49 protein-coding genes and 2 pseudogenes (1 of these 51 only partly in view) are annotated in these 57,482 nt (G+C 64.1%); 30 read left to right on the top strand and 21 right to left on the bottom strand.

Translation table 11 applies throughout. The features are described 5' to 3' along the window. Positions 1 to 695 carry the 3' portion of a flavin-dependent oxidoreductase gene (locus tag XI09_RS32015; RefSeq protein ID WP_271570415.1) on the top strand. It extends 556 nt beyond the left edge of the window, so the window shows 695 of its 1,251 coding nt (coding positions 557-1,251); the start codon falls outside the window, past its left edge; its stop codon occupies positions 693 to 695. Positions 696 to 791: 96 nt separating this feature from the next. Here XI09_RS32015 and XI09_RS32010 read toward each other — a convergent pair whose 3' ends face one another. Both XI09_RS32010 and XI09_RS32005 read right to left on the bottom strand, forming a co-directional pair. Beyond that, entirely contained in the window at positions 792 to 1,247 is a 456-nt protein-coding gene (locus XI09_RS32010) for a cupin domain-containing protein (RefSeq protein WP_271570414.1), read from the bottom strand. 27 nt (positions 1,248 to 1,274) lie between these two features. Further along, positions 1,275 to 2,450, bottom strand: coding sequence for an ABC transporter substrate-binding protein (locus tag XI09_RS32005; protein WP_271570413.1), 1,176 nt, complete (start codon positions 2,448 to 2,450; stop codon positions 1,275 to 1,277). A gap of 278 nt (positions 2,451 to 2,728) precedes the next feature. On the opposite strand from XI09_RS32005, the gene XI09_RS32000 reads away from it, so the two are divergent. The 3 genes from XI09_RS32000 (at position 2,729) to XI09_RS31990 (ending at position 5,542) form a co-directional block, all read left to right on the top strand. Further along, the gene (locus tag XI09_RS32000) at positions 2,729 to 3,220 is read left to right on the top strand and encodes a MarR family winged helix-turn-helix transcriptional regulator (RefSeq protein ID WP_092190996.1); all 492 of its coding nucleotides are present in this window, start codon (positions 2,729 to 2,731) and stop codon (positions 3,218 to 3,220) included. 149 nt (positions 3,221 to 3,369) lie between these two features. After that, on the top strand, positions 3,370 to 5,061 hold the full coding sequence (locus tag XI09_RS31995; RefSeq protein WP_271570412.1) for a benzoate-CoA ligase family protein: 1,692 nt from the start codon (positions 3,370 to 3,372) through the stop codon (positions 5,059 to 5,061). Positions 5,062 to 5,083: 22 nt separating this feature from the next. Further along, positions 5,084 to 5,542, top strand: a complete 459-nt coding sequence (locus XI09_RS31990) for a RidA family protein (protein ID WP_271570411.1) — start codon at positions 5,084 to 5,086, stop codon at positions 5,540 to 5,542. Positions 5,543 to 5,557: 15 nt separating this feature from the next. Here XI09_RS31990 and XI09_RS31985 read toward each other — a convergent pair whose 3' ends face one another. Next, positions 5,558 to 6,286, bottom strand: a complete 729-nt coding sequence (locus XI09_RS31985) for a CBS domain-containing protein (protein ID WP_271570410.1) — start codon at positions 6,284 to 6,286, stop codon at positions 5,558 to 5,560. Positions 6,287 to 6,496: 210 nt separating this feature from the next. Between XI09_RS31985 and XI09_RS31980 the strand changes: the two genes are divergently transcribed. After that, positions 6,497 to 8,338 (top strand): PHA/PHB synthase family protein, encoded by a 1,842-nt coding sequence (locus XI09_RS31980; protein ID WP_271570409.1) that lies wholly within the window; start codon positions 6,497 to 6,499, stop codon positions 8,336 to 8,338. Here XI09_RS31980 and XI09_RS31975 read toward each other — a convergent pair. The 3 genes from XI09_RS31975 to XI09_RS31965 are packed head-to-tail and all read right to left on the bottom strand — an operon-like array spanning position 8,335 to position 11,864. Further along, entirely contained in the window at positions 8,335 to 9,309 is a 975-nt protein-coding gene (locus XI09_RS31975) for a CHAD domain-containing protein (RefSeq protein WP_271570408.1), read from the bottom strand. The two genes, XI09_RS31980 and XI09_RS31975, sit on opposite strands and share 4 nt — an antisense overlap. 11 nt (positions 9,310 to 9,320) lie before the next feature. Then, on the bottom strand, positions 9,321 to 10,856 hold the full coding sequence (locus XI09_RS31970; protein WP_271570407.1) for a bifunctional aminoglycoside phosphotransferase/ATP-binding protein: 1,536 nt from the start codon (positions 10,854 to 10,856) through the stop codon (positions 9,321 to 9,323). A 24-nt stretch (positions 10,857 to 10,880) separates the two neighbouring features. Next, complete coding sequence (locus XI09_RS31965) at positions 10,881 to 11,864, bottom strand: zinc-dependent alcohol dehydrogenase family protein (RefSeq protein WP_271570406.1); 984 nt, start codon at positions 11,862 to 11,864, stop codon at positions 10,881 to 10,883. A gap of 175 nt (positions 11,865 to 12,039) precedes the next feature. On the opposite strand from XI09_RS31965, the gene XI09_RS31960 reads away from it, so the two are divergent. Both XI09_RS31960 and XI09_RS31955 read left to right on the top strand, forming a co-directional pair. Continuing rightward, complete coding sequence (locus tag XI09_RS31960) at positions 12,040 to 12,879, top strand: universal stress protein (protein ID WP_271570405.1); 840 nt, start codon at positions 12,040 to 12,042, stop codon at positions 12,877 to 12,879. Between the two features lie 70 nt (positions 12,880 to 12,949). After that, positions 12,950 to 15,643: a bifunctional acetate--CoA ligase family protein/GNAT family N-acetyltransferase gene (locus tag XI09_RS31955; protein WP_271570404.1), complete on the top strand. Its 2,694-nt coding sequence runs from the start codon at positions 12,950 to 12,952 to the stop codon at positions 15,641 to 15,643. A 109-nt stretch (positions 15,644 to 15,752) separates the two neighbouring features. On the opposite strand, the gene XI09_RS31950 is transcribed toward XI09_RS31955, so the two are convergent. Continuing rightward, positions 15,753 to 16,241 (bottom strand): phage holin family protein, encoded by a 489-nt coding sequence (locus tag XI09_RS31950; RefSeq protein ID WP_271570403.1) that lies wholly within the window; start codon positions 16,239 to 16,241, stop codon positions 15,753 to 15,755. Beyond that, entirely contained in the window at positions 16,242 to 16,517 is a 276-nt protein-coding gene (locus XI09_RS31945) for a hypothetical protein (RefSeq protein ID WP_011088807.1), read from the bottom strand. A gap of 172 nt (positions 16,518 to 16,689) precedes the next feature. Between XI09_RS31945 and XI09_RS31940 the strand changes: the two genes are divergently transcribed. The 3 genes from XI09_RS31940 to XI09_RS31930 are packed head-to-tail and all read left to right on the top strand — an operon-like array spanning position 16,690 to position 19,715. Further along, entirely contained in the window at positions 16,690 to 17,826 is a 1,137-nt protein-coding gene (locus XI09_RS31940; protein WP_271570402.1) for an ABC transporter permease, read from the top strand. Positions 17,827 to 17,828: 2 nt separating this feature from the next. Continuing rightward, complete coding sequence (locus tag XI09_RS31935; RefSeq protein WP_271570401.1) at positions 17,829 to 18,608, top strand: ABC transporter ATP-binding protein; 780 nt, start codon at positions 17,829 to 17,831, stop codon at positions 18,606 to 18,608. A 3-nt stretch (positions 18,609 to 18,611) separates the two neighbouring features. Further along, complete coding sequence (locus XI09_RS31930; RefSeq protein ID WP_271570400.1) at positions 18,612 to 19,715, top strand: ABC-type transport auxiliary lipoprotein family protein; 1,104 nt, start codon at positions 18,612 to 18,614, stop codon at positions 19,713 to 19,715. Positions 19,716 to 19,721: 6 nt separating this feature from the next. On the opposite strand, the gene XI09_RS31925 is transcribed toward XI09_RS31930, so the two are convergent. After that, the gene (locus tag XI09_RS31925; protein ID WP_271570399.1) at positions 19,722 to 20,039 is read right to left on the bottom strand and encodes a c-type cytochrome; all 318 of its coding nucleotides are present in this window, start codon (positions 20,037 to 20,039) and stop codon (positions 19,722 to 19,724) included. 158 nt (positions 20,040 to 20,197) lie between these two features. On the opposite strand from XI09_RS31925, the gene XI09_RS31920 reads away from it, so the two are divergent. Then, positions 20,198 to 20,911, top strand: a complete 714-nt coding sequence (locus tag XI09_RS31920; protein WP_271570398.1) for a helix-turn-helix domain-containing protein — start codon at positions 20,198 to 20,200, stop codon at positions 20,909 to 20,911. Positions 20,912 to 21,414: 503 nt separating this feature from the next. Continuing rightward, a complete protein-coding gene (locus XI09_RS31915) occupies positions 21,415 to 22,143 on the top strand; it encodes a Crp/Fnr family transcriptional regulator (RefSeq protein ID WP_271570397.1) in 729 nt (242 codons plus the stop codon). 10 nt (positions 22,144 to 22,153) lie between these two features. Here XI09_RS31915 and XI09_RS31910 read toward each other — a convergent pair whose 3' ends face one another. Beyond that, positions 22,154 to 22,930 (bottom strand): cyclase family protein, encoded by a 777-nt coding sequence (locus tag XI09_RS31910; protein ID WP_271570396.1) that lies wholly within the window; start codon positions 22,928 to 22,930, stop codon positions 22,154 to 22,156. A 451-nt stretch (positions 22,931 to 23,381) separates the two neighbouring features. Between XI09_RS31910 and XI09_RS31905 the strand changes: the two genes are divergently transcribed. From XI09_RS31905 to XI09_RS31885, 5 genes are all read left to right on the top strand, one after another. Next, on the top strand, positions 23,382 to 23,540 hold the full coding sequence (locus XI09_RS31905) for a hypothetical protein (protein WP_271570395.1): 159 nt from the start codon (positions 23,382 to 23,384) through the stop codon (positions 23,538 to 23,540). Positions 23,541 to 23,561: 21 nt separating this feature from the next. Further along, positions 23,562 to 24,533 (top strand): TRAP transporter substrate-binding protein, encoded by a 972-nt coding sequence (locus XI09_RS31900; protein ID WP_271570394.1) that lies wholly within the window; start codon positions 23,562 to 23,564, stop codon positions 24,531 to 24,533. A gap of 64 nt (positions 24,534 to 24,597) precedes the next feature. Then, the gene (locus XI09_RS31895; protein WP_271570393.1) at positions 24,598 to 25,146 is read left to right on the top strand and encodes a TRAP transporter small permease; all 549 of its coding nucleotides are present in this window, start codon (positions 24,598 to 24,600) and stop codon (positions 25,144 to 25,146) included. Further along, positions 25,137 to 26,429: a TRAP transporter large permease gene (locus XI09_RS31890; RefSeq protein ID WP_271570392.1), complete on the top strand. Its 1,293-nt coding sequence runs from the start codon at positions 25,137 to 25,139 to the stop codon at positions 26,427 to 26,429. Before XI09_RS31895 ends, XI09_RS31890 begins: the two co-directional genes overlap by 10 nt. A gap of 78 nt (positions 26,430 to 26,507) precedes the next feature. After that, positions 26,508 to 27,314: an SDR family NAD(P)-dependent oxidoreductase gene (locus tag XI09_RS31885; RefSeq protein WP_271570391.1), complete on the top strand. Its 807-nt coding sequence runs from the start codon at positions 26,508 to 26,510 to the stop codon at positions 27,312 to 27,314. A gap of 15 nt (positions 27,315 to 27,329) precedes the next feature. Here XI09_RS31885 and XI09_RS31880 read toward each other — a convergent pair whose 3' ends face one another. From XI09_RS31880 to XI09_RS31865, 4 genes are read right to left on the bottom strand one after another with little or no spacing between them, the layout of a single operon-like run. Continuing rightward, a complete protein-coding gene (locus tag XI09_RS31880; protein ID WP_271570390.1) occupies positions 27,330 to 28,028 on the bottom strand; it encodes a molybdate ABC transporter substrate-binding protein in 699 nt (232 codons plus the stop codon). Continuing rightward, a complete protein-coding gene (locus tag XI09_RS31875; RefSeq protein ID WP_271570389.1) occupies positions 28,025 to 30,151 on the bottom strand; it encodes a xanthine dehydrogenase family protein molybdopterin-binding subunit in 2,127 nt (708 codons plus the stop codon). Before XI09_RS31875 ends, XI09_RS31880 begins: the two co-directional genes overlap by 4 nt. Continuing rightward, a complete protein-coding gene (locus XI09_RS31870; RefSeq protein WP_271570388.1) occupies positions 30,148 to 30,618 on the bottom strand; it encodes a (2Fe-2S)-binding protein in 471 nt (156 codons plus the stop codon). The genes XI09_RS31875 and XI09_RS31870 overlap by 4 nt, the downstream gene beginning before the upstream one ends. 15 nt (positions 30,619 to 30,633) lie before the next feature. Then, a complete protein-coding gene (locus XI09_RS31865) occupies positions 30,634 to 31,590 on the bottom strand; it encodes a Bug family tripartite tricarboxylate transporter substrate binding protein (RefSeq protein ID WP_271570453.1) in 957 nt (318 codons plus the stop codon). Positions 31,591 to 31,840: 250 nt separating this feature from the next. On the opposite strand from XI09_RS31865, the gene XI09_RS31860 reads away from it, so the two are divergent. Beyond that, complete coding sequence (locus tag XI09_RS31860) at positions 31,841 to 33,931, top strand: molybdopterin oxidoreductase family protein (protein ID WP_271570387.1); 2,091 nt, start codon at positions 31,841 to 31,843, stop codon at positions 33,929 to 33,931. Here XI09_RS31860 and XI09_RS31855 read toward each other — a convergent pair. Continuing rightward, positions 33,928 to 35,298, bottom strand: coding sequence for a caspase family protein (locus XI09_RS31855; protein WP_271570386.1), 1,371 nt, complete (start codon positions 35,296 to 35,298; stop codon positions 33,928 to 33,930). The two genes, XI09_RS31860 and XI09_RS31855, sit on opposite strands and share 4 nt — an antisense overlap. A gap of 179 nt (positions 35,299 to 35,477) precedes the next feature. Between XI09_RS31855 and XI09_RS31850 the strand changes: the two genes are divergently transcribed. Beyond that, positions 35,478 to 36,260, top strand: a complete 783-nt coding sequence (locus XI09_RS31850) for an enoyl-CoA hydratase/isomerase family protein (RefSeq protein ID WP_271570385.1) — start codon at positions 35,478 to 35,480, stop codon at positions 36,258 to 36,260. A gap of 46 nt (positions 36,261 to 36,306) precedes the next feature. On the opposite strand, the gene XI09_RS31845 is transcribed toward XI09_RS31850, so the two are convergent. Beyond that, positions 36,307 to 37,545, bottom strand: coding sequence for a hypothetical protein (locus XI09_RS31845; RefSeq protein WP_271570384.1), 1,239 nt, complete (start codon positions 37,543 to 37,545; stop codon positions 36,307 to 36,309). A 1,415-nt stretch (positions 37,546 to 38,960) separates the two neighbouring features. Between XI09_RS31845 and XI09_RS31840 the strand changes: the two genes are divergently transcribed. From XI09_RS31840 to XI09_RS31830, 3 genes and pseudogenes are all read left to right on the top strand, one after another. Further along, on the top strand, positions 38,961 to 39,917 hold the full coding sequence (locus XI09_RS31840) for an ArdC family protein (protein ID WP_271570383.1): 957 nt from the start codon (positions 38,961 to 38,963) through the stop codon (positions 39,915 to 39,917). Positions 39,918 to 40,151: 234 nt separating this feature from the next. Then, positions 40,152 to 40,484, top strand: a pseudogene (locus XI09_RS31835) (hypothetical protein); the annotation flags it as partial. A 58-nt stretch (positions 40,485 to 40,542) separates the two neighbouring features. Then, a complete protein-coding gene (locus tag XI09_RS31830) occupies positions 40,543 to 41,220 on the top strand; it encodes an extracellular solute-binding protein (protein ID WP_271570382.1) in 678 nt (225 codons plus the stop codon). A 282-nt stretch (positions 41,221 to 41,502) separates the two neighbouring features. Here the strand turns inward: XI09_RS31830 and XI09_RS31825 are convergent, their stop codons facing one another. The 5 genes from XI09_RS31825 to XI09_RS31805 all read right to left on the bottom strand — a co-directional run bounded on the left by XI09_RS31825 (position 41,503) and on the right by XI09_RS31805 (position 48,091). Further along, positions 41,503 to 41,661 (bottom strand): Rid family hydrolase, encoded by a 159-nt coding sequence (locus tag XI09_RS31825; protein ID WP_271570381.1) that lies wholly within the window; start codon positions 41,659 to 41,661, stop codon positions 41,503 to 41,505. A gap of 1,466 nt (positions 41,662 to 43,127) precedes the next feature. Continuing rightward, positions 43,128 to 43,391 carry a hypothetical protein gene (locus tag XI09_RS31820; RefSeq protein WP_271570380.1) on the bottom strand — a complete coding sequence of 88 codons (264 nt, stop codon included), beginning with the start codon at positions 43,389 to 43,391 and terminating at the stop codon, positions 43,128 to 43,130. 461 nt (positions 43,392 to 43,852) lie between these two features. Beyond that, positions 43,853 to 44,281: a GlcG/HbpS family heme-binding protein gene (locus XI09_RS31815; RefSeq protein WP_271570379.1), complete on the bottom strand. Its 429-nt coding sequence runs from the start codon at positions 44,279 to 44,281 to the stop codon at positions 43,853 to 43,855. Next, positions 44,274 to 47,249 carry an FAD-binding and (Fe-S)-binding domain-containing protein gene (locus XI09_RS31810; RefSeq protein WP_271570378.1) on the bottom strand — a complete coding sequence of 992 codons (2,976 nt, stop codon included), beginning with the start codon at positions 47,247 to 47,249 and terminating at the stop codon, positions 44,274 to 44,276. Before XI09_RS31810 ends, XI09_RS31815 begins: the two co-directional genes overlap by 8 nt. A gap of 104 nt (positions 47,250 to 47,353) precedes the next feature. Next, entirely contained in the window at positions 47,354 to 48,091 is a 738-nt protein-coding gene (locus XI09_RS31805; protein WP_271570377.1) for a GntR family transcriptional regulator, read from the bottom strand. Between the two features lie 133 nt (positions 48,092 to 48,224). On the opposite strand from XI09_RS31805, the gene XI09_RS31800 reads away from it, so the two are divergent. From XI09_RS31800 to XI09_RS31765, 8 genes and pseudogenes are all read left to right on the top strand, one after another. Then, positions 48,225 to 49,427: a pyridoxal-phosphate-dependent aminotransferase family protein gene (locus XI09_RS31800; RefSeq protein ID WP_442869631.1), complete on the top strand. Its 1,203-nt coding sequence runs from the start codon at positions 48,225 to 48,227 to the stop codon at positions 49,425 to 49,427. A gap of 54 nt (positions 49,428 to 49,481) precedes the next feature. Further along, a pseudogene (locus XI09_RS31795) lies at positions 49,482 to 50,764 on the top strand (MFS transporter). Between the two features lie 117 nt (positions 50,765 to 50,881). Continuing rightward, positions 50,882 to 52,081 (top strand): pyridoxal-phosphate-dependent aminotransferase family protein, encoded by a 1,200-nt coding sequence (locus tag XI09_RS31790; RefSeq protein WP_271570375.1) that lies wholly within the window; start codon positions 50,882 to 50,884, stop codon positions 52,079 to 52,081. Positions 52,082 to 52,122: 41 nt separating this feature from the next. Then, complete coding sequence (locus XI09_RS31785) at positions 52,123 to 52,920, top strand: enoyl-CoA hydratase/isomerase family protein (protein WP_271570374.1); 798 nt, start codon at positions 52,123 to 52,125, stop codon at positions 52,918 to 52,920. Between the two features lie 146 nt (positions 52,921 to 53,066). Further along, positions 53,067 to 54,053 carry a Bug family tripartite tricarboxylate transporter substrate binding protein gene (locus XI09_RS31780; protein WP_271570373.1) on the top strand — a complete coding sequence of 329 codons (987 nt, stop codon included), beginning with the start codon at positions 53,067 to 53,069 and terminating at the stop codon, positions 54,051 to 54,053. A 155-nt stretch (positions 54,054 to 54,208) separates the two neighbouring features. Then, on the top strand, positions 54,209 to 54,751 hold the full coding sequence (locus tag XI09_RS31775) for a tripartite tricarboxylate transporter TctB family protein (protein WP_271570372.1): 543 nt from the start codon (positions 54,209 to 54,211) through the stop codon (positions 54,749 to 54,751). Between the two features lie 12 nt (positions 54,752 to 54,763). After that, entirely contained in the window at positions 54,764 to 56,281 is a 1,518-nt protein-coding gene (locus tag XI09_RS31770) for a tripartite tricarboxylate transporter permease (RefSeq protein ID WP_271570371.1), read from the top strand. Positions 56,282 to 56,449: 168 nt separating this feature from the next. Further along, positions 56,450 to 57,319 (top strand): outer membrane protein, encoded by an 870-nt coding sequence (locus XI09_RS31765; protein ID WP_271570370.1) that lies wholly within the window; start codon positions 56,450 to 56,452, stop codon positions 57,317 to 57,319. The last annotated feature ends 163 nt before the right edge of the window (positions 57,320 to 57,482 follow it).

Here is a 57,482-nt window from a genome sequence, read left to right as displayed (position 1 = left end):
GGCGCGGCGCGCGCGACTGGCCGCTGTTCCTCACCGGCAAGTCCATGATCGTGGCCGGTGGGCTCAACGCCAAGGTCGTGATCTACCCGATCGCGGAGGGCTCAAGCCCCGCGAGCCGTCTCACAAACTGGGCGGTGCTGGTGAAGGTCGGCGAGGGCAACGTGCCGCCACCGCGGAAAGAGGACTGGTCGCGTCCGGGCCGGCGCGAGGAGCTGATGCCGCATGTGGCGCGCTTCTCGGTGCCCTATATCGATGTGAAAAGCCTGATCTCGGCAACGCCCGAGTTCTACGAATATCCGACCTGCGACCGCGATCCCTTGCCCTATTGGTCATCGGGACGCGTCACACTCCTCGGCGATGCCGCGCATCCCATGTATCCGGTCGGCTCGAACGGCGCCTCGCAGGCGATCCTCGATGCGCGCTGCCTTGCCGACGCGCTGGTGCGCGCCGAGCATCCGCGTCAGGCGCTGGTCGAATATGAGAAGAAGCGCCTGCCGATGACCGCCGATATCGTCCGCTCCAACCGGCGCGGCGGCCCCGAAGGGGTCATCGACGCCGTCGAGCAGCTTGCCCCCGACGGCTTCGACTATGTCGACAACGTCCTGAGCTATTCCCAGCGCGAGGCGATCGTGCGGGGCTATGCCACCAAGGCCGGCTTCGCTGCGGTGCCCGGGCTCGCAGCGGTGCGCGCCTGACGCGCAAAAGGGCGATGAACCATCATCGCCCCTTGGCCTTTTGATTGAACATGACCCTTCCGGAAAGCCGCCTCGCACTTTTCCGGGGTCATGCCGCTAGCTGCCGGGAGGCGGCGGCAGGAAGTGGATGTTGAACTCGGCGGCCATCGCCACCACGTCCTCCGGCTTCTGCTCCTTCATGTTGTGAAGGCCCCAGAACAGGTCGAACAGCTTGCGGCTCGGTGAGACCCAGAACAGCACTTTTGCGGTCTGCTCCGACTTGTTGAAGATGCCGTGCGGCACGCCCATGCCGAGGCGGATCAGGTCGCCCGCGGTCGCCTGTGCTTCCGAATTGCCGAGCATGAAATCAAGCTTGCCCTCCAGCATGTAGAGATACTCATCCTGGTCGGGATGAATGTGCGGCGGCACGAACGTGCCCGGCGGCAGCGTTGCGTGCCAGGAGAAGCTGTTCTCGGCGTAGCTCTTCGGCACATAGGTCTGGCCGAGGATGTTCCAGGAAATGCCCTGGATGCCCTCATTGGCCCGCGTGATGCCGGTGATTTCGTTCTTCATTGCAGTCCTCCCGTAACGCGATGCGGCTTAGTTTGCCGCCTTGCAGTCCTTGGCATAGCGGTCGCCGTAATTCTCAAAGACCTTCTGGACGATCTCGGTCTGGAACTTGCCGTCCGGACGCTTGGCGACCTTGGTGAGGTAGAAATTCTGGATCGGATAGCCGTTGGTGTTGAACTTGAAGGCGCCGCGCAGCGATGTGAAGTCGGCTTTCTTCAGTGCGGCCGCGACGGCATCCTTGTTCGAGAGGTCGCCCTTCACCGCCTTGACGGCGCTGTCGATCAGCATCGCGGCGTCATAGGCCTGGAAGGCGTAGGTGCCCGGCACGCCGTTGTAGGCGGCCTCATAGGAAGCGACGAACTTCTTGTTCTGGGGATTGTCGAGATTGGGCGCCCAGTTCGCGCCGCCGAACATGCCGACGGCCGCGTCCTGCTGCGCCGGCAAGGTTGATTCATCCACCGTGAAAGCCGAGAGCACTGGAATGCCATCGGCGAGGCCGGCCTGCCGGTACTGCTTCACGAGATTGACCCCGAGGCCGCCCGGCATGAACGTGAACAGCGCATCGGGCTTCTGCGAGGAAATCTTGGAAAGCTCCGGCTGGAAGTCCAGCGTGTTCAGCGGCATGTAGGATTCCTCGACGATCTCGCCCTTGTAGTCGAGCTTGAAGCCGGCGACCGAATCCTTGCCGGCCTGATAGTTCGGCACCATCAGGTACATGCGCTTGTAGCCGCGATCCTGCGCGACCTTGCCCAGGATCTCGTGAACCTGGTCATTCTGATACGAGGTCACATAGAAGAACGAGTTGCAGTCCTTGCCGGCAAAAGTCGACGGGCCGGCATTGGGGCTGATCAGGAACACCTTCGATTCCGTCACGGGCCGGTGGATCGCCTGAAGAATGTTGGAGAAGATCGGCCCGACCACGAAGTCGACCTTGTCGCGTTCCAGAAGGCCCTTGACCTTGGTCACCGCTGCGTCCGGCTTGAGCTCGTCGTCGACCACCACGACCTCGACATCGCGGCCGCCCATCTTGCTGCCGAGATCCTTCACCGCGAGCGCAAAGCCGTCGCGAACCTGCTGGCCGAGCGCGGCGGCGGGTCCCGACAGGGTCACGATCACGCCGAGCTTGATCTTCTCCTGGGCGAGGGCGGGGCTCATTGCGGTGCCGAGCAGCACGGCGGCTGCGGCCAAGGTCGTTTGCGTCTTCATGGTCTGTCCCCCGTGACATCAGGGCCTGCGCTGCAAGCCGCGTACTCCAATCCAAGCTTATGCCGATGACGGCGGCCGCGGCAAGCAAAGCTCAAGACGCCGCCATCCTGCGAGGCAGCGAGCATGCAAGCGGCGCGCCAATTATTTGAAGCCTAAAGAAATTGACATGCGGTCGATTGCTGCAGCTTTGGACTTGCGGCCGGCTTCAATTTATTTGAAGCTCAAAACGTTGGGGAATCCGTGCCGGCGCCAATGCCTGCCGTCAATGACTGCATCAGATGCTTGATTCCGAGACCAAGGCCGTCGAGACGCCGGAGGACCACGCCGAAGAGCTTCGGCTGTGGTTGCGTTTGCTCACCTGCACGACCCTGATCGAGGGCGAGGTCCGCGGCCGGCTGCGGCAGCGGTTCGACGTCACGCTGCCCCGTTTCGATCTGATGGCACAGCTCGACAAGGCGCCTGACGGCATGACGCTGTCCGATGTCTCCAAACGCATGATGGTCTCCAACGGCAACGTCACCGGCCTCGTCGAGCGTCTGGTGGAATCCGGCCATCTCGACCGGCGCACGTCGGAGACCGACCGCCGCGTCCAGGTGATCCGCCTGACAAAGCTCGGGCGCGCCGAGTTTCGCCGGATGGCGGCGGAACACGAGACCTGGATCGCCGATCTCTTCGCCGACCTGACGCCGAAGGATGTGCGCGAGTTGATGCGGCTCCTCGCCAAGACCAAGGCGTCGGCGCAGAGGTCGGCTGGTCGCCGCCGGGCGTAGGTCCCGCGGGCCGATGCGCCCGCCAATCCCACTTTGCCGCAGGAAAATGCATGGGATGCCCAAAATCCACTATTGCACCAAATTGTTTTAAGCCTAAAATGTTTCCCAGTTAGTGCTGCCGGGTGCTTCCATGCGCAAAGGAGCGTGCGATGGCCAACGCCGCCAAGGTTCAAATGTCGGGCTCGTCTGACGGCAATGCTGCGACGGCTCATGTCGATACGTTCGCACGGCAACATCTGCCGCCGCGCGAGCTCTGGCCCGAATTCATCTTCACGCGGCCGGAGCTGCACTACCCACCGCGATTGAACTGCGTCAGCTACTTCCTCGATCGCTGGGTCGACGAGGGCCATGGCGACGCGCCTTGCGTCATCAGCCCCGCTGTCAGCTATACCTATCGCGAGCTGGAAGCGCTGGTGAACCGTATCGCCAATGTGCTGGTCGGCAAGCTTGGTCTCGTGACCGGCGGGCGCGTGCTGCTGCGCTCTGCCAACAATCCGATGATGGTCGCAACCTATCTTGCGGTGATCAAGGCCGGGGGGATTTGCGTCGCGACGATGCCGCTGCTGCGCGCCAAGGAACTGTCCTATCCGATCCAGAAGGCGGAGATCACGCTGGCGCTCTGCGACGGAAAGCTCGCCGACGAGATGGAGAAGGCGAAAGCCGCAGCGCCCGGTCTCAAGCAGGCCGTCTATTGGGGCAACGGTGCGGCCGACTCACTCGAGGCGCTGATCGCCGACGCAAGCCCGGAGTTCAAGGCTGTCGATACCGCCTCCGACGACATCTGCCTGATCGCCTTCACGTCGGGCACGACCGGCGATCCCAAGGGCACCATGCATTTCCACCGCGACATGCTGGCCGTCTGCGACGGCTACGCGCGCAACATCCTGCGCGCCGAGCAGACGGATCGTTTCGTCGGCTCCGCACCGCTCGCCTTCACGTTCGGCTTCGGCGGCGTGCTGTTCCCGATGCATATCGGCGCCTCCTTCGTCGTGCTGGAGAAGACGACGCCGGACGACATCCTGACGGCGATCGAGCAGTACAAGACAACGGTCTGTTTCACCGCGCCGACCGCGTATCGCGCCATGATCGGCAAGCTTCCGGGCCGAGAAATTTCCTCGCTTCGCAAGTGCGTCTCCGCCGGCGAGACGTTGCCGAAGCCGACATTCGATGCCTGGCTCAAGGCGACCGGCATCAAGCTGATGGACGGCATCGGTTCGACCGAGATGCTGCACATCTTCATCAGCGCGACCGAGGACGAGATCCGCCCGGGCGCGACCGGCAAGCCGGTGCCGGGCTATGAGGCGAAGATCGTCGACGAGGCCGGCAACGACGTCCCACCGGGCACGATGGGCCGTCTCGCTGTTCGAGGCCCGACTGGCTGCCGCTATCTCGCGGACGAGCGGCAGCGCAAATACGTCCACGATGGCTGGAACATCACCGGCGACACCTATCTGATGGATAGCGACGGCTATTTCTGGTACCAGTCGCGCTCCGACGACATGATCGTGTCGGCCGGCTACAACATCGCAGGCACTGATGTCGAAGCGGCGCTGCTGACGCATCCCTCCGTCGTCGAGTGCGGTGTGGTTGGCGCACCGGACGAGGCGCGCGGAATGATCGTGAAGGCATATATCATCGCTGCGCCCGGCGTTACGGCGGATGCTCAACTTGCGGCCGAGTTGCAGGAATATGTCAAACGCGAGATCGCGCCGTACAAATACCCGCGCGCGATCGAGTTCGTGACGCAGTTGCCGAAGACCGAGACCGGCAAGTTGAAGCGTTTTGCCCTGCGGCAACTGGCTCAGGCCGCGGCGACGTCGTCGGGCGTTGCGGCAGAATGAGAGAAGGACGGAGAATTTGTCCGTGACGACGCCGAAAGGCCCGCAGCTCGCGGTGCTCTCGACCGCCGATGAGAATGACACGAGTTCGGTGGCGCAGATCCTCCAGCCGTCCGGCTGGCCGGTGCCGAAAGGCTATGCCAACGGCATCTCGGCTGAAGGGCGGATCGTCGTCACCGGCGGCGTGATCGGCTGGGATGCCGAAGAGCGCCTCGCGGACGGATTTGTCGCGCAGGTCCAGCAGACCCTGAGCAACATTGCCGCGATCCTGGCCGAAGCGGGCGCACGCCCTGAGCACCTGGTGCGCCTGACCTGGTACGTCGTCGACATGGACGAGTACCTCGCGAACCTGAAGGAGCTCGGCAAGGTCTACCGTGCCATCTTCGGTGCGCACTATCCGGCCATGGCGCTGCTTCAGGTGGTACGGCTCGTCGAGAAGGCGGCGCGCGTCGAGATCGAGGCCACCGCCGTGATTCCCCGCTGAACCGCCTTTGCTCCTTCAGCTTGCTTTGGCAAGATCGTCGTCCTCGGGCGAGTTCAGATAGACGCCGGACATGGTGTCGACCCAGCACAAATGGTCGTGCACCTTCTTCACGCCCTCGACGTTCTCCGCCGCGACGACCGCGGCCTGCCGCGCGCGTTCTTCGGTGATGACGCCGCTGAGGTGAACGATGCCGTCGCGGACGATGACGTTGAGTCCGAACGGGCACCAGTCGTTCTTCTCCATGGTATCGATGATGCGGCTGCGAATGTGATCGTCATCGGCCGTCGGATCCGGCACCTCGCGGGCGAGACCAGCCACCGCCTGCAACAAGTTGGCGCGGGACACGATCCCGACCACCATGTCGCCGCGCACCACCGGCAGCCGCTTCACGTTGTTCCGTTCCATGAGGTCGACGATCTCCGCGAGCGCTGTATCCTCGGTGATGGTCACGGGCGAGGTGGTCATCACCTCCGAGACCTTGCGGCCATGCTCGTGGACGAAGTCGCTAGCCGATTTGCCCGGACCGAGGATGAACCGCAACCAGCGCCCCCGCTTGCGCCCGGTTCCAATCTCGCTGCGACGGATGAAGTCTCCTTCCGAGACGACGCCGACGAGCTTGCCGGTGTCGTCGACCACGGTGAGGCCGCTGACATGCCGCTTCAGCATGATGTTCGCCGCCTCGACGATGCTGGTGTCGGGGGTGACCGAGATGACCGACCGGGTCATGATCTGATGGGCGCGCATGGAGGACTCCGCTGGCTTGTCGAATTTCGATGTGCAAAGCCTACTTCGGGTGTCGGGGCGTGGTTTGACTCAGGTCAAGCGATCCGGGCCGTTTCTCCCAGGTTGAGCAATTGTGGTCCGCGGCGGAATTTGATGCAGCTCAACGCATATCGGAAGCGTCGCCATATCCTGTTGCCGACGTAGAACAGAAGCCCGCAGGACCATTCAGCCATGAGCGTCGTCAAGATATTTCCACGGGCCGAAGAGCCGCCGGCGCAGGCTCTCTCCGCCAATCCGGCTGCCGAAGCCTCTACGACGATCCCCGAAACGATCCCTGAGAAGCCGGTCGTCGCCAATTCCCTGCCTGCATCGGAGCCTTACCCCTTTGACCGCGCGTTTCATGCGGTGCTGGCGCGGTTCACGGGCGGGATTTCGCCTGTGGCCTTGTCGCTCGCGTGGCTCGATTGGAGTGCGCATCTTGCCGCGGCGCCGGAGCGCCAGATGCAGATGTTCCGCAACGGTCTTCACGATACCGGCCGGTTCCTGCAAGCCGTCGCGCACGCGACGTCGCAAAAGCCGTGGTCCGTGATTGAGCCGCAGGGCCGCGATCGTCGCTTCAAGGACCCGCAATGGGAAATCGCGTCGTTCAATCTGCTTGCGCAGGCGTTTCTGCTCACGGAGCGCTGGTGGCACGATGCCACGACCGGCATGCGTGGCGTGTCGCATGCAAATGAAGCCGTCGTCGAGTTCTCGGTGCGCCAGATGCTCGACATGCTGGCGCCGTCGAATTTCGCGGCTACCAATCCGCAGGTTCTGGAAAAGGCGTTCCAGAGCGGCGGCGAGAATTTTGTGTTCGGCTGGCAGAACTGGTGCAGCGATCTGATGCGTCTGCTCTCCGTCTCGAAGCCGGCGGGTGACGAGCGGTTCGTCGTCGGCAAGACGGTGGCGGCTTCGCCCGGCAAGGTTGTCTACCGCAACGATCTGATCGAGCTGATCCAGTACCATCCGACGACCGCGCAGGTGCGACCCGAGCCGATCCTGATCGTGCCGGCCTGGATCATGAAGTACTACATCCTCGACCTGTCGCCGCAGAATTCCCTGGTCAGGTATCTGACCGGTCAGGGCTTCACGGTATTCGCGATCTCCTGGCGCAATCCGGATGCGAAGGACAGGGATGTTGCCTTTGACGACTATCGCAAGCTGGGAGTCATGGCCGCGCTGGACACGATCGGCCGGATCATGCCCGATCGAAAAATCCATGCGCTCGGCTACTGTCTGGGCGGCACGTTGCTGTCGATCGCCGCCGCCGCCATGGCGCGCGACGGCGATCGCCGTCTCGGCACCATCACGCTCCTTGCCGCCCAGACCGACTTCACCGAGGCCGGCGAATTGACGCTCTTCATCAACGAGAGCCAGGTCGCCTTCCTCGAAGACATGATGTGGCAGCGCGGCTATCTCGATACGACACAGATGGCCGGTGCGTTCCAGCTGCTGCGCTCCAACGAGCTGATCTGGTCGCGGTTGTCGCACGACTACCTGATGGGCGAGAGCTCGCGGTCGAGCGATCTGATGGCCTGGAACGCCGATGCCACGCGGCTGCCTTATCGCATGCACTCGGAGTATTTGCGCAAGCTGTTCCTCGACAACGATCTGGCCGAAGGCCGGTATCGCGTCGAAGGCAGGAGCGTCTCGCTCTCCGACATTCACGCGCCGATGTTCGTGGTGGGCACGCTTGCCGATCACGTGGCGCCGTGGCGATCCGTCTACAAGATCCACTATCAGGCTGATGCCGACGTAACCTTCCTGTTGACCAACGGCGGTCATAATGCCGGCGTCGTCGCGCCTCCTGACGAGCCCTGGCACAACTATCAGGTCATGACCAAGGCTGCGGATGCGCCTTATGTCGGCCCGGACGAGTGGCTGAAGCTGGCGCCGCATGTTGAGGGATCGTGGTGGCCGGAATGGGCCCAATGGCTGGCGGCGCGCTCAGGCGCGCCCTGCGATCCACCGTCGATCGGTGTCGGGGACGTTGACGGCCTGCCCGACGCGCCGGGAGACTACGTCCACACCTAATCCTTAGGTTCCGCGTTCGGCGCAAGGTCTGACGAGCGGAAGGGCTTGGCCTTGTCCAGTTTCCGGTAGGCCGTAGAGGCGGTTCGCAGCAGCCTCTTTTCCCGCTTGCGGTCGAGGAAGCGAATGCCGGCCTCGGGGCCGGCGCCGTTCAGCGACGCTGCCAGCGCTTGCCCGCGCGCATCGTCGTTCAATTGTCCGAGGGACCTTTGCGCCTTGCGCAATTGCTTGAGGATGGACTTCTGCTTCGTCAGGTTATCGTCATCGAACAGATCCGTGAGCGACTCGATCGAATAGGTCAGCCGCTTGTTGAGAAGCCGCAACCGGTGTCGTTTCTCGACATCGAGCTTGCGCAGCTTCCGGGCCTTCCTGAGCAGCGTCTCTTCCCACTCGGTCAGCCGTGCCGTCGCGTGGTCGGCGAGCGAGCAGCGGCGCAACCTGACGGCTTCCTTGCTGCGCCGGGTCGACCAGGGCCCGCTTTCGATCCAGGCCGAGGTCTGCTCGACCAGGCGCCTGTAGCGCGCGGATTGCAGCGCGCGCGCGAGCAGGCGGTGGCTCTCGGCGCGTTTCTCGTCCCAGTGCTGGAGCTCGGCGACCACGGCGAGCTCGTTGCCACTCTCGGCGACGACCCGCTCGATCGCCACGTCGAGGTCCCGCACCAGGCCGAGCTGGCTGTTCAGCCATTTCAGCTCGGCCCAGACGTTCGGCCGCAGCGCGTCGTCCACCATCGGCGAGAAGAAGCGGATGGCGGTGCGCAGATGCGTCAGCGCGATGCGGATCTGGTGCAGCGCGTCGGGATCGCCGCGGCAAGTGCCGTCGTGCTGGGCGAGGACGGCATCGAGGTGGCGGCGGGCGATGATCCGGAACGCCGTATCGCAGGCCATGCCGGGGCTGAGGCGGCCGGGCAGGGCATTGCGCCGCGTCGCCGGCTTGGCGCGCGCGGCCGCGGTCGAACTCGTGGTGGGTCGCGACATCCTTGCCCGCGTCAATCAGATTGCCTTGTTTGCCTTGCGATCGCGTCCCGGCAACGCTGGAGCGTCTGCTCTTGTGTCCCGGATGCATCGATGGTCGCCCAACCGACATGGCCGATATTATAGTGCTCTTGCTGCGCAGCAACCTCTTGCGTGGCATCGGAGGCATCGCCATGGCGGCCGCCGATGCGCGCCTGACGGGTCGCGAGGTCGGCGGCGAGGAATAGTCCGCTCAGCGGCACGTTGCATTGGCGGGCCATGGCGGCCAGTTGCTCCCGTTCGGACTCGCTTGCAAAGACGGCATCGACGATTGCGGAATGGCCTTGCGCCAGCACCTGTCGGGCGCTCTGCACCAGAACCTCGTAGACGCGTGCTGTGACCTCAGGCCGGTACGTGGACGGTGGCAGCCGGTGGGTGTGTTCCACCTGAAACAGCTGCTTGCGAATGATGTCGCTGCGCAGCACGACGGCTCCCGGTTGCGGTGCGACGTTGGGCGCCAGCGCGCGGGCGAGGGCGGACTTGCCGGTGCCCGATAGTCCGCCAACCGCAATCAGGCGCGGGGCGGGCGGGTGGATCAGAGTCCGGGCGAGATCGAAGTATCGGCGTGCCTCGTGAAGAATTCCTGTCCGGTCGGCATCGGGCCGCGTCAGCCGCGCCAGCGCCACCTGGGCGCGGATTGCCGCGCGAATGGACATGAACAGCGGCAGGGCTGAGAGCGCATCGAGATTTTCCGGTGGCGTCGCGGCGAGATACCGGTTCAGGACGATATTGGCCGCAAGCGGTTGATCGTGGTGCAAGAGGTCCATCAGCGTGAAAGCGAGGTCGTAGAGCACGTCGACAGTTGCGATTTGCGCATCGAACTCGATGGCGTCGAACAGCACTGGCCGGTCGTCGATCGACACGATGTTCGCAAGATGCAGGTCGCCGTGGCAACGGCGCACGAATCCCTGACGGCCGCGTTCTTCGAGCAGCGGCCGCAGGCGCAGCAACATCGCGTGCGAGGCCTGGCCGAGCTGCTCGATCTCTTCGGCTTCGAGATGGTTGCCCTTCCGAAGGCCGTTGCTGTTTCCATCGACGAGGCCGGGAATGGAGGCAACCCATGCCTTGCCGTCGGCGCGAGGTGCTATCGCATGCGACGCCACGATCGCATCAGCGGCAGCCGAGGCCAGGTTCGCATCCAGCGGGCCCGCCTTCGCCAGATGATCCAGCGTCCGGCGTTCGTCGAAGCGGGACATGTCGACCGCATACTCGACCGGCCGGCCGCGGCCGTCGACCTTCAGCGATCCGTCCGGCTCTTCGGTGATCGCCACGACGCGGTGATAGATCTGCGGCGCCAGCGGCCGGTTGATCCTGATCTCCTCCTCGCAGGCCGCCTTGCGTTTCTCGAGCGTCGAATAGTCGAGGAACGGAAACCGGACGGCTCGCTTGATCTTCAGCGCGCGGCCGCCGTCGAGAAAGACCGACGCGGCGTGCGTATCGATCCGTGTCACGCCGGGATGCGCGCAGAGCGCTGTGAAGATCCGTTCCTGGGCAGCCGTTTCGTCTGTCATCGAAGCTGGTATTCCGGGATGCGGTCAGGGCCTGAGCACGGCGGCGCCGAGAATTTGTCCATTCCGCAGCATGTCCAGAACTTCGTTGGCCTGATCGAGCGGGAATGCGGTCGTCTCGGTGCGCACGCCCGCCCGCGGCGCGATCCTGAGAAAATCGAGACCGTCCTGTCGGGTGAGATTGGCAACGGAGATCAGCTGCCGTTCCTGCCAGAGCAGGTCGTACGGGAAGCTCGGAATGTCGCTCATATGGATGCCGGCGCAGACCACGCGGCCACCCTTGCGAACGGCGCGCAGCGCGGCCGGCACGAGCTCGCCGGCGGGAGCGTAGATGATGGCGGCGTCGAGCGGTGTGTCGGGCATTTCGTCCGAGGCGCCCGCCCAGACGGCGCCGAGCCGGCGGGCGAGATCCTGTGCGGCCACGTCGCCGCGCCGTGTAAACGCGTGGACCGATCGCCCCTGCCAGACCGCGACCTGCGCGATGATGTGGCCGGCGGCGCCGAAGCCGTAGATGCCGAGCCTTTCTGCCTGGCCGGCCAGGACCAGCGAACGCCAGCCGATCAGGCCCGCGCACAGCAGAGGGGCGATGGCCCAATCGTCGCCCGCTTCGCCGAGCGGAAAGGCGTAGCGCGCGTCGGCGACGGCGTGCGTTGCATAGCCGCCGTCGCGCGTATAGCCGGTGAAAAGCGGGCGGTCGCAGAGGTTCTCCATACCCTCCCGGCAAAACCGGCAGCTTCCGCAGGTGAATCCGAGCCAGGGAATGCCGACCCGGTCACCCCGCGCATGCGTTGCGACATTGGGGCCGATGAGATCGATGCGGCCGACGATTTCATGGCCGGGTACGATGGGATAGCGGATGTCGGGCAGTTCGGCGTCGACGACGTGAAGATCGGTCCGGCAGACACCGCAAGCGCTGACTCTCACCCGGATCTGACCTTCGCCGGGGATTGGATCGGGGCGCTCCTCCATCCGCAGCCGCGCTCGCGGGGCAGCCAACACCATCGCACGCATCAGTCTCTCCGGGGCGAACCGCTCCGATCGAACTATCCATAGAATGGCAGCGCGGGGCCAGTCCTTGACTTCCGTCAATGCCCGCCTTTGTCCGCCTGGACGGTTCCCTAGGGCTTGACGAGGATCAATCGTCTTGACGAAAGCCGGCCTATTCTGGTGGTCAAGGAGAATCCCGATGCCCCTGAAGGACGTTTTTCTGCCGCTTGTCGGCCAGCCGCGCGAACCGGCTCTCGCTGCGATCGAGAAATGCGTTGCCGTAGCCGCCGACCTCGGCGCCAGGATCACCGCGCTTGCGCTCGAGGAAGATGTTTTCGTGCGACCGAAAGTGCTGCTTCCCGATGATCTCGATGCCGCCGAGGCCAAGAGTGCCCCTGGAGCGGGCGATATGCAGCATCTTCTGAATGCCTTCACCGATGCGGCGTCTCGCGCCAACATTAGGGCCCAAAGCCGGTCGGACAAGGTGCCGGCGGACCAGATTGCGTCGATCCTGGCTGAACATGCGCGTTTCAGCGATCTCACCCTGATCCCTGTGAAGCCGCATGACAGCCGAACGGAGCACATTATCGAGACGCTCCTGTTCGAATCCGGGCGACCGCTGTTGCTGTGCCCGGAACAGCACGTGGACGTGCTGCGGCCGGAATTCGAGAACGTCATGATCGCCTGGGATCACTCCGCGCGCGCGGCGCGGGCGGTCGGCGACGCGCTGCCGATCCTTCAGGCTGCTGCCTCGGTCCGCGTGGTGACCGTGGCCGACGACAAGACCGACGCGATCGTGCAATCCGGAACCGCCCTCGTCGATCATTTGAGGGAACACGGTGTCCGTGCCTCGTTCGAAACCACGAAGGTCGGCGGCAGCTCGATCGGCAAGGTGCTCGGAAGTTGGGCAAATTCCCATGCCATCGATGCGATCGTGATGGGCGCCTATCATCATTCGCGTCTGAACGAGATCGTCTGGGGTGGTGTGACGAAGACCGTCATTGGCCAGCCACCGTGCTGGGTTATGATCTCGCACTAGGCTCGCAGCCAGCTTTCCGGCCTGATCTTTCAACCATCGGAACCGCCACCGACGGGGCGCATTTGCTTTCATGTCAACCTATCGCCTGAAGAATCTGCTGTCGCCGCGTTCGGTTGCGCTTGTCGGGGCGAGCGCCCGTCCGGTCTCCGTGGGGCGCGCCGTTCTGGAGAACATTCGCAAGGCTGAATTCACGGGACAGTTCGGCCTCGTCAATCCGCGCCATGCCGAGATCGGCGGCGTTGCCGCAGTGGCCAGCCTGGACAGGCTGGAATTCGTGCCCGAGCTCGTGGTCATCACCGCGCCGGCCCGGGAGGTTCCCGGCATCATCGACCAGGCCGGGCGGCGCGGTTCGGCGGGCGCGCTGATCGTCTCGGCCGGACTCGGTCATGGACCGGGATCGCTGCACGAGGCCGCGATCGCCGCAGCCCGCAAATACGGCATGCGGTTGATCGGACCGAACTGCCTCGGCATCATGATGCCCGGCGTGAGCCTCAACGCCAGTTTTGCCGCGCACATGCCGGGAGCAGGAAATCTTGCGCTGATCTCGCAATCCGGCGCGATCGCCGCCGGCATGGTGGACTGGGCCGCGCAGCGCGGCGTCGGCTTCTCCGGCATCGTCTCGATCGGCGACCAGATCGACGTCGATATTGCCGACCTGCTCGATTATTTCGCGATGGATCACAAGACCCGTGCGATCCTGCTCTATATCGAGGCCATCAAGGACGCGCGTAAATTCATGTCGGCGGCACGCGCCGCGGCGCGCGTCAAGCCGGTTGTCGTGGTGAAGTCCGGCCGCATGGCGCAGGGTGCGAAGGCGGCCGCTACCCACACGGGTGCGCTCGCGGGCGCCGATGCCGTCTATGACGCGGCGTTCCGCCGCGCGGGCGTCCTGCGGGTCTCCGATCTGCGCGAGCTGTTCGACTGCGCCGAAACGCTCGGCCGCGTCGAATCGCCGACCGGAAAGCGCCTCGCCATTCTGACCAATGGCGGCGGCATCGGTGTCCTCGCCGTCGATCGATTGGTCGAGCTTGGCGGAATTCCCGCGTCCATCTCGGCGGACGCCCGCAAGAAACTCGATGACGTGCTGCCGCCGACCTGGTCCGGCGCAAATCCCGTCGACATCGTGGGCGATGCCGATGCATCGCGCTACGCGGCGGCGCTCGAGGTGCTGCTCGCCGACCCCGACAATGACGCAGTTCTCGTCCTCAATGTGCAGACAGCGATCGCCTCGGCTGCCGACATCGCGACGACGGTGACGGAGCTCGTCGGCAAGTATCGAGAGCAGCACTGCAGTTGGGCAAAGCCGGTGCTTGCCGCCTGGGTCGGGGCCGATCAGCCGATCATTCAGACGCTCTCTGGCGGGCGCATTCCGAACTATCCGACCGAGGACGATGCGGTGCGCGGTTTCATGCATCTGGTCCGGCATCGCGAAGTGGTCGAGGAACTGAGCCAAGTTCCCCCTGCGATGCCCGACACGTTCGTGCCTGACGCCCGGGCCGCCAGGCAGATCGTAGCTGCAGCCATCGCCGACGACCGCAAATGGCTCGAGCCTGTCGAGATCAAGCACCTGCTCGAAGCCTATGACATCGCGATGGTGCCGACCTATGCCGCGGCCGGTGTCGAAGAGGCCGTGGCGTACGCGAACGAGATGTTCGCGCAAGGCGCCACCGTCGTGCTGAAGATCATGTCGCGCGACATCGTGCACAAATCAGATGTCGGCGGCGTCGTGCTCAACCTGACGACTCCGGAGGCGGTGCGTGCGGCTGCCTCCGACATTCTCGCTCGCGCAAGGAAGCTGCGGCCCGAGGCTCGTATCGGCGGCGTCATCGTCCAGGCGATGGTCGTCAAGGCGAAGGCGCGCGAGCTGATCCTCGGTCTTGCCGACGATCCCACCTTCGGCACCGTCGTCGTCTTCGGCCGGGGCGGAACGGCGGTGGAGATCATCAATGACAGGGCGCTGGCGCTGCCGCCGCTCGATCTGCAACTCGCCCGCGACTTGATCGACCGCACGCGGGTCTCGCGGCTGCTGCGCGCCTACCGGGACGTGCCGGCCGTCAAGCAGGACGCCGTCGCCATGGTGCTGGTCAAGCTCGCCCAGATGGCGGCCGATATCCCTGAGATTCGCGAGTTTGACATCAACCCGCTGCTCGCGGACGAGACCGGCGTGACGGCAGTCGACGCCCGTGTCGCGGTGGGGCCGTCGCAGCGGAAATTCGCCGGCTCAGGCCCCGCCAATTTCGCCGTTCGCGCCTATCCGTCGCAGTGGGAGCGCCGCCTCAAGCTCAAGGACGATTGGCGCATCTTCGTGCGGCCGTTGCGCCCCGAGGACGAGCCGACCATCCACGCGTTCCTGCGCCATGTGACGCCTCACGACCTTCGCCTGCGCTTCTTCGCGCCGATGAAGGAGTTCACCCACGAATTCATCGCGCGCCTGACCCAGCTCGACTACGCGCGCGCGATGGCTTTCATCGCATTCGACGAGGCTACCGGCGAGATGGTCGGTGTGGTCCGGCTCCATTCGGACTCGATCTACGAGAGCGGCGAATACGCGATCCTGTTGCGGTCCGATCTCAAGGGCAGGGGGCTTGGATGGGCCCTGATGCAACTGATCATCGACTACGCGAGATCCGAAGGGCTGAAGGCCATATCGGGCGACGTGCTTCAGGAAAACACCGTGATGCTCGAAATGTGCCGGCAGCTCGGTTTCGAGGTCAAGCCGGATCCGACCGAGCCCGATATCTGCGACGTCCGGCTGAAGCTCTGAGCGCGGCGGCTAAAGCATGATCCGGAAAGCGCGTAGCGGTTTTCCGAGAGGGGCATGCTCAGACAACAACCTGAAGCGCGACGACGATTCAACCCAATCTCATCGCGCGTTATGAGCGCGCTTCGGCCGACGTTGCAGCGGCAGTCTCCTTAGCCGTTTTCCGCAGGCTCTTGACGATGATCGCGATCAGCGGCACCAGCACCGGCACGATCGTGCTCAGCGGATGATGCACCGCGCCCGACACCTGGGCCTGGAGCGCGCGCGCTTCGAGCTGAAGGGCCTCGATGGATGTGCCGTGAATCTCATTGGCGAGCTCGATGTCGCGGCCGGACGGCGCACGGCCGGCGATGACGAAGAGAACCGCCGCGATGGCAAAATTGACGGCGCCGAGGATGGCCGCCGCCGCAATGGCGCTCCAGATCTGGACCAGCGCGAAATAGGCCGACAGCTCCAGCATCAGGAGCCCGAACGCCGCGATCAGTGCCGCAAAGGCGCGCAGGCCGAGACCCACCAGCAGATGCCGCAGCCGGATGTCCGCGATGATCCTGTCGGTCCGCCACAGGACGCGCAGATGTTTGACGATGTTCTCGGTACTCACCTAGTGTCTCCTCAGCATGAAGCCGACGACCACGCCGAGCGCGAAGGCGGAGGCGAGCGATGTCATCGGGCGCTCCGCAATGAGGCCCTGAAGCTGCTCCTGCTCGTCGCTGACGGTTTCGCCGAGCTCGGCGAGCGCGGCCTTGATCTGATCGGCCAGAGCCTCGGCACGGTCCTTCGAACTCTCGAACATCTCCTCGCCGGCCGTGCTCAGCAGGCGGGTGACGTCCACCTTCAACGTCCGCAGTTCTTCGCTCATCCTGTCGCTGTCGAACATGGATTTGATGTCTCCATTGAATGGAGCGAACCTAAGACCCGCCGGCGTGATCGCGCTTGATTTGCGTCAAGGGGGGCAGGCGCCTGCCCTTGAGACAGGTCAACCCGCCCGCCACATGCTGGCCTAGAAGTGGCGGCTGAATGGGGACCGATCGTCCCGATGAGGTGGAAGCGTGAACTCCGAACCGCTGTTGCTGGCAACGCCCTCTGGCGATGGGCTGAAATTGCGCCCGGAAGGGTCCTGGACCGCGGCGAATGTGACGGCGCTGGAGACCCTATCCCATTCGGTCGGAGCCGATGTCGATCGGTCGAGAGTTGTGACCCTGGACATGTCAGGCGTCAGCGCGCTGGATACGCTCGGCGCCTGGGTCCTGGAGAAGCTGTCGCGCAGAGCCGCATCGGCAGGCAGGTCGGCCGAATTCGTCGGCGTCGCCGATCATTTCAGCGGCCTGATGGACGAGGTGCGTGAGGTCAACCGCCACACGCCGGCGCCGACCGCCAAGCCCAATCCGGTTCTGCTCAGGCTCGGCGATCTCGGCAAGGCCACGGTCGGCGCGCGGGAAGACATCACGATCTTCCTGCAAATGCTCGGCGCATTGTTCATGGCCGTGATCGGTGTGCTGCGCCGGCCGCGGTCGCTGCGGCTGACGTCACTGGTCTATCAGCTCTACCGCATCGGGTGGCAGGCGATTCCCATCGTCGCGCTGATCACCTTCCTGATCGGCGCCATCATCGCCCAGCAGGGATTCTTCCATTTCCGCCGGTTCGGCGCGGAGTCCTACACCGTCGATATGGTCGGCATCCTGGTGCTGCGCGAGCTCGGAGTTCTGATCGTCGCAATCATGGTCGCCGGCCGGTCGGGTAGCGCCTACACCGCCGAGCTCGGTTCGATGAAGATGCGCGAGGAGATCGATGCGCTGTCGACCATGGGGCTCGATCCCGTCGACGTCCTGATCCTGCCGCGCATTGCGGCTCTGGTCATCGCGCTGCCGATCCTCGCCTTCATCGGATCGATTGCCGCGCTCTATGGCGGCGGCCTGGTCGCGCAGTTCTATGGCGACATGGGGCCGGCGATCTACATCGCACGGCTGCATGAGGCCATTTCCGTCACCCATTTCGAGGTGGGCATCCTGAAGGCGCCGTTCATGGCGCTGGTGATCGGGATCGTCGCCTGTAGCGAGGGTTTGCGCGTCAAGGGCAGTGCCGAGTCGCTGGGACGGCAGACGACGACGTCGGTGGTGAAGTCGATCTTCCTGGTGATCGTGCTCGACGGCCTGTTCGCGATCTTCTTTGCCTCGATCGGGATGTGACGATGGGCGAATCGCAGGAACAGTTCGCGATCCGCGTCCGCGACCTCGTGGTCGGATTTGGCCGCCAGACGGTGCTCGACCATCTCTCGCTCGACGTCCGCAAGGGCGAGATCCTCGGCCTGGTGGGGGCGTCCGGCGGCGGCAAGTCAGTCTTGATGCGGACCATCATTGGCCTCATCCCGCGCCGAAGCGGCGCCATTGAGGTCATGGGGCACGAGATCGGCGGCACGCAGAACCGCGGCACGCAAGGCGCGGCCGCGACATGGGGCATCCTGTTCCAGCAGGGCGCGCTGTTCTCCTCGCTGACGGTCCGCCAGAACGTCCAGTTTCCGCTGCGCGAAAATCTCGTCCTGTCGCAGGAGCTGATGGACGAGATCGCGATCGCCAAGCTCGAAATGGTCGGGCTGCAGGCGCAGGACGCCGACAAATATCCGGCGGAGCTGTCTGGCGGCATGACCAAGCGCGTAGCGCTGGCGCGCGCGCTCGCGCTCGATCCGCCGATCCTGTTCCTGGACGAGCCGACCTCCGGCCTCGATCCGATCGCTGCCGGCGATTTCGACGCGCTGATCGGGACGCTGCAAAAGACCCTGGGGCTGACCGTGTTCATGGTCACCCATGACCTCGCGAGCCTCACCACGGTCTGCGACCGCGTCGCCGCGCTCGCCGACGGCAAGATCGTTGCGATTGGCCCGATGCGCGACCTGCTGCAATCCGAGCATCCCTGGGTGCGCGCCTATTTCCACGGCAAGCGCTCGCAGATGCTGCAACACGAGATGAGATGAGACATGGAAACCCGCGCTCCCTACGTGCTGATCGGCACCTTCGTGCTGGCCGCGATCCTCGCGGTGTTCGGCTTCGTCTATTGGCTGAACAACACCGGCGGCATCGGGCCGCGCACGAACTACCATGTGCAATTCCAGGGACCGGTACCGGGGCTTCTGGTCGGCGCCGGCGTGCTGTTCAACGGCATCCGCGTCGGCGAGGTGACCCAGCTCGGGCTCGCGCCTGACAATCCACGCTTCGTCAATGCGACGATCTCCGTTGCTTCAGCCACGCCGGTGCGGACCGACACCAAGGTCGGGCTCGATTTCCAGGGGTTGACCGGCGTGCCGGTGGTGACGCTGGAGGGTGGCATGATCGTCGCCAAATCCGGCGAGCCCCTGACCTTGATCGCAGAGGCCGGCGCCGGCCAGAGCATGACGCAGGCGGCGCGCGATGCGCTGCGACGGGTGGATTCGGTGCTGGAGGACAATTCCGGCCCGCTGAAGGACACCATCGCGAATTTCAAGACGTTCTCGGACGGGCTCGCACGCAACACCGGCAAGGTCGACGGCATTTTGGCGGGCCTCGAAAAGATGACCGGAGGCGGCGCGCCCGCGCAAAAGGTCACCTATGACCTGCGCACGCCGCAGAATCTCGGACCGGCCGGCAAGACGCTTTCTGCGTCGCTGGCCATTCCCGAGCCGACCGCGGTCGCGATGCTCCAGACCCAGCGCATGCTGTTTGCACCCAGCGGCGATAATCCGGGCTTTGCCGAATTCCTCTGGGCCGACAGCATTCCAAAGCTGGTGCAGGCGCGGCTGATCGACAGTTTCGAGAACTACGATATCGCCCATGCGCCCCTGCGCACGAGCGATCTCGGGCAGGCGGACTACCAGCTGCTGATCGACATCAGACGCTTCCGGATTGCCACGGACGGCGAGACAAGGGTCGAGATCGGTCTGTCGGCGCGGATCGTCGACAAGAACGGCAAGGTGGTCGCGTCCCGCCTCGTCGAGACCAGCGAGAAGCTCGACAAGATCGAGCCGACGGTCGCGGTTGCGGCGTTCGACGCCGCTTTCGCCCGTATCGCCAAGGAGCTGATCGGCTGGACCGTGCAGGCGGTGTGAGGCCGCCTATTCCAGGGTCTTCAGGTAGGACAGGAGGTCGTGGATCTGGTCCGGACTGAGCTCGAAGGCGGGCATGTCGGCGTGGCCCGTGTAGATGCCTTCGGCCAGCGCCTCGCCAAGGGTCGCGATCGGATAATTCCGGTGCAGCGTGCGCAGCGGTGGGGCGATCTTGAGCGGGCTCTCGGAGACGCGGTCGATCGCGTGGCAGCGCGCGCAATTGGCCCGGGCAAAGGCCTTTCCGCGTTGTTCGGCGATCGGCGCCGCCAGCGCAGGCGTGATCAGAAGGAGGCCAATCAGGCCCTGGCGGAGCGCGTGCTGAAGCATGGAAGGCGGGATCCCGTCGAACTCTCGGGGCAGAATAGAGAGAGGAGGCACTCCAGGATTGATCTGGGTCAATCGCGTTTTTGACGGCGCAGTAAAATGCAAGTGCGCGTGGCGGACTCGGCCGGGGGGCGGAGCTGGATCGACGCTAGGAGCGGTGGATGAAGCCTTCCGTGGTCACTATTGAGCCGAACGGGCATTTCTGTAGCGATTGTGCCATCCGCACGTCGGCGGTTTGTTCGTCGCTGGATGCGGCCGAGCTCAGGGAATTCGAGCATCTCGGACGCCGTGTCCATTTTTCCTCAGGCGAGACTGTGTTCTCCGAGGAGGACATCACGACCTCGTTCTACAACGTTCTCGAAGGCGTCATGCGGCTGTACAAGCTGCTCCCCGACGGCCGGCGGCAAATCGTCGGCTTCGCCTTGCCCGGCGATTTCCTGGGGATGAATCTGTCCGGCCGCCACAATTTTTCTGCCGATGCAATCGGCGAGGTGACCGTGTGCCAGTTCGCGAAGGCACCTTTCGGGCGTTTTATCGAGGAGCGGCCGCAACTGCTCAGGCGGATCAACGAGCTGGCCATTCGCGAGTTGAGCCAGGCACGCGACCATATGGTCTTGCTCGGCCGCCGCTCGGCGGACGAGAAGGTTGCGGCTTTTCTGCTTGGCTGGCGTGAGCGGCTGCTCGCGCTCAAGGAGGCGTCCGACACGGTTCCACTTCCGATGAGCCGCCAGGACATCGCCGATTATCTCGGCCTGACCATCGAGACCGTCAGTCGCACCTTCACCAAGCTTGAACGCCACGGAGCGATCGCCATCATTCATGGCGGTATCAGCCTGCTCGACCCGGCACGCGTCGAGGCCTTGGCCGCGGCCTGACAGGCTTTCCACAATGCTCTCGGATTTTTGATCCCGATCAATGACGCCGGGCACCTGCCGCAAATAATGCCCCTCAAACAACCCGGGAGGAGCATGATGCCTACTGACGCGTTGCTAATGGCCATTGTCGTCGTGGCGATCTTCGTCACTTTCGCCGCAGCTCTGGCGTGGGCGGACCGACAAACCAGCGCAGGCCGGCTCGACCCCGATTCCAAGCGCTGAAGCTCCTGATCATAAGTCTCGTGTGACGCCGCTAACCGGCAAACTCGCCCGGCCGGGCCGTGGCCGTTCAGCAGCGTCTTAACGCAATTACGGCGTGCGGTGCCTGCAACTCTGCATCCACCGGGACGCATTGGCGCATCCTTCGGATGCCGGCTTCGAGCCGGGCGGCAGCATTTTCGCCGCATTTGCCTCAAACCGCGCGCATGCTTTCCGGTTGAAATGCCGGGCAACACTGACTACGCAGGAACTCCAGTGCCTCGCAGTCTTAGGAGCCCAGCGGCGTGCCTCAGGACAAGACCGGCGATCCCCGACAAGCGGCGGGCAACAAATTATCGGTCCTGCGCAAGCACCCGATCTTCGCGGATCTGGAGCCGGACGCGCTCGATCAGCTCTGCCGCTACGCCAAGCACTCCACCGTGAAGCGCGGTGCGACGATCGCCGCCAAGGGCGATCCCGGCAACAATTTGTTCGCGGTGATCACGGGGACGGTAAAGATATCCTCCTCCTCGCCCGACGGGCGGAATGCCATTCTCAATCTCATCGGCCCCGGAGAAATCTTTGGCGAGATCGCGGTTCTCGACGGTGCGCCGCGTTCGGCGGATGCGACCGCCAACACCAATTGCGAGCTCTACATCATCGACCGCCGGGACTTCCTTCCGTTCGTGAAGAGTCAGCCGGCGCTGGCGATGAAGTTCATCGAGCTGCTCTGCGCGCGCCTGCGCTGGACCAGCCAGCAGGTCGAGCAGGTCATCCTCCAGAATCTGCCGGGCCGGCTGGCAAGCGCGCTGCTCGGTCTCACCGAGGAGCGCAAGTTCGACTCCGGCAGCGGCACGCTCGCCATCACCCAGCAGGAGATCAGCGAGATGGTGGGCATGACGCGCGAGAGCATCAACAAGCAATTGCGCGCCTGGGCCGGACGCAACTGGGTCCGCCTCGAGCATGGCGCCATCGTCGTGCTCGATACCGATGCGCTGCGCGAGCTCGCTGAAAGCGGCCTCGGCGGCGAGTGATTGCGTTCGCTTAACCGTCGATGATGGCGACCGCGCGGGTCCAGCCCGCGGAGGCGCGTTCGATCTTCACCGGAAAGCACGAGACCGTGAACCCGGCCGAGGGCAATTGATCGAGATTGTGCAGCTTCTCGAGATGGCAATAGCCGATGTGCCGTCCCGCCTTGTGGCCTTCCCAGATCAGACCGGCATCTCTTGTCTCGGCATATTTCTTCGCGGTGTAGACGAACGGCGCGTCCCAGCTCCAGCCGTCGGTGCCGGTCAGCCGCACGCCGCGCTCGAGCAGATACATGGTGGCCTCGTAACCCATGCCGCAACCGGAATTGACGTAGTCGGCCTGGCCGAATTTGGCGCCGGCGCTGGTGTTGACGACGACGATCTCCAGCGGCGACAGCGTGTGGCCGATGCGCTTGAGCTCCTTTTCGACGTCGTCGGCGGACACGACATAACCATCCGGCAGGTGCCGGAAGTCGAGCTTCACGCCGGGCTGAAGACACCATTCCAGCGGCACCTCGTCGATCGTCCATGACCGCTCGCCGCGATTCATGGTCGGGTGGAAATGCCAGGGCGCATCGAGATGGGTGCCGTTATGCGTCGACAACGAGACCTGTTCGACGGCCCAGCCCTGGCCGTCCGGCAGGTCCTGCGCCCTAAGGCCGTCGAAGAACTGCAGCATGCGCGGCAGGCCCTGCTGGTGATCGATGTATTGGATCGTCGGGTGATTGCCCGGCGGATCGGACGTCACGTCGTTTCTGAGCGGCACGGAGATATCGATCAGCGTCCGCGGCATGGGCATTCCCTCGAGATGGTCCGGTCCTGTTTCGGAGCATTTTGTCGGGGCTGCACCGGTGGCGTCAAGTAACGCGCCGGAGAGCCGCCTTACGCCGGAGGATGGTCCAACTATTCCGGAAATCGGAAGTGTCTGCCGATTGCCTCCCCGAGGCAGCGCGGCATCGATCGATGCAAGTCCTGCATCGATCGATGCCGGATTTGGCTTGGACTCAGAATTGCGCCCGCCCTAGGGACGATATTGGCGACATGCGCCGACGCTGCGCGTTCACCGGGAAAGGCGACCGTCTCGTCCGAACCTCCAAGCCGCAATCAATAGCGGTCGAGCACAAACCGAGAGGAACATCCATGGACACGACGAGCATCGTTCGCTCGCATCCGGCATCGGCCGATGGCGAGGCGCGATGGCAGGGAGCACTTGCCGCGCAGGCCCCCCGCCCGGGGGGAGCGCGATGAAGGCCGCAGCTTCCGCGCCGGCGATCATGAAGCAGCCGAATCCGCTCGACTCCGCCGCGCAATCCTACCAAGGTGGTGCGTTTGTAACGCTTGACTTTACACCTGAAGTGGAGCGACCCAAGGCGGCGCGCAGCATCTGCACGACAACGACATAATCAACTCAGGAGGAAGCCCAGATGAAGACACTCACCGGTATCATCGCAGCCGCTGTGCTGGCGGTCTCAGCGCCCTTGGCGACAGCACGCGATTTCCGCTCCGCCGACGTCCATCCCGCCGATTATCCGACCGTCGAGGCCGTCAAGTTCATGGGCAAGCAGCTCGCGACGGCGAGCGGCGGCAAGCTCGGCGTGAAGGTGTTTCCCAATGGCGCCCTGGGCTCCGAGAAGGACACCATCGAGCAGCTCAAGATCGGCGCGCTCGACATGATGCGAATCAACGCATCGCCGTTGAACAACTTCGTGCCTGAGACCATCGCGTTGTGCTTGCCCTTCGTCTTCCGGGACACGCAGCACATGCGCACGGTCCTTGACGGGCCGATCGGCGATGAGATCCTGGCGGCCATGGAGCCGGCGGGCCTTGTCGGCCTTGCCTATTACGACAGCGGCGCCCGCTCCATTTACACCGTCAAGGCGCCGGTCAAGTCGCTCGCCGACCTCAAGGGCCTGAAGATCCGCGTCCAGCAATCCGACCTGTGGGTCGGCATGATCCAGAGCCTCGGGGCCAACCCGACGCCGATGCCGTATGGCGAGGTCTATACCGCGCTCAAGACCGGTCTGGTGGACGCGGCCGAGAACAACTGGCCGTCCTACGAGTCCTCGCGCCATTTCGAAGCAGCCAAGTTCTACAACGTCACCGAGCACTCCCTGGCGCCCGAAATTCTCGTGATGTCCAAGAAGGTGTGGGACACGCTGAGCAAGGAGGATCAGGCGATGATCCGCAAGGCGGCCAAGGAATCGGTGCCGGTCATGCGCAAGCTCTGGGACGAGCGTGAGCAGGCGTCCCGCAAGACCGTCGAGGCTGCCGGCGTCCAGGTCGTCACGATCGCCAACAAGGCGGAATTCGTCGACGCGATGAAGCCGGTTTACGCCAAGTTCGCCGGTGACGAGAAGCTGCAGAGCCTCGTCAAGCGTATCCAGGACACGAAGTAAGGCCATGGCGTCGGGTCCGGCGTCGCCGCGAGGTGACGCCGGACCCACGCAAGGAGAGGCGGGAATGACAGACCCACACGTCGCAAGCCACGAGCAGGACGTCGCCGGACGCCCGTCGACCGGCCTGCTGTCGCGGATCAATGCCCCCGTTGCGCGCGCGGGCATGTATCTGTCCGTGACCGGCCTGCTCGTCATCGTCACCATCGTGTTCTACCAGGTGTTCGGACGTTACGTGCTCAATTCCAGCCCGACCTGGACGGAGAACCTTGCGCTGGTCCTGATCCTGTACGTCACGCTGATCGGCGCTGCCGTCGGCGTGCGCGATGCCGGACACATCGGCATGGACAGTCTGCTGGTCATGCTTCCGGATCATGTGCGCGAGAAGGTCGAGCTTGTGATCCACGTTCTGGTCGGCGTGTTCGGCATTGCGATGGCCTACAACGGTTGGATCCTCGGAGCGTCAGTCGGCACCGTGAAGATTCCCAATCTCGGCCTTCCCGAGGTCATCCGCTACGTGCCGCTGATCGCCTCCGGCGTCCTGATCGTCTCCTTTTCAATCGAGCACATCATTGCTCTCCTGCGCGGCGAAGAGGTCGTCCCCTCATGGAATTGATCATCCTCGGCGCCTCCTTCTTCGGCTTCCTGATCCTCGGCGTCCCGGTCGCCTTCGCGATCGGCCTCTCGGCGATCTGCACCATCCTCTACGAAGGCCTGCCGGTTGCCGTCATCTTCCAGCAGATGATGTCGGGGATGAACATCTTCTCGTTCCTCGCCATTCCGTTCTTTGTCTTCAGCGGTGAGCTGATGCTGCATGGCGGCGTCGCCGACAAGATCGTGCAGCTCGCCAAGAATCTCGTCGGGCACATCCGCGGCGGGCTCGGCATGTCGAACGTGGTCGCCTGCACGCTGTTCGGCGGGGTCTCCGGTTCGCCCGTGGCTGACGTGTCGGCGATGGGCGCGGTGATGATCCCGATGATGAAAAAGGAAGGTTTCGACACCGACTACGCCGTCAACGTCACCACCCACGCCTCGCTGGTCGGAGCCTTGATGCCGACCAGCCACAACATGATCATCTATGCCCTGGCCGCCGGCGGCAAGGTGTCGATCGGCGCGCTGATCGCCGCGGGACTGCTGCCGGCGCTCGTGCTGATGGTCTGCATGCTGGTCGCCGCTTACGCGGTCGCGGTGAAGCGCGGCTATCCGGCCGGCCAGTTTCCTGGCTGGACCGAGGTCTTCCGCTCGTTCGCGGCCGCGCTGCCTGGTCTTCTGATCGTCGGTATCATCCTGGCAGGCATCCTATCCGGCGTTTTCACCGCAACTGAATCCGCAGCCGTCGCGGTCACCTACACGATCGTGCTGACGTTCTTCATCTACCGCACCATGACCTTGCCGAACTTCCTGCGGGCCGCCGCCAAGGCAGTGAAGACGACGGGCGTGGTGCTGCTGCTGATCGGCGTCTCCACGATGTTCCAGTATCTGATGGGGCTTTACGAGGTGGCCGATTTCGCCGGCGACCTGATGAGCAAGGTGTCCTCGCAGCCCTGGGTCATCTTCCTGCTCATCAACGTCATCCTGTTCGTGCTCGGCACCTTCATGGACATGGCGGCGACCATCCTGATCTGCACCCCGATCTTCCTGCCGATCGCGATGAAGGCGGGCATGGATCCGGTGCAGTTCGGCATGCTGATGCTGATCAACTGTGCCCTGGGACTGAACACCCCGCCGGTCGGAACGACGCAGTTCGTGGGCTGCGCCATCGGCGGCATCTCGGTGGGCGCGGTGATGCGCACCATCCTGCCGTTCTATGCCGCGCTGATCGCAGCACTGATGTTCGTCACTTACGTCCCCGCCTTCTCGCTGTGGCTGCCGCGTCTGCTGATGGGATACAAGGGATAGCTGCCGTGCGCGCGCCGGCACTTGGCCGGCGCAGCGGGCTTGCGTAGTTTGCGTCACAGCAACAGGGAGAATCTGTCCGTGACCGACTATCGCAAGCTCTTCGATCTCACCGGCAAGACGGCCGTGGTGCTCGGCGCCGCATCGGGCATCGGCAAGTCGTCGGCCGAGGCGCTGGCCGGGCTCGGCGCTCGAATCGTCTGTGCCGATCGTGCGATTGATGCAGCGGAAGCGACCGCCGCCGGCATTCGCGACAAGGGCGGCTGGGCCGAGGCGGCCGCGTGTGACGCCGCGAATGCTGCGGACGTCAACGCGCTGGCCAAAACCGTGATGCAGAAGTTCCCGCGGCTCGACATCGCCGTGACGACGCCCGGGCTCAACATCCGCAAGACGATCCTCGACTACACCGAGGAGGATCTCGACCGTGTCCTTAACCTCAACGTCAAGGGCACGGTCTGGTTCTTCCAGGCTTTCGGCCGCATCATGGTCGAGCAGAAGGGCGGCAGCATCATCGCCTGCTCCTCGGTGCGTGCGGTGACCATCGAACCGGGCCTTGGCGTCTATGGCTCGACCAAGGCGGCGATCGGCCTGCTGGTGAAGGGCTTTGCCTCCGAGGTCGGTCATGCCGGCGTGCGCGTCAACGCCATCGCGCCGAGCATCGCCGAGACCGCACTCACCGGCCCGTTCAAGCAGCGTCCCGACATCTACAATCTCTACGCCGGCCACACCGTGTTCAACCGCTGGAGCAGCGCCGACGAGGTCGCAACGGCGGTCGCCTATCTCGCTTCCGACGCCGCGAGCTATGTCAGCGGCAGCACGCTGTTCGTCGATGGCGGGTGGACGGCGGTCGACGGTCCGCCGACCGGGCTCACCCAATTGCACAAATAGGACGACAGTCGGCGCCTAGCGGGCAAAACCCGCGCGCTGGCGCAGCTCCTGTCGGTCTGCGCCGGTCAGCAAAGCGATCAGCGCGGCGGCTTCTTTCGGATGTGCGGCCTGCGTGGTCACGCCGGCCGTGTATATCGTCACCAGTTCGCAGCCCGGCGGCAGCGATCCCGACAACGCGATGCCGTCGGTCGCGATGATCTCGGTCGCCTGGGTGCAGCCGATCGGCCTTTGCGCGGTGGACGCCGCAAGCTCCCGCATCGCGGTCGCGCCGTTCGGGAATATCTTGAGACGCGATGCGACCTCGTAGGCGAGGCCGAGCTGATCCAGGACCTTTGTGACGTGCTGGCCCGCGGTCGAAGCCTTGGTGTCCGGAACATAGATGGCGTCTGCGGCACGCAGGACCTCGCGCAGATCGGCTTCAGTCTTCACGGCCACCCTGGGATCGCGGTTACGGACCGCAAGCGCGGTTTCAACTCTGCCGACATCTGCGATCGAGGAGGAGACGATGAGCTTCTCCTCGGCGAGCTTTGCGAGGAGTGACCGCGTCAGGATCGCGAGATCGGCAGGCGTTTTCGCACGCAGCTTGTCGGCCATGATGCCGACGGCGCCGAACTCGCCGTCGATGCCGAACCCGGTCTGCGCCTTGTAGGCTTCGGTAAGGCCGCGCACCAGGCCTTGCGCCGCGCCTCCGCTCAAGATGTTCACTGTCGTCACGATGCAAGCTCCATGGCTGCGATGATCCTGTCGCGCGTGATCGGCAGGTCGCGCACGCGCACGCCGAGGCAATCGTGGACCGCGTTCGTGATCGCCGCCGTCACCGGGCCGTGCGCGGCTTCGCCGGCGCCGACCGGCTCGATCTCCGGCCGCTGGATGATCTCGACATCCACCGCCGGCACTTCGCTGAACGTCAGGATCGGATAGTCCGTCCAGGAGGTGGAGGTAATGCGCGTCCGGTCGAAGCGGACGCGCTCTTTCAGCGCCCAGCTCGTCGCCTGGATTGCGCCGCCCTCGATCTGGTTGACGACGCCGTCAGGGTTGATAGCCTCGCCGACATCGACCGCGAGCGTCAGCCGCCTCACGCGGATGTCGTCGGAGCCTTCGATCTCGGCAATCGCAGCGCAATAGGCGCCCGTGTTCTTGTAGCGCGCAAAGCCGACGCCGTAGCCGATACCGGTTCGCTTCTCCGGCTTCCACTGCGCGCGTCGGGCCGCGGCGCGAATGACGTCCTTTGCACGCTCGTCGCGCAGATGGCGCAGGCGAAACGCGACCGGATCTTCGTCGCGCAAAACGGCGATCTCGTCGAGCAGGGATTCGATGGCGAACACGTTGCCTTGCGCGCCCAGGGTGCGGAGCGCCGAGGTGCGCACCGGCATCGTCAGCAGGCGGTGGCTGGTGATCGTCCAGGCCGGAAAGGCATAGAGCGGAACCGAATTGCGGTCGCCGCCGCCGCCATTGGCCGCCGGCGGATTCGTCGAGATCATGCGCGGGTAGGGTTTTGCGATCTCGGTTGCCGCGAGCAGCGCCGGCTGTGCCGCGCGCCCCGGCCGCGCCGCGTGGCCGTTGCTCCAGATCGCATGGCGCCAGCCGACGATCTCGTTGTCTGCATCGAGATCGGCCTCGATCTCGATGGCCATGGCCGCGCCGAACGGTGCGTGGGACATCTCGTCGTGGCGCGACCACTGCACCCGGACTGGACGGCCGTCGGCCGCTTTCGCCAGCAGCACGGCATCGAGCGCGACGTCGTCGGCCGCATTGTGCCCGTAGCAGCCGGCGCCCTCCATGTGCTCGACAACGATGTTTTCTGCCGGCAGCTTGAGCACGATCGCGAGATCTGTGCGCAGCAGATACACGCCCTGGCTGTGGGTCCAGACCTGGACGCGATCGCCGTCCCATTGCGCCATGGCACAGGACGGCGCGATCGAGGCATGCGCGATGTAGGGGCGGGTGTATTGCCGGCGCAGAGTGCGCGCGGCTTTATCCGTCGATGCCGCTGTTCTGGCGTCGATGGCGGTCGTCTCGACCGGTTGGCTTTTCAGGAAGTCCGCCAGATCGCTTTCGTCGGGCAGCGGCTCGCCGGCCGACCATGTCACGCCTTTGCGCAGGGCATTGAGCGCGGCTTCCGCCGCCACCTCGCTGTCGGCGACCACGCCGGCGAAACCGCCGTCGCGAGCGATCGCGACGAGGCCCGGAACGGTGCGCGCGGCCGTTTCATCGAGCGCGGTCAATTTGGCGCCCGACACGTCCGGCCGCAGCACGCGGCCGTGCAACAGGCCCGGCAGCGCATGGTCGTGGATGAAACGCGGCCGTGCGAACACCTTGTCGGGAATGTCCACGCGCTGGACGGAATGCCCGGCAATGGCGCGCTTGGCGCCGGTCTTCGCCGCCACGCCCACGCTGGCGTCGTGGTCGAGCGAGACGTCACCCGCAAGCTCCCAATAGCTGGTCCTGACATTGCCGGGACCCGAGATCGTGCCGTCATCGACATCGAGCAGCGAGGCATCGACGCCGAGGCGTTCCGACGCTGCGACGAGGAGGCGCTGGCGCACTTCGGCGCAAACGTGTCGCAGCGCGCGGCCGGATTGCTGGATCGAAAGGCTGCCCGAGGTGACGCCTTCGTTCGGGCTGGTCGCGGTCGAGGCGCGGATCATGTCGACCCTGGAGATATCGACGTCGAGCTCGTCCGCCGCGATCTGAGCCAGCGCCGTGACGATGCCCTGACCGATCTCGACCTTGCCGGGCAAGATCGCCACGCGGCCTTCGCCGGTGAACCGCACCCAGGACGACAGTCGTGGATTGGCGACGAGGCTGACCGGCAGTTTTGGGGCAGGGGGCGTCATGTGGCGGCCATCTCCGAGGCCGCGCGCAGCACGGCGCGGACCATGCGGTTATGCGATCCGCAACGGCACAGGTTGCGATCGAGAGCCGTTCTGACCTCAGCCTCCGTCGGCGACGGATTGCGCTTCAGCAGCGCCGCCGCGCCGATCAGGATTCCCGAAACACAATAGCCGCATTGCATCGCCTGTTCGGAGATGAAGGCGCGTTGTAAGGCGTGTGGTTGCTCCGCCGTGCCGAGGCCTTCGATCGTGACGACGTCCTTGCCGGCGACCGACCACATCGGCATGTCGCAAGAGGCCATCGCGTGATCGCCGATCATGACATGACAGGCCCCGCACTCACCGGCGCCGCAGCCGAAATGCGGACCGGTGACGCCGAGCCGGCCGCGCAGCACCTCGAGTAGCGTCTGATCCGGATCCGCCTCCACGGCCGTCGCTGCGCCGTTGAGCTGGAATTGAATGGTCGGCATGGTCGTTCTACGGCCTCAGGACTTGTCGAACTTCTTGACGACATCGGCCCATTTCTCGATGTCGCCGCGCAGGAACTTGTCGAATTCCTCCGGCGTCATCGACATGGGCATGGCACCCTGCGAGGTCCAGAGCTTGACGATGTCCGGACGTTTCACCATCGCGTTCACGGCGGCGTTGAGCTTGTCGATGACAGGCTTTGGCGTGCCTGCCGGTGCCATCAGGCCGAGCCAGATCGTCGCCTCATAGCCTGCTGCGCCGGCTTCACCAGCGGTCGGCACGTTCGGCAGCACCGCCGAGCGCTGCTGGCCGGTGGTGGCGAGGGCGCGGACCTGGTTCTCGGCGATGTTCGGCGCCATCGCCGGCACGGCGTCGATCATCATCTGCACCTGTCCGCCGATCACGCCGCTGCGCGCTTCGCCGCTGTTGCGGTAGGGCACGTGGACGACGTTGATGCCCGCCATCGCTTTGAACAGCTCGCCGGCCATGTGATAGGGCGTTCCCTGGCCGGAGGAGGCGTAGTTCAGCTTCCCCGGTTGCGATTTGACGAGCGCGATGAATTCTTGCAGCGTCCTGGCTGGTACCTGCGGGTTCACCACGATAACGAGATCGGAATAGTTCACCGGCGCGATCGGCGCGAGGTCGCGCATCAGCTCGTATTTACGTTGCTCCGGCGTCAGCAGCGATTCATTCGCGGTCTGGGTGTTGGACATCATCAACAGCGTGTAGCCGTCGGCCGGCGACTTCGCCGCTTCGACGGTGCCGATAACGCCGCCCGCGCCGGTGCGGTTCTCGATCACGAAGGGCTGGCCAAAACTCTCCTGGAGCACGTTGCCGATCAGCCGGGCCGCGACGTCGGCCGGCCCGCCGGCGCCGAAGGGCACGACGATCCGGACCGCGTGCGTGGGGTAATCTTGCGCCAATGAGGGGGCTGCGGCGACTACGCCGAGCAGGCCGGCGGCCAGCGCCAGCATGAATTGTCGGGCCGTCACGCCCACCTCCCTGATGTCGTTCTTGTTGGGCGACTGTAGCGGCAGGGAACGCGGACTGTCGACGCCTCACAATGTCGATCGTGCCGGGAATATCGGGCGGTTTTCGGTGTGGCCGTGCCGCATTTCGCGCCTGCGGCAGGAGCCGGCCGCGCGTGCGGTTTGAGCAAATCGCATGGGCGTTGCCGGATAAATGCTCTCGGCCGGCCGGTATTTTGGTGTTACGAACTGGGACATGAACCAGCATGCCAAGATCGAAATCCGCCATTCGACCTGTCCACATGATTGCCCCTCGGCCTGCGCCCTCGATGTCGAGGTGGTCGAAGGCCGCAGCATCGGCCGTGTCCGTGGTTCGAAGAAGCAGACCTATACGGCCGGCGTCGTCTGCGCCAAGGTCGCCCGCTATGCCGAGCGCATCCACCACCCCGAACGGCTGATCTATCCGATGCGCCGCACCGGGCCGAAGGGCTCCGGGCAGTTCGCGCGGATCTCGTGGGACGAGGCGCTGGACGAGATTGGGCACCGCTTCAACCAGGCCGAACGCGAGTTCGGCGCGGAATCGGTCTGGCCTTATTACTACGCCGGCACGATGGGCTTGGTGATGCGCGACGGCCTCAACCGTCTCACCCATGTGAAGAAATATTCGCGCTTCTATCAGACGATCTGCGCCAATGTCGCGCGGATCGGATATGCGATCGGCACCGGCAAGATCGCCGGCGTCGATCCGCGTGAGATGGCGCTCTCCGACCTCGTGGTGATCTGGGGCACCAATCCGGTCAACACCCAGGTCAACGTGATGACGCACGCCGCGCGGGCGCGCAAGGAGCGCGGCGCCAAGATCGCGGCCGTCGACATCTACGACAACGAGACCATGAAGCAGGCTGACATCAAGATCATCCTGCGCCCCGGCACCGACGGCGCCTTTGCCTGCGGTGTCATGCACGTCCTGTTCCGCGACGGCTACGCCGACCGCGCCTACATGGACAAGTACACCGATTGCCCTGCCGAGCTCGAGGCGCATCTGAAGACGCGCACGCCGGAATGGGCCTCTGCCATCTGCGGCGTGCCGGTGTCCGAGATCGAGGCGTTTGCCAAGCTGGTCGGCGAGACCCAGCGGACCTTCCTCCGCCTCGGCTACGGCTTCACCCGCTCACGCAACGGCGCGACGCAGATGCATGCCGCGCTGTGCATTCCCGCGGTGACCGGCGCCTGGCAATATGAAGGCGGCGGCGCCTTCTTCAACAATTACGCGCTGTGGCACTTCAACGAATCCATCATCGAGGGCCACGACGCCATCGACCGGACCACGCGGGCGCTCGACCAGTCGAAGATCGGCCGCATCCTCACCGGCGACGCCGAGGCCCTGCTCGGCAAGGGGCCGGTCAAGGCGATGCTGATCCAGAACACCAATCCGATGACGGTGGCGCCGGAGCAGGCGCTGGTAGCCCAGGGTTTTGCGCGCGAGGATCTGTTCGTCGCGGTGCACGAGCAGTTCATGACCGAGACGGCGCTGATGGCCGACATCGTGCTGCCGGCGACCATGTTCATGGAGCACGACGACCTCTATTACGGGGGCGGCCATCAGCACATCTCGGTTGGACCCAAGCTGATCGATCCGCCCGGCGAATGCCGCTCCAACCACCAGCTGTTGCAGGCGCTGGCGCCGCGGCTTGGCGCCAGGCATCAGGGCTTCGAGATGACGCCGCGCGAATTGATCGACGCGACGCTGAAGCTCAGCAACCACGGCGACATCGCCGGCCTCGAAGCCGACATCTGGCGTGACCTGCAACCGGACTTCCGCACCGCGCATTTCCTCGACGGCTTTGCCCATGCCGACGGGAAATTCCATTTCAGGGCGGACTGGGCGCATCCGCCGTTCGGCCAGACGATGGGCGATGTCGACCGGATGCCGTCACTGCCCGACCATTGGGCGGTGATCGAGCACGCCGACCAGGCCCATCCGTTCCGGCTTGCGACCAGCCCCTCGCGCAGCTTCCTCAACACCACCTTCAACGAGACGCCGTCTTCGCAAGCGCGCGAGGGCAAGGCGAGCGTGATGATCCACCCGCTGGACGCGGCCTCCCTCGACATCGCCGACGGCGACGCCGTGACGCTCGGCAACACCCGCGGCGAGACCACGCTGATTGCGACGCTGTTCGACGGCGTCCGGCGGGGCGTCCTGATCGCGGAGTCCGTTCATCCGAACAAGAATCATGTCGGCGGCCGCGGCATCAACATGCTGACGGGCGCCGAAGCGGTGGCGCCGATCGGCGGCGCCGCATTCCACGACAACAAGGTCTGGATCAAGAAGGCGACCGCTGCTTAAGGCACGCACTCGGTCACGCCGTAACCCGCAAACTCCTTCGCGATGTTCGGATCCATCGATTTCGCCAGCGCAATGTCGCTGGCGCCGTCGCCGCCGCTCTTGCGGGTGGCGACGCCGCGGCCGAACAGCGAGGACGAGGAGCGCGGATTGCGCTGGATCGCGTCGGTGTAGTCCTTGATCGCCTCGGCGGTTCGGCCGAGCTTGAGGTTGACGAGCCCGCGGCTGTCGAACGCATCGCTCAAGCCGGGATCGAGCTGAAGCGCCAGATTGCAGTCGGCGAGCGCGCCTTGCAGGTCGCCGGTCGCAGCCCGCGTCCAGCAGCGATTGTTCAGCGCTTGCGCATCCCTGGGGGCACGGCGGATCACCACGTCAAAATCCTGCATGGCGAGCGCGTGGGCGCGCTTGATCGCGTAGACCTGGCCGCGCTTGTAGCGCGAGGTGGCATCGTTGGCGTTGGCCGCGATCTTGCGGCTGAGATCGGCGATAACCGGGTCTCTTGCGAGGTCGTCCGCACTCGGGGTGGGCTCTGCTTGCGGCACTTCGCAGACCGGCTTCTGCGGCGCCGGTTTCGTCGGAGCCGGGTCTGCGGTCGCATTGTCCGGCGGTCGCGCCACCAGGCCCCCAAACGAGAATTCCGTCGTCAGCGAGGACGACAGCCACGGCACCTGCTCCCGGTTGGTGGCGGCGATCACGCCGTTCTTGGTGTTGGTCAACGCCTGTTCGGCGCTGATGTTCGGCGCGCGCATCTCGCGCAGCAGCTCGGCGACGAACAGGCTGCGATCGGTCTTGCCGGTCGGTGCGACTGCGCCGAGCGCGGTCGAATAGAGCACCAGCGAATTGCTCGGCGCGATCGCCGGCGCAAGGCCGGCCGAATAGCGGCGGAAGCGCCGCTCGAACGGATTGCGGCGGGAGGCGTCGATCAGGGCGATCTTGATCGCGGCGCCGCGTGTGTTCATCTCGGCGAGAATGGTGTCGAGGCTGAAGCCGTCGCGCGACACGTCGGGCTCGGCCCAGATCTGGGCGTCGACGGGAAGCAGGTAGGTTTGCCGGTTGGACTGGATGCCAAAGCCGTCGAAGAAGATCAGCGCGACCGCGCCGCGTTCGATGCGGGCATAGAAGCGATCCAGCGCCTGCCGCATGGCGTCGCCCGTGAGATTCGTCTGCCGGTCCACCACGAAGCCGTCGCGCGTCAACTCATCGGCGACCCCTTGCGCGTCGTTGGCGGCGTCGTTGAGCACGAATTCGTTGTCGGGATATTTCGCGTTGCCGATCACCAGCGCGAGTTTCGCCGCATCGGCCGCGCGGCTTGCTGTGCCGGCGCACACCGCGATGAGGCCTGCCAGCAGCAATGCAATGGTGGTGCGCATGAAATGGCTCATCGGTCATCGAAATCTCTGGTCAGGATAGAGGTCGTGGCCGGTAATTCAATCGCCAAGCGAAGTTGCGCCCACACGCTATGGTGACACAGCGTTGCAGAATGCCCTTGCGCCCGCCGCCCGACCTGCCGCAAATGGCAGCAAAACGGGAGCAAGGAAGCGAGCGTGCCATGACCGACACCACAGCCGTCATCACCGAGAAGCGCGGGCAGGCGTTCTGGATCACCATCAACCGGCCGGAGAAACGCAACGCGCTGAACGGCGACGTCATCGCCGGCATCACCAAAGGCTATCGCGACGCGCATGACGACAAGGACGTCCGCGTCATCGTGCTGACGGGCGCGGGCGACAAGGCGTTCTGCGCGGGCGCCGACTTACAGAATTCCGGCGCCGCTTTTGCGATGGATCATTCCAAACCAAATGTCGACTATGCCGATCTGTTACGTTTATCACAGAACGCCACCAAGCCGGCGATTGCGCGGGTTGGCGGCGTCTGCATGGCCGGGGGCATGGGGCTGCTCTGCATGACCGACATGGCAGTTGCGGCCGATCACCTGATCTTCGGCCTGCCGGAGGTGAAGGTCGGCGTGTTCCCGATGCAGGTCCTGAGCCTGTTGCAGAGAATCGCCCCGCCGCGCCTCGTCAACGAATGGGCGCTGACCGGCGAGCCGTTCGACGCGAAGGCGGCGCAGGCAGCGGGCCTGCTCAACTACGTCGTGCCCGAGGCCGAACTGGACGCCAAGGTCGACTGGCTGATCGGCCGCATCGTCGACAAATCCCCGACCGCGATCCGCCGCGGCAAATACGCCATGCGCGCGATCGCCTCGATGTCGTTCGACGAGAGCATCGCCTACACCGAAAGCCAGATCGCGCTGCTCGCAATGACCGAGGACGCCAAGGAAGGCCTGAAGGCGTTCAGCGAGAAGCGAAAGCCGTTGTGGACAGGCAAATAGACGATCATCAGTCCAAATGTTGGATGCTCCCGTGGTTGCCGCACCTTCATTCCGGTGGGCGGTTGGCATTTAGTCTAATAAGGAATGACCTTGTCCGCTCCTCGCGACGTTTCTTTGTAGCCGAGATCAGCTGCTTGCCGGTGCGCTTGGCGTAGGTTGGCAGCTGACGGCTGGACCTATGGCGGCCCGCAGCTCGTAATTCTGCATCCGTAAGATCGCTGTCGGCACCCTCGGTAAAGCCTCCGTGCCTGAAGGAGGTAAAGGAAAGTTCCTGGCGAAGGCCGGCCTCTGCAACTATCTTCTTCACAACGCTGCGCAAATAGCGCAGGTCCTTGCGTGGTGTAATCCATGGAAGTGGGATTGCCGAGCTACGATGGGCATGGGTGCGCCGGAATACCAGGCCCGGGAGCGAAGCCATCTTAATCTCGTCGAGTTCTTCCGTAAGTTCAGGAAAGAGAGCGGCGCCCGTCTCGTCAAATAGGGGCCACCAAGCCTCCTCCCCATTCTTTGGATGCACGATCCTGACGCTGTTCGGCCGCTCGCTAGGGCGATAATGCGATATGTCGAAGGCGCCGAACACGTGCTGCTCTCGTTGCAACCATTCCCACGACAACAAAGCAGCGGTTCCGATTGAGCGATAATCGAGCCGTGTTGCGGCAGCTCTGAACGCGACGAGTTCATCCCATGTAGCGGTCGGAGTAGGCCGTATCGGTTGCCCGGGGGCACGCGATCTCAATCCCATTCGTGAAAATGGATTGTTGGCTGGCACAACCTTTTCTTGAGCCCTCTGACCAACGAACCAAGCACGCCGGCAGCTCGCCATGGCCACATTAACATAGCGGCGGCGCTCGCGGACGATTACCTCTCCATCCTTACTTACTTTTGTTGCTACTAGCAACTTTCCATAAACTGCGTCGACGAAGGCCTTTGTGAAATCAGACAGTCGCTTCGATCCGACGCGACTTCCGTCTTTCAACTCATGATTCGCAAAGAGTGCGAGGTTCTTGCGGTACTGACGCTGCGTGTTGCTGTCGAGTTCGTGCCACTTCTGGTGAGCTTGAAATATGCCGACTAGCCAATCAAAGGAGCCGGTTTCGGGCGGAGCCGGCACCATATCACTTAGTCCTCGAGAGCGCCAACTGTCGAACGCGGGCAAAAGGACTCTCTCCACCCGCTCGACCGCACTGGCGTAATCGCTTCCTAAAGCTTCGGGGGTTAAATCGCAGCCTTGCCGACGAGCCCACATTGGCGGCGCGAAATAATAGGCGACGGTATTGTTCGCCAATAGCTTCCGTTGGCAATATCGAGGAAGCTTCGGTGCGGTATCAACTGGTATCATACCAGACATAAGAGATCCTCCGAGTCGCTGGCGTGCCTTTTTTGAACAGGAGGTGCTGCGAAGTGGTCCATGGCTGCCCGCGACCAAACTGGCTGGCGCAGCCGTCCTGTTCCACGGCAACTGACCGGCAGCGGCGCGTCTCCTCGGCGGATTGCGCATGCGAGCGCCCCTGTGTCTTCGAAGTCCAGGTAGGCGGCCGCCATGTCCGCTCTCATCAACGCGGGCCAGGTTCCGGCAGGTGGGTAGCGAGCAGGTAGCGCTTTGCGTCGTGAAGATGGACGATCTGCTCTCACTGAGGGGGCCGCTTAGATACAAGAGTTCGCTGGTTCGTGACGTCCGATCTGGAAGATCTAGATTGATCTGTACTTGTAATCGGCCGAGCGAGAGTTGCGATGGGTCGTAGAACGAATTCTTAGAGTCAAAGAGCTTTCTGCTCTACTGCGCAGTGCGGCCTAGCGGTGATAGGCTAGATTAGCGCGCGAAAAGGAGCCTTGGTGTGCAGTTCTCTTGCAGAAGAAATTCTGATCGGCGAAATCCCCAAACAAGATAGCTTGTATCTCCGATCGCGGAGTGGGCGGCCGCTAGCAGGCAGTCAACTGCTCTAGATGCATCGTCAATGGTCTTTCCGACAGATTCGTCGCTGGACTTGCATTGAATCTATCGGACCGCTTTCCGCTGTCGGAATTTAGATGTGCGCGCTTCACAAGTCCGCTCTTATCGACGCGGGGCAAAGTTGAGCACGTGGTCGACCGCTCTCTGTCGATCCGCCCGGTCCTTCTGGACGGCCTTATTGCATGAGCGACACGATTGAGGCAGCCGGTCGGTTCAAACACGGATTTGCCACCTGAGGTAACACCGGTGCAGGGTGAGAGGAGGAAATAGCTTTTCCTCTTGCGCGCATGCGGCTTTCGCCGCATCGGGCTCTCGTGAACCGAGCCGCTTTGCGTCTCGGCCATCCGGCTTCGATCCCTCGCGCAAGTGCTGCGGAGCTCCTCGCCGGGGGCACTCGGGAAAGGGGCTCGCCTGCGGCGATCGCTATCACTGCCCCGTTCCCGGGTGCCGCTATTGAACCGGTCTCGTCGCTGCACTCGGACCCGCGTGCCCCTTCGGGTCGCTATGCTCACGCTCTCCGGGTGCCATTTTCCGTTGAGGCGATGCGCCGTTGGCGAGCGCCTGGTTGGGCCTGCGGCCCTAGGCACCTCAAGGCCAAGTGCCATGAAGAATCGGACGGAAAGGCGGGGCCGCCTTGCAGATTCGCATTCTCTCACTTAGAGGCTGAGAGTAAGAGTGTCGCGGGGATTTTGCCGTGACGGGTTACAGGCTGCGAGAGAGGCTCGCGGCGCCCGTCGCGGAGACCCGCGATGCCCAGATACCATCCTCGGGGGCGCACCGGCGAGGACCGGACAAGCCTTTATGACGAGATCACCACCAAGATTATCGCTGAGCTCAAGGCCGGCCGAGTGCCCTGGGTGCAGCCCTGGGGGGCCGCGGCTGCGAAGGCGTCCTTGGCCATGCCGAAAAGCGCAGCGACTGGCCGCCATTACAGCGGCATCAACGTTCTGATTCTATGGCGGGCTGCCACCGAAAACGCATTCACGGGGCAGAGCTGGCTTACCTTCCGCCAGGCGCTGTCGCTCGGCGGTCACGTCCGCAAGGGCGAGCGCGGGACGACCGTCGTCTATGCCGACCGCTTTGTACCGGTCGACGAAAAGCGTCGTGCGAGCGAAACAGGCGACGAAGCGCAGGTCATCCCATTCCTCAAGCGCTTCACGGTCTTCAACACCGATCAATGCGACGGCTTGCCTTCGGAGATCGCAACGACGGCGCCGCCTCCGCCGCCAGGTCTGATCGAGCCTCGGGTCGAAAAGCTGATCAAGGCGACCGGGATCGACTTCCGCATTGGCGGCAACCGCGCCTTCTATGTACCGGCAGAAGATTATGTGCAGGTGCCGCCACCGCAAGCTTATTACGAGACGATAAATTGGCATCGAACGGCCCTGCATGAGTTGGCGCATGCCAGCGGCCATGCATCACGTCTCAACCGTGACTTGTCAGGCAGCTACGGTACCAAGAAGTATGCCTTCGAGGAGCTCATCGCAGAGATATCGTCTGCTTTCAGTTGCGCCTCGCTCGGGATCGTGCCGACGGTGCGGCACGCCGACTATATCGGCTCCTGGCTTGAAGTGCTGCGAGAGGACAATCGCGCGATTGTGCGAGCTGCATCACAGGCCAGCAAGGTTGCGGATTATCTCCTTGGATTCTTGCCGGAAGCAGTTGTCGACATGACGATGGAGGGAGCGGAGCAGGAGGCTGCGTGAGGTTCTCCTCGGCCACCGCGGGTAAGGGAGCGAGAGGGCAGGGTCGTTTTCCGCGACGGGTTGAAGGTCGAGAGAGAGGCTCACGGCTGCCCGTCGTGGAGAATCGACATGACGAAGGTTGTCCAAAAGATCACCCTGTCGCCGTCGCGCGACATTCCGTTCAACAAGCTGGTGCTGAGCCAGTCGAATGTTCGGCGCGTCAAGGCAGGAATTTCGATCGAGCAACTCGCCGAAACGGACAACACTATCCACGTCGTTGTGGGATTGCTGCTACCAATCTGGAAGCGGCTGCCGAACGAATCGACCCGTGTCTATCGGTTCCAGACCGATGCGGGCGAACGCATCATCGGCCGGAAGGTTTCTGCCGCGTGGGTCGCAAACGCGTTCTCGGCGGACGCGCCTGCGCTGTCGCCGGACGCTGCCTTTGCAGCGGTGATGGAGGCACGCGCCGTCCTCGACCTCGCCGAGGGGCTCCAGCTTCGCCGCGTCCGGGTGATGGGCGCATGTCGCATCGAGCTGTCGGGATTCAACGACACGATGCGCGATCACCAGCGACCTCTCGGCCTTTTGCGAGCAGTTCAGGCAGCGCAAAGATCTGCTCGATAAGACTTGCAATCCTGCCGGGGTGCGGATCACGTTCAACGCCACACTTCTTGCCTTCAATACCGCGCGTTTCTCTAGCACCAAGCCCCGAAGCTGGGCGGATTTCTGGGACACCGCCCGTTTCCCCGGTCCACGTGCGTTGCCGAGCTTCAACGATCCCTGGCGCGTGTTCGCGGCCGCGCTGCTGGCCGACGGCGTGCCCGCCGACAAGCTCTTCCCGCTCGACATCGATCGAGCTCTCAAGAAGCTTGATCAGATCAAACCGCAAATCCAGCTCTGGTGGCGCACCGGAGACCAGAGCCAGCAGGGCTTCCGCAACGGCGAATACGTCATCGGCATGATCTGGGGAACGCGCGCCTCGGCCTTGAAAGCGGAAGCCCAACCTGTTCAGGTTTCCTACGATGGCGCCTTCATGCTCGCCGACACGATGCAGATCCTCCGCAACGGCCCCAACTCCGCCGGAGCGGACGCGTTGTTGAAGTTCTACCTCGACAATCCGATGGTGCAGGCGAAACTCGCAGAGCGTCTCAACGTGACACCGCCGAGTGTTGACGCTGTGGCTGCGATGAGCGAGGCGGCACGCGCCAACATTCCGAGCTCTGCAGAAGCCTTCCAGGCTATCGTCAAACACGATACCGCCTGGATCGCAGCCAACCAAGCCAAAATGCTCGACGCATGGAACGTTTGGATCCAGCAATAGCACCGACATGACAAACTCGAACGGCGACGTCGCGGAATGCCGGCTACGGCTACTCAGTTGTCAATGAGTCCCGACCAGACGAAGAATCCGGCGTGACGGAGTTTAAAAAAATATTCCGCGATTGGGGATGGAGCGGCCAATTGGGAGCCAAGCCTGCCTGAATGCGACAATGCGTTGCCGATCGGGTGATCGTGCCTGCTGGTCGAGCGGCTGGGATCAATCCGAAAGCCTACTCCTTTCCATGGGCATGGCTTCTTTCCGTTGAACATAACGGCTGAGGCTTCAGGCCTGAGTCGGCCGAGCCGCGATGGCGGTCATCTCGAGTTTGATGCCCGGACCGAGATCGGCCACACCGATGGCGGCGCGTGCCGGCAAATGAGCCTCAGCGAAGTGCACCTTCCAGGCAGCATTGAACTCCGTCTTCTCCTTGAGATCGGTCATCAAAGTGGCTAATAGCAACCTGTTGGGCTCAGGCTGAATTCCATTGCCTTTTGTATGGAGTAAGGCGACTTCACGCTCGATGCTAATGGACTAAGTCGAGGTAAATACCAAAATCCACATTAGAGTGGGGGCCCGATAATTTCCGAAGCACATGCGATGCCGCTTTGATCGCGGCATCAAAAAATCACCTTTGGCGAACGCGCGAGATGGCCTGCGCGTCATAGGTTATTGGACGCTTCTTGCGAGAACCGCAATTGTTGCCGCGAATGCAATCTGCGAGCTAACGCCGAATTTCCATGCCAACTTTCGCTTGGAGTGGATCCACCCATGAAATTGCTGGAGTGCATTTAAGGGCCCGCGCGGATAAAGACTGTGAACGAATTGCAACGGGTCCGGCAGCATTGCGGCGATAGCGCCGACTGCGACCGCCCACATCGATGTCTCTGTCGCGAACAGCCACAGCGCAAGCCCGAACCCGACGCACGCATCTGTACTGATGATCGCCAGATCGTTCAGTGTCTCGCTGTCAAAGGGTAAGTGCCGATTGCTAGCACCCTTTCCCACCGCGATCGATCGGAGTGGGTAGTCCCAGTGTGGAATCGCATCGATTACGAAGTGACTCGCAAATGCGGTGACCGCAGCCAATATTGGATTAGAGGAAAGGAGGCTGGCAATTGCACCTCCAACAACTGCGTGAGTGCTTAAGATCATCGCAAGCTAGGCCTCGCTACCATGTAGTGCGTTCGGACAGCCTTCGCCCGCAACTGCCGCCAGCGTCAAGCCTGTTGCGCGATTCTCCCGCTGTTGGTCCTTGAATTGTGGCAGCAAAATGCTGAGGGTTTCGAAAGCGGGCGTTCCACCTTATTCACAGCCCTTCGGGGCACCAGATGCGAGGCGGAACCAGCGAGCATCGCCGATCCATCTCCCGATCGAGCGAGCACAACACCAAAACCGTCCAAGCACCGCCATCGGCCTTACCGTATCGGCCGGCAGAAGCGCTGAATCAAATAGAGAACCGGACACGTCCGGCTATCATGCTGGAGCTTTGACGATCGAATCGCCTTCTCAGGGAACAAGCCCGGCAACGAACCGCCCTTTTCAGGCAACTACCAAGCTTCCGGCGGGCGACCGTTGAACAGAGGCAGCCCTATTCGTTGGCGTCACGGTCGTTTTCATACCTGCGAAACCATCCGCAGCTGATGGGTCGTCCATTCCCGCGCCCTCGTGCGCGCTGCTTCTTTTGACCTCGCGCACCGTCCTCCTCAGGCAAATGGCGGCGGTTGTTGCATTGGCCGCGGACAGTCTGCGATGAATTTATGGGCTCTTCAGGGGCGGCGCTGCGGCGAACAGCAGCGTCGACCCTTGTACTACAGTGATTCCTCGGTCTTGGAAAATGGCTGCGAGATCGGCCTCGGTAGCTTTCCCCGTCGCCAAAAGCTGATCCGTCTTGAAGTCGTCGACCAGCCTCAGCCGCGCGCCCAGAGGTTATCCAGATAATTGGCAGCCAAAATGCAGGCCACCAGTAGTAAGTTCGAAGCAAGCGTCCACAAAATCATTTGCTGTCTCCACTCATTTTGGCGCGCCTCCTCTTCATTCTCACGCCAACTCCGTTCACTTGCTACGGAAAAACGAAAATTCACTTGCCCCGTCGGGCAAAACAGTGGTTCATAAGGTGTCAGGCCACGATCAAAACAGGAAGTTGTATATGCCTGAACACGTTGAAATGCCATCGGACATTGTCGCGATCTCCAGACTAAATGGCGACTTCAGAAGGAACTATGGCCTCGCAATTGGAGCCTTCCTCTTCCTACGGTCACTGAGCGCGGCGCGGGGTAGGTCATTCTTCTGGGCCGGCCTGATTTCGATTGCCACAACGGTGGTCATGGCTTGGCTGGCGCGGCGCGGTTCGAGTTGGCTAGACGCTTGGATCTGATCGGAAACTCAAGTCGTACACGGTCGGCCCGAGCTTTCGTCGGCTGGCACGGCCCTTACGTTGAGCGCACCGCTTTGTTACCTCCGGACTGGGAAGCAGGCGATCGCAAGATCGAGCCACACCGCCGGTCAAGCCACGAACTCCCAGTCGGAACCAAGACGGGACGGTCGACCGACACTGACGCTTGAGTCCTTCCTGCAGCCGCAAAGACACCGGAGATGTTGTCCTCTTGACATCGGGGGCACATTGGCACGGACCTTAGCCCGCGTTGGCCTTCATCCCCGCCGCCTGGATGCCCGCCACCGCGCAGGCCTCGTCATTGTCGGAGGTGTCACCGGACACGCCGACGGCGCCGAGCAGCGTCGCGCCGTCCATGATCAGCACGCCGCCGGGGACCGGCACCAGCGCGCCCTTGGCAATCGTGTTCACGGCGTCGATGAAAAAGGCCTGCTCCTGGGCACGCTGGTACAGCGCGCGCGACCCCATGCCCATGGCAAGGGCGCCATAGGCCTTGCCGTGCGCGATCTCGGCGCGCATCAGGCTGGTGCCGTCCTGGGCGGCTGCGATCTTGAGCACGCCGCGCGCGTCCAGGATGGTGACGACGAGCGGCTTCAGCTTCAGCTCGGTGGCCTTCGCGAAGGCGGCGTCGAGGATCTTGCGGGCGGTGTCGAGCGAGAGGTCAGCCATGGCTGGGTTCCTTTGCAGCTGGAGAAGTGGAATCGGTCTTGGCGCGATCGAGGCTCATGGCCAGCACGCGCGCGACGTGAAGCGCTTCGCGCTTTGTGCCGTCGTGGATCTGGTGCCGGCAGGAGGTGCCGTCGGCGACGACCAGCGTCGCCTCATCTGCGCGCCGCACGGCGGGCAGCAGCGACAGCTCGGCCATCTCGATCGAGGCGTCATAGGTCTCAGTGCCATAGCCGAAGGCGCCGGCCATGCCGCAGCAGCTGGACTCGATGGTCTCGACCTCAAGGCCGGGAACGAGCCGCAGCACCTGCTCGACCGGCTTGAATGCGCCGAAGGACTTTTGGTGGCAATGGCCGTGCACCACGGCCTTGTCGGCCACGGTGCCGAGCGGCAGTTGCAGCCGACCGGCCTGGGCCTCGCGCACCAGGAATTCCTCGAAGGTCAGCGCATGGGCACTGATGGCCTTGGCGTCATCGTCCTTGCGCAGTGAAGAAAGCTCGTCGCGCAGCGTCAGCAGGCAGCTTGGCTCGAGGCCGACGATCGGCACGCCACGCGCGGCGAACGGCGCGAAGGCGGCCACCAGCCGGTCCAGCTCGGACCTGGCTTCGTCGACGAGACCCGCCGAGAGGAAGGTGCGCCCGCAGCACAGCGGGCGACTGCTGCTCGCGGGCTTGGGCAGATGCACGCGATAACCGCCGGCCGCGAGCACGCGCAGCGCGGCGTCGAGGTTTTCGCGCTCATAGATGCGGTTGAACGTGTCGGCGAACAGCACGACCTCGCAGCCGCTCTCTGGTCCGACCGCTTCCGCAGGCGGCGCGAACACGTCGCTGCGGAAGGCGGGTAGCGCCCGGCGCGCACTGATGCCGGCAAAGCGCTCGAACAGTTTTCGCAGCAGCGGGCTGTGATTGCGCAAATTCGCGAGTGGCGCGAAGCGCGAGGCGAGGCCGGCGTAGCGCGGGAGATAGCCGACCAGGCGGTCGCGGAGTGTCAGGCCGTGGGTGGCGGCGCGTGCGGCGAGCACCTCGATCTTCATCTTGGCCATGTCGACACCAACAGGGCATTCGTGGCGGCAGGCCTTGCAGGAGACGCAGAGCTTGAGCGTCTCCATCATCTCGTCGGAGGAGAGCGCATCGGGGCCGAGCTGGCCGGAGATCGCGAGCCGCAGGGTGTTGGCGCGGCCGCGGGTGACATCCTTCTCGTTGCGCGTCGCGCGGTAGGACGGGCACATCACGCCGCCCTCGAGCTTGCGGCAAGCGCCGTTGTTGTTGCACATCTCGACCGCGCCCTGGAAACCGCCGCCGGCGCCGGGATAAGCGGACCAGTCGAGCTTCGTCTTCAGCTCCGTGACGCGATAGTCCGGCCGGTAGCGGAACAGCGAGCGGTCGTCCATCCTGGGCGCATCGACGATCTTGCCGGGATTGAGGACGCCGTCGGGATCGAAGCGCTGCTTCACCTCCCTGAAGTCGGCAACGAGGCGTTCGCCGAACATCGCTTCGTGGAATTCCGAGCGCACCAGGCCGTCGCCGTGCTCGCCGGAATGCGAGCCCTTGTACTCGCGCACCATGGCGAAGGCTTCCTTGGCGATGGCGCGCATCGCCTTGACGTCCTTCTCCAGCTTCAAGTTGAGCACGGGCCGCACATGCAGGCAGCCCTCGGAGGCGTGCGCATACATCGTGCCGCTGGTGCCGTGTTTGGCGAAAACCTCGTTCAGCCGTGCGGTGTAGTCGGCGAGATGCGGCAGCGGCACGGCGCAGTCCTCGACGAAGGAGACCGGCTTGCCCTCCTGCTTCATCGACATCATGACGTTGAGGCCGGCGGCGCGGAAATCGGCGATGCCGCTCTGGAGCGCGGGCTCGGTGATCTCGACCACGCCGCCCCATTTTCGCGTGTTGTTATTCCAGCCGAAGCCGAGATCGCCCATCAGCCCGGTGAGCTGCTTCAGGCGCAGGAGATTGTCGGCCTGGTCCTCTTCGGCGAATTCGACCACCAGCACGGCGTCCGGATCGCCCTTAATCGCGGCCGAGATGATCGGCCTGAACATCGCGATGTCGCGGCCGAGCGCGATCATGGTGCGGTCGACCAGCTCGACCGCGATCGGCTTGAGTTTGACGAGATGCTGGGCCGCATCCATGGCTTCGTAAAAGCTGCCGAAATGGCAGACGCCGAGCGCCTTGTTGCGGATGACGGGCCAGAGCTTCAGCTCGACCTTGGTGGTGAAGGCCAGGGTGCCTTCGGAGCCGACCAGCAGATGCGCCATGTTGTTCGGCGCGTTGCGCGGCACCAGTGCATCGAGATTGTAGCCGCCGACGCGGCGCTGGACCTTTGGGAAGCGTGCCGCGATCTCGTCGGCCTCGCGGGTGCCGAGATCGAGCATGTCGCGAAATAGCGCCCGGGCATTGTCGCCCGCATCAATATCAGAGAGATCGCGCGACACCTCGCCGAAGCGACTCAGCGTGCCGTCCGCAAGGGCAGCCTCCATCGACAGCGTGTTGTCGCGCATGGTGCCGTAGCGCAGGCTGCGGCCGCCGCAGGAATTGTTGCCGGCCATGCCGCCGATGGTGGCGCGTGAGGCGGTGGAGACGTCGACCGGAAACCACAGGCCGTGCTTTTTGAGCCGGCGGTTGAGGTCGTCGAGCACGATGCCGGGCTCGACCACGCAGGTGCGGTTCGCGACGTCCAGCGACAGGATGCGGTTCAGGTGCTTCGAGAGGTCGACGACGAGGCCGTCATTGACGGTCTGGCCGCATTGCGAGGTGCCGCCGCCGCGCGGGGTGACCTTGCGGCCCTCGTCACGGGCGATCGCCAGGGCCTTCAGTGCCTCGTCCATGGTCTTGGGCACGACCACGCCCGCCGGCACGATCTGGTAGAACGAGGCGTCGGTGGCGTAGCGACCGCGGCTGAAGCGGTCGAACAGGACGTCGCCGGTCAATTCCGACCGCAGGCGCCGTTCGAGCGAGGAGGCGTTTGTCATCCCTGATCCCGGACTGACCCAGCGAGGCTTCAGCCTTGCTGAGTTATTCATTATTGTTCATGACCGATTATATTATGAATTCAAAATGAGCAAGCTAGCCGCCGTCAGGGCGAGGCCGGCGCGTCCTCTTGCGGCTCGGTCAGGTGCTCGATCGCGGCCATTCGCTTGTTGCGCAGGTGCTGGAACAGGATGTCGCTGAGCTCGCTGCCGGCGCGGCGGCGCAGCGCATCGAGGATGGCCTCGTGCTCGCGCATGGCTTCCGCCCAGCGCTGTCGCTTGCGGGCGAAATTGGCGGAGTAGCGGACGCGGCGAATGCGCCCGGCGAAGTTGGCGTAGGCCGTCTTCAGCGTCTCGTTGCGCGCGGCCGCCACGATGCTCTCGTGAATGCGCTGGTTGGCCTGGAAATAGCCGTGCATGTCGCGGTGCAGATAGTGGCCGTACATCTCGTAATGCAACTGCTCGATCGCGGTGATTTCCGCATCGGTAATGGCCTCGCAGGCGAGGCGCCCGGCAAGGCTTTCTAGGCCCGCCATGACGTCGAACAGCTCCTCGAGGTCGCGCTGGCTGAGTTGGCGCACCCGCGCGCCGCGGTTCGGCAGCAGCTCGATCAGGCCTTCGGCGGCGAGCACTTTGAGCGCTTCACGCAGGGGCGTACGAGAGATGCCGAGCATCTCGCAGAGCTGGCGCTCGGGAACGCGCGCGCCGTCGGGAATGTTGCCTTCGACCACGTAGTCGCGCAGCCGCAGCAGGATCTCGCCGTGAAGCGATGCCTCCTGGCGGTCACCGCCGTTTCCGGCGGGCGGGGCGATTGGAACCCCGGTGTCGGGAATCGTGGATTTCATTTGCAGCACAGTAGTTTGCCCGTTTGGTCACGTCGACGTCCACAATCGAATACCAAATTTCGGTTGAAAGGACAAAAAATGAATGCAAAATAGTCGGCAACGCCGGCCAGAACCCGCCGACAGGGAGGTTTTCATGCACCAGGGACGCCATTTCCTTCAGATTCCCGGCCCAAGCCCGGTCCCCGAGCGTGTCCTGCGCGCCATGGACATGCCGGTCATCGACCACCGGAGCGCCGAATTCGGCGAGCTCGGCCGGACCGTACTCGAAGGCAGCCAGAAGGTTTTCCAGACCGCGGGGCCGGTGGTGATCTTCCCCTCGTCGGGGACCGGCGCCTGGGAGGCCGCGATCGTCAACACGCTGTCGCCGGGCGACAGGGTGCTGATGGTCGAGACCGGCCATTTCGCCACCCTGTGGCGCCAGATGGCCGGCCGCTTCGGCATCGAGGTCGACTTCGTTCCCGGCGACTGGCGTCGCGGCGCCGATCCCGCCGTGATCGAGGCGAAGCTCGCCGAGGACAAGGCACGCGCGATCAAGGCCGTCATGGTCGTGCACAACGAGACCTCGACCGGCGCGACCAGCCGCATCGCCGAGATCCGCGCCGCGATCGACCGCACCTCGCATCCCGCGCTGCTGATGGTGGACACCATCTCCTCGCTCGGCTCGGTCGACTACCGCCACGACGAATGGAAGGTCGACGTCAGCGTGAGCTGCTCGCAGAAGGGCTTCATGCTGCCGCCCGGCCTCGGCTTCAACGCGATCTCGGAGAAGGCCCGCACTGCTTCGAAGACCAACAAGATGCCGCGCTCCTATTTCGACTGGGAGGAGATGCTGAAGCCGAACGCAAAAGGCTTCTTCCCCTACACGCCGGCGACCAATCTGCTCTACGGCCTGCGCGAGGCGATCGCGATGCTGCTCGAAGAGGGGCTCGACAACGTCTTCGCCAGGCATCAGCGGTTAGCGGCCGCCACGCGCGCCGCCGTCAATCATTGGGGCCTCGAAGTGCTCTGCCAGGAGCCGGCCGAGTTCTCGCCGGTGCTCACGGCCGTGCTGATGCCGCCGGGACATGACGCCGATCGGTTCCGGAAAGTGGTGCTCGACAATTACAACATGTCGCTCGGCTCGGGCCTGTCGAAGGTCGCCGGAAAAGTCTTCCGCATCGGCCATCTCGGCGAATGCAACGCACTGACGCTGCTCGGCGCGCTCACCGGCGTGGAGATGGGCCTGTCGGTTGCGGGCGTGCCGCATCGCTCCGGCGGCGTCGATGTCGCGATGAAGCTTTTGGAGCAGCGCCCGCAGGGCAATGCGTCGCCGCATCTGAAAGTGGTCGGGACTTAAGTCGCGCGGGACAGCGAGCGGCAATCATAACAACAGCAAGTCGGGAGGGGTGAGATGGGAGTTCGGTTCAAGGCCACGCATGTCGTGCTGGCGATGCTCTGCGCGATGTATTTCATCACCTATGTCGACCGAGTGAACATCGGCACGGCGGCGAGCGAGATCCAGAAGGAGCTGGGCCTGTCGAACACCCAGCTCGGCCTCGTCTTCTCGGCCTTCGCCTATCCCTATCTGCTGTTCCAGGTGATCGGCGGCTGGGTCGGCGATCGTTTCGGGCCGCGCAAGACGCTGTTCTGGTGCGGCATGATCTGGGCGGTCGCCACCATCATGACCGGCTTCGTCAACGGTCTCGCCGCGCTGTTCGTTGCGCGCTTCGCACTCGGCTTCGGCGAGGGCGCGACGTTCCCGACCGCAACGCGCGCGATGCAATATTGGACGCCGGCGAACCGCCGCGGCTTTGCGCAAGGCCTGACCCATTCCTTCGCCCGGCTCGGCAATGCCGTCACGCCGCCCGTGGTGGCGCTGCTGATCCTCTGGCTGACCTGGCGCGGCGCCTTTGTCGTGCTCGGCTTCGTCAGCCTCATCTGGGGCGTGATCTGGGTCTGGTACTTCCGCAACGAGCCGAAGGAGCATGCCTCCATCACCGAAGCCGAGCTTGCGGCGTTGCCGCCGCGCCCGACCGGTGAGCGGCCGCGCGTGCCGTGGGGTCCGCTGCTCGGGCGGATGTGGCCGGTGACGCTGACCTATTTCTGCTACGGCTGGTGCCTGTGGCTCTATCTCAACTGGCTGCCGCTGTTCTTCAAGAACAACTACGGTCTCGACATCAAGAACTCGGCGCTGTTCGCCTCGGGCGTGTTCTTCGCCGGCGTGGTCGGCGACAGCGTCGGCGGCGTGCTGTCGGACAAGATCCTCGACCGCACCGGCAATGTCCGCCTGGCGCGGCTCAGCGTCACCGTTGCGGGATTTACGGGGGCGCTGCTCTCGCTGTTTCCGATCCTGTTCGTCCACGACATCACCATCGTCGCGCTGTGCCTGTCGGCCGGCTTCTTCTGCGCCGAGCTCGTGATCGGCCCGATGTGGTCGATCCCGATGGACATCGCCCCGAAATATTCCGGGACGGCCTCCGGAATCATGAACACCGGCTCGGCCTTCGCGGCCATCGTCTCCCCGCTGGTCGCGGGCTTCGTATCGACGTGACCGGCAACTGGTACCTGCCGTTCCTGATGTCGATGGGGCTGCTGCTGCTCGGCGGCGTCTCGGCCTTCCTGATGCATCCGGAACGGCCGTTCGCGGAGGCCGAGGGGAGGTTGCCGTCCGGAAAGGTGGTGCCCGCGGAGTAGGGGGCGGTGGAGGCCCGCCGCCCATGCATGGGAGGAGCCTTAAGGAGAGGGGACAAGCCGGTCAAATGGTGCTATTCGGCGGCCATCAAAATCAAGGCAAGACCGGGAAGGACGCCGATGACCGTGCATACTGGAAGGCATTTCCTACAGATTCCAGGACCGACCAACGTGCCCGACCGCGTGCTGCGGGCGATGGACATGCCGACGCTGGACCATCGCGGTCCGGAGTTCGCCGAGCTCGGCTTCGCCGTGCTTGCCGCGATGCAGCGCGTGTTCCGCACCAAGCAGCCTGTGATCATCTTCCCCTCGTCCGGCACCGGCGCCTGGGAAGCGGCGATGGTCAACGTGTGTTCGCCCGGCGACAAGGTCCTGATGTGCGAGACCGGCCAGTTCGCCGTGCTGTGGCGCGGCATCGCCGACAAGTTCAAGCTCGACGTCGACTTCATCCCGAGCGACTGGCGCCATGGCGCCGATCTTGCCGAGATCGAGAAGCGGCTCGCGGCCGACAAGCAGCACACGATCAAGGCGGTCTGCGTCGTGCACAACGAGACCTCGACCGGCTGCGTGACGCCGCCGCTGGAGGTGCGCAAGCTGCTCGACCGCGTCAAGCATCCGGCGCTGCTGATGGTCGACACCATCTCCGGCCTCGGCTCGATGGAATACGAGCACGACGCCTGGGGCATCGACGTCTCGGTCGCGGGCTCCCAGAAGGGCCTGATGCTGCCGCCCGGTCTCGGCTTCAACGCCGTCTCGGAGAAGGCGCTCGCGGTTGCCAAGGCCAACCCCGGCATGCGCTCCTACTGGGACTGGCAGGAGGTCATCAGCTTCAACAAGCTCGGCACCTTCCCCTATACGCCCGCGACCAACCTGCTCTACGGCCTGCGCGAGGCGGTCAAGATGCTGGAAGAGGAAGGGCTGGAGAACGTCTGGACCCGCCACAAGCGCCACAGCGCGGCGACGCGCGCTGCGGTCAAGGTCTGGGGCCTGGAGACGCAGTGCGCCGATCCCGCGGCGCATTCGCCTGCGCTGACCGGCGTGCGTGTGCCGGATGGACACGACGCCGACGCCTTCCGCAAGGTGGTGCTGGAAAACTTCGACATGTCGCTCGGCACCGGCCTGAACAAGGTCAAGGGCAAGGTGTTCCGCATCGGCCATATCGGCCATTTCAACGATCTGATGCTGATGGGCGCGCTCGCCGGCGTCGAGATGGGCCTCGATCTTGCAAAGATCCCGCACCGGAGCGGCGGCGTGTTGGCGGCCATGGACGTCCTGAAGGGACGCGACGCGGTGCCGATGGCCAAAGCCCAAGTCGCTTAAAGGCGCAGGTGGCCTGAACCAACCTGGGAAGTGAGCGCGCGATGAACGCACCGACAACTGCTAACGAAGACCTGCTCTACTCCGTCCAGGACGGCATCGCGCGGATCACCTTCAACCGCCCGCAGGCGCGCAACGCAATGACCTTCGCCATGTATGATCGCATGGCGGAGATCTGCACCGAGATCAACGCCGACCGTTCGATCAAGGCGCTGATCCTGACCGGCGCCGGCGACAAGGCGTTCGCCTCCGGCACCGATATCTCGCAATTCCGCGCCTTCAAGACCGCGCAGGACGCGCTCGATTACGAGGCCCGTATCGACCGCGTGCTCGGCACGCTCGAGCAGTGCCGTGTGCCCGTGATCGCGGCGATCGCGGGGGCCTGCACCGGCGGCGGCGCCGGCATTGCGGCCTGCTGCGATCTCCGCATCGGGACCGAGACGGCGCGCATCGGCTTTCCTATCGCGCGCACGCTCGGCAACTGCCTGTCGATGTCCAACATCAGCCGCGTCGTCTCGCTGGTGGGACCTGCCCGCACCAAGGATCTGATCTTCAAGGCGCGCCTGGTCGAGGCGCCGGAAGCGCTCGCCCTCGGCCTGCTCAACGAGGTCGCGCCCGACGTCGAGACGCTTCAGCGCCGTGCCGACGAGACCGCAAAGCTCGTCGCCAGCCACGCCCCGCTCACGCTCGAGGCGACCAAGGAAGCGGTCCGCCGCATCCGCCGCACGCTGTCGCGCGAAGAGGGCGAGGACCTGATCCTCAAGGCCTATATGAGCGAAGATTTCCGCGAGGGCATGGACGCCTTCCTCAACAAGCGCACGCCCGTCTGGAAGGGCAAGTAGCGAGTGCGCCGTCGAGCGCTTTGCGTCAGCCGAAAGTCATATGCGGCGACACGACCGCCTGCTTGAACTCGTCAGCAATAGTCCGCACAATGCAACGATAGTCTTCCCGGCATCACAAAGCCAATAAGAATCAGGGGACGAAACTCGTGCGAATTTCAGTGAAAGCCGTCGGCGCCGCGACAGCGCTGTTGTTGAGCACGCCGGCTTTTGCCGGCTGGGAACCGACCAAACCGGTCGAGATCGTGGTGGCGGCCGGTGCGGGCGGTGCTTCGGATCAGATGGCGCGAATGATGCAGGCCGCGATCCAGAAGAACAATTTGATGAAGCAGCCGATGGTCGTCTCGCTCAAGGGCGGCGCCTCGGGCGCGGAAGCGCTGATGTACATGAAGTCCAGCGAGGGCGACCCGAACAAGGTGCTGATCGCCTATTCCCTGATCTACATGCTGCCGCTGTCGGCGAAGATTCCGTTCAACTGGCGTGAGCTGACCCCGGTCTCGGTGATTGCGCTCGACCAGTTCGTGCTGTGGGACAACAGCACCGGTCCCAAGACGGTGAAGGAATTCGTCGAGGCCGCGAAGGCGGCGAGTTCGCCGTTCAAGATGGGCGGCACCGGCTCCAAGCGCGAGGACCACGTGCTGACCGTGTTCCTTGAGCAGAAGACCGGCGCGAAATTCTCCTATCTGCCCTACAAGTCCGGCGGCGAGGCCGCGACCCAGCTCGTCGGCAATCACACCGAATCCAACGTCAACAACCCCAGCGAAAACCTCGAAGTCTGGCGCGCCGGCCAGGTGCGTCCGCTCTGCGTGTTCGACAAGGAGCGCATCTCCTACACCAGCAAAGTGACGGACACGCAGTCCTGGGCCGACATCCCGACCTGCAAGGAGGAGGGCGTCGACGTCCAGTATCTGATGCTGCGCGCGATGTTCCTGCCCGGCAAAGTGACTGCCGAGCAGCAGGCATTCTATGTCGAGCTGTTCCACAAGGTGACGCAAACCGCCGAGTACAAGGACTACATGGAGAAGCAGGCGTTGAAGCCGATCTTCCTCACCGGCAAGGACATGGTGCAATTCCTCGAGGAGGATGATGCCACCAACAAGGCGCTGATGATGGAAGCCGGATTCGTCGCGAAGTAAGCACATCCTCCACGTCATGCCCCGCGAAGGCGGGGCATCCAGTATCGCACAGAGCTCGACGAAAGACGGCTTCTGCACGGCGTACTGGATCATCCGCCCCTGTGCGCAATTGCGCACCAGGCGGATGATGACAGCGCAACTTGACTTGGCAGCACATGTCCCAAACCGATATCGAAATCGTCGTCGACGATCCGACCGCGCCTGAAGACGACTCGCCCTCCGTCGTCAGCTCCGGCACGATCGAAATCCTTGTCTGCCTCCTGCTGCTCGCGCTGGCCATCACGCTCGGCTACGACAATTGGCGCACCGGGGCGTCCTGGGACGCAACCGGGCCCGAGCCCGGCTATTTCCCGTTCTATCTCTCCCTCATCCTCGGCGGCGGCAGCCTCTACGGCCTGATCACGGCGCTCGTCGCGCGCCGGGCGACGTCCGGAAGCTTCGTCACGCGCGCGCAGGCCGGCCGCGTGATGGCGGTGTTCGTGCCGACGCTGCTGTTCTGCCTCGTCACGCAATTCCTCGGCCTCTATGTCGCGAGCTTCCTGCTGATCGCCAGCTTCATGCGCCTCGTCGGCAAGATCGCGCTGTGGAAGTCGCTGCTCACCGCTCTCGTGTTCACGGCGATCATGTTCGTCACCTTCGACATCGCCTTCGACGTCATCATGCCGAAGGGGCCGCTCGAAGCGGCCTTCGGCCACTAAGGCGGCCCCGCGATGGAAGCTCTCGGTCTCCTGTTTCACGGCTTCGCCGTCCTGCTGACGTGGAAGACGCTCGTGCTGATGATGGTCGGGCTTGTGCTCGGCATCTTCGTCGGCGTGCTGCCCGGGCTCGGTGGCCCCAACGGCGTTGCGATCCTGTTGCCGCTGACCTTCACGATGGATCCGACCTCGGCGATCGTGATGCTGTCCTGCATCTATTGGGGCGCGCTGTTCGGCGGCGCCATCACCTCGATCCTGTTCAACATCCCGGGCGAAGCCTGGTCGGTCGCGACCACCTTCGACGGCTATCCGATGGCGCAGCAGGGCAGGGCGGCGGAGGCGCTGACCGCGGCGTTCACGTCCTCCTTCATCGGTTCGCTGGTCGCAGTGCTCCTGATCACCTTTCTCGCGCCGATGATCTCGTCCTTTGCGTTGAAGTTCGGCCCGCCCGAGTTCTTCGCGGTATATCTGTTGACCTTCTGCTCCTTCGTTGGCCTCGGGCGCGAGGCCAAGCACAAGACGGTCATCTCGATGTCGCTCGGGCTGCTGCTCGCCGGCGTCGGCATGGACACGGTGTCGGGCAATCTGCGCATGACCTTCGGTTCGGCCGAGCTGTTGCGCGGCATCAACTTCCTCGTCGCCGTCATCGGCCTGTTCGGCATCAGCGAGATCCTGCTGACGATGGAGGAGCGTCTGGCATTGCGGGGACATGCAGCGAGCATCTCGCTGCGCGTCGTGCTCAGCGTCTGGAAAGACCTGCCGAAATACTGGGTGACGCTGCTGCGCTCCTCCTTCATCGGCTGCTGGCTCGGCATCACCCCGGGCGGGGCGATCGCCGCGTCCTTCATGGGTTACAATCTCGCCAAGCGCTTTTCCAAGGATCCCGAGAGTTTTGGCAAGGGCCGCATCGAGGGCGTGTTCGCGCCGGAAACGGCGGCGCATGCCTCCGGCACCTCGGCGCTGCTGCCGATGCTGGCGCTCGGCATCCCCGGCTCCGGCACCGCCGCTATCCTGCTCGGCGGCCTGATGGTGTGGGGGCTCAATCCGGGCCCGTTGCTGTTCGTCGAGCACAAGGACTTCGTGTGGGGGCTGATCGCCTCGATGTATCTCGGCAACGTCGTCGGCCTCGTGCTGGTGCTGACGACGGTACCGATCTTCGCCTCGATCCTGCGCGTGCCGTTCGCGGCGGTGGCGCCGATGATCGTGGTGTCCTGCGCGATCGGCGCCTATGCGATCCAGAACGCGATGTTCGATATCTGGCTGATGCTCGGCTTCGGCGTCGTCGGCTACGTCTTCAAGAAGATCGGCATTCCGCTCGCGCCGTTCACGCTGGCGCTCGTGCTCGGCAACCGCGCCGAGGATGCCTTCCGCCTGTCGATGATCGGCGCCGGCGGCGACCTCAAGGTGTTCTGGTCGAACGGGCTGGTCGGCTCGATCACGACGCTGGCGATCGTGCTGCTGTTTTGGCCGGTGATCGACGGGTTGCTGGGCCGCGTCGGACTGACGCAGCGGACCAGGGCGACATCGCGATAGGCCCGTGGAACAACTTTGTTCCAAATCAATGGCTTAGGGATGCGGTGGCGTTCCGGTACCGGCACAACCTTAAGCTCGATTATTTCCAGATGTTGCTGGCGCGGCACAGCCCTCAGGCAGGGAGCGGGGTATATTCTGATCACAAAATTGTGCGGAAGAGGAATTGCCATGAAGCGGATTGTGATTGGAATGGCAGCGGCGATGTCGCTGTTCGCGACGGGCGCACTGGCGGCTGATCTCGCCGCGAAGCCCTACGTCAAGGCACCGGTCATGGTCGATCCGGTCTGGAGCTGGACCGGCTTCTACATCGGCGCCAATGGCGGCTACAGCTGGGGCCGCTCGCGCACCGATGTCACCTACAACAACACCGCGACCGGTGCAGTGATCGCGCCTCCGGCGGGCTCCATCACCAGCGCGTCGTTCGACATGAACGGCGGCGTCGCCGGCGGTCAGGCGGGCTACAACTGGCAGAGCTCCAACTGGGTGTTCGGCGTCGAGGGCGACCTGCAGTGGTCGGGTGAAAAGGGCAGCGCCTTCTTCAACTGCGGCGGCGTCGCGCCTGCCGGTGGTGCCTGTCTTCCCGGGCTGACCTTCCTTCCGGCCGGCGGTCTGGCCGGCACCACGCTGACGATCGACCAGAAGCTCCAGTGGTTCGGCACGGTGCGTGGTCGTGTCGGCATCCTGGCGACCCCGAAGGTGCTGTTCTACGGCACCGGCGGTGTGGCCTTCGGCGAGATCAAGACCACTGGCACCATGACCGGCTTCACGCCCGCTGGCGTCGCGATCGCCTCGGTCGGCTCGAGCTCCGATACGCGCGTCGGCTGGACCGTCGGCGCTGGTGTCGAAGGCAAGATCACCCAGAACTGGAGTGCGAAGCTCGAATATCTCTACATGGATCTTGGCCGCTTCTCGGCCGGTCCGTTCACGCTCGCGCCGGCTTCCGCGATCGCCGCCAATACCTCGTCGCGCTTCACCGACCACATCCTGCGCGCCGGCATCAACTATCAGTTCGGCGGCCCGGTGATCGCCAAGTACTGACATCAACAAAGGCGTCAACAAGAAGCAAAGCCCGGCTCGCGCCGGGCTTTGTCGTTTCTGTCCTGATTGTTGGACATGGCGCAGGGCCGACGATCGGACAGTGCGACCCGCTTGTTGCGGTCGTGCCGCATCCGCAGCCTGATCTGCTCTGATTGGATTGTCG

Source organism: Bradyrhizobium sp. CCBAU 11386, assembly GCF_028128955.1.
Taxonomy (GTDB): Bacteria; Pseudomonadota; Alphaproteobacteria; order Rhizobiales; family Xanthobacteraceae; genus Bradyrhizobium.
The sequence above is the reverse complement of the archived record's forward strand: the minus strand, read 5'-3'. Positions and strand labels throughout refer to the sequence as shown.

Coding starts and splice junctions, on each gene's coding strand:
- XI09_RS31945 (WP_011088807.1), bottom strand. CDS start 16,517: ATGTTCGACAGCGACAGGATGAGCGAAGAACTGCGGACGTTGAAGGTG.
- XI09_RS32005 (WP_271570413.1), bottom strand. CDS start 2,450: ATGAAGACGCAAACGACCTTGGCCGCAGCCGCCGTGCTGCTCGGCACC.
- XI09_RS31775 (WP_271570372.1), top strand. CDS start 54,209: ATGTCCCAAACCGATATCGAAATCGTCGTCGACGATCCGACCGCGCCT.
- XI09_RS31860 (WP_271570387.1), top strand. CDS start 31,841: ATGAACCAGCATGCCAAGATCGAAATCCGCCATTCGACCTGTCCACAT.
- XI09_RS31825 (WP_271570381.1), bottom strand. CDS start 41,661: ATGACCGATCTCAAGGAGAAGACGGAGTTCAATGCTGCCTGGAAGGTG.
- XI09_RS31805 (WP_271570377.1), bottom strand. CDS start 48,091: ATGAAATCCACGATTCCCGACACCGGGGTTCCAATCGCCCCGCCCGCC.
- XI09_RS31810 (WP_271570378.1), bottom strand. CDS start 47,249: ATGACAAACGCCTCCTCGCTCGAACGGCGCCTGCGGTCGGAATTGACC.
- XI09_RS31965 (WP_271570406.1), bottom strand. CDS start 11,864: ATGCGTGCGATGGTGTTGGCTGCCCCGCGAGCGCGGCTGCGGATGGAG.
- XI09_RS31980 (WP_271570409.1), top strand. CDS start 6,497: ATGAGCGTCGTCAAGATATTTCCACGGGCCGAAGAGCCGCCGGCGCAG.
- XI09_RS31770 (WP_271570371.1), top strand. CDS start 54,764: ATGGAAGCTCTCGGTCTCCTGTTTCACGGCTTCGCCGTCCTGCTGACG.
- XI09_RS31790 (WP_271570375.1), top strand. CDS start 50,882: ATGACCGTGCATACTGGAAGGCATTTCCTACAGATTCCAGGACCGACC.
- XI09_RS31905 (WP_271570395.1), top strand. CDS start 23,382: ATGAAGGCCGCAGCTTCCGCGCCGGCGATCATGAAGCAGCCGAATCCG.
- XI09_RS31935 (WP_271570401.1), top strand. CDS start 17,829: ATGGGCGAATCGCAGGAACAGTTCGCGATCCGCGTCCGCGACCTCGTG.
- XI09_RS31895 (WP_271570393.1), top strand. CDS start 24,598: ATGACAGACCCACACGTCGCAAGCCACGAGCAGGACGTCGCCGGACGC.
- XI09_RS31870 (WP_271570388.1), bottom strand. CDS start 30,618: ATGCCGACCATTCAATTCCAGCTCAACGGCGCAGCGACGGCCGTGGAG.
- XI09_RS31815 (WP_271570379.1), bottom strand. CDS start 44,281: ATGGCTGACCTCTCGCTCGACACCGCCCGCAAGATCCTCGACGCCGCC.
- XI09_RS31985 (WP_271570410.1), bottom strand. CDS start 6,286: ATGCGCGCCCATCAGATCATGACCCGGTCGGTCATCTCGGTCACCCCC.
- XI09_RS31930 (WP_271570400.1), top strand. CDS start 18,612: ATGGAAACCCGCGCTCCCTACGTGCTGATCGGCACCTTCGTGCTGGCC.
- XI09_RS31890 (WP_271570392.1), top strand. CDS start 25,137: ATGGAATTGATCATCCTCGGCGCCTCCTTCTTCGGCTTCCTGATCCTC.
- XI09_RS31910 (WP_271570396.1), bottom strand. CDS start 22,930: ATGCCGCGGACGCTGATCGATATCTCCGTGCCGCTCAGAAACGACGTG.
- XI09_RS31820 (WP_271570380.1), bottom strand. CDS start 43,391: ATGGCATTTCAACGTGTTCAGGCATATACAACTTCCTGTTTTGATCGT.
- XI09_RS31955 (WP_271570404.1), top strand. CDS start 12,950: ATGTCAACCTATCGCCTGAAGAATCTGCTGTCGCCGCGTTCGGTTGCG.
- XI09_RS31850 (WP_271570385.1), top strand. CDS start 35,478: ATGACCGACACCACAGCCGTCATCACCGAGAAGCGCGGGCAGGCGTTC.
- XI09_RS31875 (WP_271570389.1), bottom strand. CDS start 30,151: ATGACGCCCCCTGCCCCAAAACTGCCGGTCAGCCTCGTCGCCAATCCA.
- XI09_RS31920 (WP_271570398.1), top strand. CDS start 20,198: ATGAAGCCTTCCGTGGTCACTATTGAGCCGAACGGGCATTTCTGTAGC.
- XI09_RS32000 (WP_092190996.1), top strand. CDS start 2,729: ATGCTTGATTCCGAGACCAAGGCCGTCGAGACGCCGGAGGACCACGCC.
- XI09_RS31865 (WP_271570453.1), bottom strand. CDS start 31,590: ATGCTGGCGCTGGCCGCCGGCCTGCTCGGCGTAGTCGCCGCAGCCCCC.
- XI09_RS31925 (WP_271570399.1), bottom strand. CDS start 20,039: ATGCTTCAGCACGCGCTCCGCCAGGGCCTGATTGGCCTCCTTCTGATC.
- XI09_RS31900 (WP_271570394.1), top strand. CDS start 23,562: ATGAAGACACTCACCGGTATCATCGCAGCCGCTGTGCTGGCGGTCTCA.
- XI09_RS31800 (WP_442869631.1), top strand. CDS start 48,225: ATGCACCAGGGACGCCATTTCCTTCAGATTCCCGGCCCAAGCCCGGTC.
- XI09_RS31970 (WP_271570407.1), bottom strand. CDS start 10,856: ATGACAGACGAAACGGCTGCCCAGGAACGGATCTTCACAGCGCTCTGC.
- XI09_RS31995 (WP_271570412.1), top strand. CDS start 3,370: ATGGCCAACGCCGCCAAGGTTCAAATGTCGGGCTCGTCTGACGGCAAT.
- XI09_RS31855 (WP_271570386.1), bottom strand. CDS start 35,298: ATGCGCACCACCATTGCATTGCTGCTGGCAGGCCTCATCGCGGTGTGC.
- XI09_RS31975 (WP_271570408.1), bottom strand. CDS start 9,309: ATGTCGCGACCCACCACGAGTTCGACCGCGGCCGCGCGCGCCAAGCCG.
- XI09_RS31785 (WP_271570374.1), top strand. CDS start 52,123: ATGAACGCACCGACAACTGCTAACGAAGACCTGCTCTACTCCGTCCAG.
- XI09_RS31765 (WP_271570370.1), top strand. CDS start 56,450: ATGAAGCGGATTGTGATTGGAATGGCAGCGGCGATGTCGCTGTTCGCG.
- XI09_RS31960 (WP_271570405.1), top strand. CDS start 12,040: ATGCCCCTGAAGGACGTTTTTCTGCCGCTTGTCGGCCAGCCGCGCGAA.
- XI09_RS32010 (WP_271570414.1), bottom strand. CDS start 1,247: ATGAAGAACGAAATCACCGGCATCACGCGGGCCAATGAGGGCATCCAG.
- XI09_RS31840 (WP_271570383.1), top strand. CDS start 38,961: ATGCCCAGATACCATCCTCGGGGGCGCACCGGCGAGGACCGGACAAGC.